The 54621-nt window shown below is 62.6% G+C and carries 57 protein-coding genes and 4 pseudogenes (2 of these 61 running past the window's edge); 29 read left to right on the top strand and 32 right to left on the bottom strand.

Annotated elements, in window-relative coordinates:
- Positions 1 to 42, bottom strand: a pseudogene (locus tag NKH28_RS34430) (AAA family ATPase) (its annotated part extends 67 nt beyond the left edge of the window); the annotation flags it as partial.
- Between the two features lie 33 nt (positions 43 to 75).
- Positions 76 to 570: a flavin reductase gene (locus NKH28_RS04915; protein ID WP_352836813.1), complete on the bottom strand. Its 495-nt coding sequence runs from the start codon at positions 568 to 570 to the stop codon at positions 76 to 78.
- A 180-nt stretch (positions 571 to 750) separates the two neighbouring features.
- On the opposite strand from NKH28_RS04915, the gene NKH28_RS04910 reads away from it, so the two are divergent.
- Together NKH28_RS04910 and NKH28_RS04905 are read left to right on the top strand one after the other, a co-directional pair.
- Positions 751 to 1824 (top strand): branched-chain amino acid ABC transporter substrate-binding protein, encoded by a 1074-nt coding sequence (locus NKH28_RS04910; RefSeq protein WP_352474016.1) that lies wholly within the window; start codon positions 751 to 753, stop codon positions 1822 to 1824.
- A gap of 14 nt (positions 1825 to 1838) precedes the next feature.
- A complete protein-coding gene (locus tag NKH28_RS04905; protein ID WP_352541458.1) occupies positions 1839 to 2858 on the top strand; it encodes a P1 family peptidase in 1020 nt (339 codons plus the stop codon).
- A 46-nt stretch (positions 2859 to 2904) separates the two neighbouring features.
- Here the strand turns inward: NKH28_RS04905 and NKH28_RS04900 are convergent, their stop codons facing one another.
- The gene (locus NKH28_RS04900; protein WP_352474015.1) at positions 2905 to 3159 is read right to left on the bottom strand and encodes a DUF2171 domain-containing protein; all 255 of its coding nucleotides are present in this window, start codon (positions 3157 to 3159) and stop codon (positions 2905 to 2907) included.
- 248 nt (positions 3160 to 3407) lie between these two features.
- Between NKH28_RS04900 and NKH28_RS04895 the strand changes: the two genes are divergently transcribed.
- The 4 genes from NKH28_RS04895 to NKH28_RS04880 are packed head-to-tail and all read left to right on the top strand — an operon-like array spanning position 3408 to position 6584.
- On the top strand, positions 3408 to 4133 hold the full coding sequence (locus NKH28_RS04895) for a DUF2259 domain-containing protein (protein WP_352978009.1): 726 nt from the start codon (positions 3408 to 3410) through the stop codon (positions 4131 to 4133).
- Positions 4134 to 4144: 11 nt separating this feature from the next.
- Complete coding sequence (locus NKH28_RS04890; protein ID WP_352614092.1) at positions 4145 to 4645, top strand: hypothetical protein; 501 nt, start codon at positions 4145 to 4147, stop codon at positions 4643 to 4645.
- A 59-nt stretch (positions 4646 to 4704) separates the two neighbouring features.
- On the top strand, positions 4705 to 6012 hold the full coding sequence (gene purB, locus NKH28_RS04885; protein WP_352978007.1) for an adenylosuccinate lyase: 1308 nt from the start codon (positions 4705 to 4707) through the stop codon (positions 6010 to 6012).
- Positions 6012 to 6584, top strand: coding sequence for an RBBP9/YdeN family alpha/beta hydrolase (locus NKH28_RS04880; RefSeq protein ID WP_352614093.1), 573 nt, complete (start codon positions 6012 to 6014; stop codon positions 6582 to 6584). Before purB ends, NKH28_RS04880 begins: the two co-directional genes overlap by 1 nt.
- A gap of 1 nt (position 6585) precedes the next feature.
- Here NKH28_RS04880 and NKH28_RS04875 read toward each other — a convergent pair whose 3' ends face one another.
- Complete coding sequence (locus NKH28_RS04875; RefSeq protein ID WP_352978005.1) at positions 6586 to 7398, bottom strand: VOC family protein; 813 nt, start codon at positions 7396 to 7398, stop codon at positions 6586 to 6588.
- A gap of 271 nt (positions 7399 to 7669) precedes the next feature.
- Here NKH28_RS04875 and NKH28_RS04870 point away from each other — a divergent pair, with 271 nt between their 5' ends.
- Complete coding sequence (locus tag NKH28_RS04870) at positions 7670 to 8218, top strand: RBBP9/YdeN family alpha/beta hydrolase (RefSeq protein WP_352474656.1); 549 nt, start codon at positions 7670 to 7672, stop codon at positions 8216 to 8218.
- On the opposite strand, the gene NKH28_RS04865 is transcribed toward NKH28_RS04870, so the two are convergent.
- Together NKH28_RS04865 and NKH28_RS04860 are read right to left on the bottom strand one after the other, a co-directional pair.
- Positions 8215 to 8988, bottom strand: a complete 774-nt coding sequence (locus NKH28_RS04865) for an HpcH/HpaI aldolase family protein (protein ID WP_352978003.1) — start codon at positions 8986 to 8988, stop codon at positions 8215 to 8217. The genes NKH28_RS04870 and NKH28_RS04865 overlap by 4 nt on opposite strands.
- A 120-nt stretch (positions 8989 to 9108) precedes the next feature.
- On the bottom strand, positions 9109 to 9429 hold the full coding sequence (locus NKH28_RS04860; RefSeq protein ID WP_352978002.1) for a DUF1476 domain-containing protein: 321 nt from the start codon (positions 9427 to 9429) through the stop codon (positions 9109 to 9111).
- Positions 9430 to 9699: 270 nt separating this feature from the next.
- Between NKH28_RS04860 and purC the strand changes: the two genes are divergently transcribed.
- Genes purC through NKH28_RS04830 form a run of 6 tightly spaced genes read left to right on the top strand, consistent with a single transcriptional unit; the run spans position 9700 to position 13203 of the window.
- Positions 9700 to 10494, top strand: a complete 795-nt coding sequence (purC, locus tag NKH28_RS04855) for a phosphoribosylaminoimidazolesuccinocarboxamide synthase (protein WP_023674725.1) — start codon at positions 9700 to 9702, stop codon at positions 10492 to 10494.
- Between the two features lie 40 nt (positions 10495 to 10534).
- Positions 10535 to 10777 carry a phosphoribosylformylglycinamidine synthase subunit PurS gene (purS, locus tag NKH28_RS04850; RefSeq protein WP_352541430.1) on the top strand — a complete coding sequence of 81 codons (243 nt, stop codon included), beginning with the start codon at positions 10535 to 10537 and terminating at the stop codon, positions 10775 to 10777.
- 1 nt (position 10778) lies between these two features.
- On the top strand, positions 10779 to 11447 hold the full coding sequence (gene purQ / locus NKH28_RS04845; RefSeq protein WP_352978000.1) for a phosphoribosylformylglycinamidine synthase subunit PurQ: 669 nt from the start codon (positions 10779 to 10781) through the stop codon (positions 11445 to 11447).
- 31 nt (positions 11448 to 11478) lie between these two features.
- Positions 11479 to 12144, top strand: coding sequence for a glutathione S-transferase family protein (locus NKH28_RS04840; protein ID WP_352977999.1), 666 nt, complete (start codon positions 11479 to 11481; stop codon positions 12142 to 12144).
- Between the two features lie 2 nt (positions 12145 to 12146).
- Positions 12147 to 12557, top strand: a complete 411-nt coding sequence (locus tag NKH28_RS04835; protein WP_352474652.1) for a hypothetical protein — start codon at positions 12147 to 12149, stop codon at positions 12555 to 12557.
- Positions 12558 to 12561: 4 nt separating this feature from the next.
- Positions 12562 to 13203 carry a Pr6Pr family membrane protein gene (locus NKH28_RS04830; RefSeq protein WP_352977998.1) on the top strand — a complete coding sequence of 214 codons (642 nt, stop codon included), beginning with the start codon at positions 12562 to 12564 and terminating at the stop codon, positions 13201 to 13203.
- A gap of 14 nt (positions 13204 to 13217) precedes the next feature.
- Here NKH28_RS04830 and NKH28_RS04825 read toward each other — a convergent pair whose 3' ends face one another.
- On the bottom strand, positions 13218 to 13535 hold the full coding sequence (locus NKH28_RS04825; RefSeq protein WP_352977997.1) for a DUF1127 domain-containing protein: 318 nt from the start codon (positions 13533 to 13535) through the stop codon (positions 13218 to 13220).
- A 27-nt stretch (positions 13536 to 13562) separates the two neighbouring features.
- Between NKH28_RS04825 and NKH28_RS04820 the strand changes: the two genes are divergently transcribed.
- The 4 genes from NKH28_RS04820 (at position 13563) to NKH28_RS04805 (ending at position 18434) form a co-directional block, all read left to right on the top strand.
- Positions 13563 to 14975 carry an aminotransferase-like domain-containing protein gene (locus NKH28_RS04820; protein WP_352977995.1) on the top strand — a complete coding sequence of 471 codons (1413 nt, stop codon included), beginning with the start codon at positions 13563 to 13565 and terminating at the stop codon, positions 14973 to 14975.
- Positions 14976 to 15123: 148 nt separating this feature from the next.
- On the top strand, positions 15124 to 17361 hold the full coding sequence (gene purL / locus NKH28_RS04815) for a phosphoribosylformylglycinamidine synthase subunit PurL (protein WP_352501586.1): 2238 nt from the start codon (positions 15124 to 15126) through the stop codon (positions 17359 to 17361).
- An 84-nt stretch (positions 17362 to 17445) separates the two neighbouring features.
- A complete protein-coding gene (locus NKH28_RS04810) occupies positions 17446 to 17679 on the top strand; it encodes a BolA/IbaG family iron-sulfur metabolism protein (RefSeq protein ID WP_023674714.1) in 234 nt (77 codons plus the stop codon).
- 20 nt (positions 17680 to 17699) lie between these two features.
- On the top strand, positions 17700 to 18434 hold the full coding sequence (locus NKH28_RS04805) for a class I SAM-dependent methyltransferase (protein ID WP_352778140.1): 735 nt from the start codon (positions 17700 to 17702) through the stop codon (positions 18432 to 18434).
- A 2-nt stretch (positions 18435 to 18436) separates the two neighbouring features.
- On the opposite strand, the gene NKH28_RS04800 is transcribed toward NKH28_RS04805, so the two are convergent.
- The gene (locus NKH28_RS04800; protein WP_352474643.1) at positions 18437 to 19231 is read right to left on the bottom strand and encodes a phosphodiester glycosidase family protein; all 795 of its coding nucleotides are present in this window, start codon (positions 19229 to 19231) and stop codon (positions 18437 to 18439) included.
- Between the two features lie 163 nt (positions 19232 to 19394).
- On the opposite strand from NKH28_RS04800, the gene grxD reads away from it, so the two are divergent.
- Positions 19395 to 19730 carry a Grx4 family monothiol glutaredoxin gene (gene grxD, locus NKH28_RS04795; protein WP_023674712.1) on the top strand — a complete coding sequence of 112 codons (336 nt, stop codon included), beginning with the start codon at positions 19395 to 19397 and terminating at the stop codon, positions 19728 to 19730.
- Positions 19731 to 19937: 207 nt separating this feature from the next.
- Positions 19938 to 21137 carry a multidrug effflux MFS transporter gene (locus NKH28_RS04790; protein WP_502906606.1) on the top strand — a complete coding sequence of 400 codons (1200 nt, stop codon included), beginning with the start codon at positions 19938 to 19940 and terminating at the stop codon, positions 21135 to 21137.
- A 19-nt stretch (positions 21138 to 21156) separates the two neighbouring features.
- On the opposite strand, the pseudogene NKH28_RS34425 reads toward NKH28_RS04790, so the two are convergent.
- The 4 genes and pseudogenes from NKH28_RS34425 to rpsD all read right to left on the bottom strand — a co-directional run bounded on the left by NKH28_RS34425 (position 21157) and on the right by rpsD (position 24087).
- A pseudogene (locus NKH28_RS34425) lies at positions 21157 to 21563 on the bottom strand (UCP034077 family protein).
- Positions 21564 to 21612: 49 nt separating this feature from the next.
- Positions 21613 to 22440, bottom strand: coding sequence for an inositol monophosphatase family protein (locus tag NKH28_RS04785; RefSeq protein ID WP_352977993.1), 828 nt, complete (start codon positions 22438 to 22440; stop codon positions 21613 to 21615).
- Positions 22430 to 23317: a tRNA 2-thiocytidine(32) synthetase TtcA gene (gene ttcA / locus NKH28_RS04780; protein ID WP_352474638.1), complete on the bottom strand. Its 888-nt coding sequence runs from the start codon at positions 23315 to 23317 to the stop codon at positions 22430 to 22432. The genes NKH28_RS04785 and ttcA overlap by 11 nt, the downstream gene beginning before the upstream one ends.
- 152 nt (positions 23318 to 23469) lie before the next feature.
- Complete coding sequence (gene rpsD, locus NKH28_RS04775) at positions 23470 to 24087, bottom strand: 30S ribosomal protein S4 (protein WP_023717376.1); 618 nt, start codon at positions 24085 to 24087, stop codon at positions 23470 to 23472.
- A gap of 380 nt (positions 24088 to 24467) precedes the next feature.
- Between rpsD and NKH28_RS04770 the strand changes: the two genes are divergently transcribed.
- Positions 24468 to 24680 (top strand): hypothetical protein, encoded by a 213-nt coding sequence (locus tag NKH28_RS04770; RefSeq protein ID WP_023674706.1) that lies wholly within the window; start codon positions 24468 to 24470, stop codon positions 24678 to 24680.
- A 90-nt stretch (positions 24681 to 24770) separates the two neighbouring features.
- On the opposite strand, the gene NKH28_RS04765 is transcribed toward NKH28_RS04770, so the two are convergent.
- The 4 genes from NKH28_RS04765 to NKH28_RS04750 all read right to left on the bottom strand — a co-directional run bounded on the left by NKH28_RS04765 (position 24771) and on the right by NKH28_RS04750 (position 27596).
- Positions 24771 to 24959, bottom strand: coding sequence for a DUF3008 family protein (locus NKH28_RS04765; RefSeq protein WP_023674705.1), 189 nt, complete (start codon positions 24957 to 24959; stop codon positions 24771 to 24773).
- A gap of 76 nt (positions 24960 to 25035) precedes the next feature.
- Positions 25036 to 25848, bottom strand: a complete 813-nt coding sequence (gene murI / locus NKH28_RS04760; protein ID WP_352977991.1) for a glutamate racemase — start codon at positions 25846 to 25848, stop codon at positions 25036 to 25038.
- Between the two features lie 156 nt (positions 25849 to 26004).
- Positions 26005 to 26649: a DUF805 domain-containing protein gene (locus NKH28_RS04755; protein ID WP_502906603.1), complete on the bottom strand. Its 645-nt coding sequence runs from the start codon at positions 26647 to 26649 to the stop codon at positions 26005 to 26007.
- An 80-nt stretch (positions 26650 to 26729) separates the two neighbouring features.
- On the bottom strand, positions 26730 to 27596 hold the full coding sequence (locus tag NKH28_RS04750) for an RNA methyltransferase (RefSeq protein WP_352977988.1): 867 nt from the start codon (positions 27594 to 27596) through the stop codon (positions 26730 to 26732).
- Between the two features lie 206 nt (positions 27597 to 27802).
- On the opposite strand from NKH28_RS04750, the gene NKH28_RS04745 reads away from it, so the two are divergent.
- From NKH28_RS04745 to NKH28_RS04735, 3 genes and pseudogenes are all read left to right on the top strand, one after another.
- Positions 27803 to 29014, top strand: a complete 1212-nt coding sequence (locus NKH28_RS04745; RefSeq protein WP_352449387.1) for an NADP-dependent isocitrate dehydrogenase — start codon at positions 27803 to 27805, stop codon at positions 29012 to 29014.
- Positions 29015 to 29025: 11 nt separating this feature from the next.
- Positions 29026 to 29646 (top strand): glutathione S-transferase family protein, encoded by a 621-nt coding sequence (locus NKH28_RS04740; protein WP_352977986.1) that lies wholly within the window; start codon positions 29026 to 29028, stop codon positions 29644 to 29646.
- A 15-nt stretch (positions 29647 to 29661) separates the two neighbouring features.
- A pseudogene (locus tag NKH28_RS04735) lies at positions 29662 to 29775 on the top strand (demethoxyubiquinone hydroxylase family protein); the annotation flags it as partial.
- A gap of 123 nt (positions 29776 to 29898) precedes the next feature.
- Here the strand turns inward: NKH28_RS04735 and NKH28_RS04730 are convergent.
- The 3 genes and pseudogenes from NKH28_RS04730 to recA all read right to left on the bottom strand — a co-directional run bounded on the left by NKH28_RS04730 (position 29899) and on the right by recA (position 34780).
- Positions 29899 to 30677: pseudogene (locus tag NKH28_RS04730) on the bottom strand (PhzF family phenazine biosynthesis protein).
- A 79-nt stretch (positions 30678 to 30756) separates the two neighbouring features.
- On the bottom strand, positions 30757 to 33423 hold the full coding sequence (alaS, locus tag NKH28_RS04725; protein WP_352818207.1) for an alanine--tRNA ligase: 2667 nt from the start codon (positions 33421 to 33423) through the stop codon (positions 30757 to 30759).
- A gap of 259 nt (positions 33424 to 33682) precedes the next feature.
- Complete coding sequence (gene recA / locus NKH28_RS04720) at positions 33683 to 34780, bottom strand: recombinase RecA (RefSeq protein WP_352474726.1); 1098 nt, start codon at positions 34778 to 34780, stop codon at positions 33683 to 33685.
- Between the two features lie 276 nt (positions 34781 to 35056).
- Here recA and NKH28_RS04715 point away from each other — a divergent pair, with 276 nt between their 5' ends.
- Entirely contained in the window at positions 35057 to 35980 is a 924-nt protein-coding gene (locus NKH28_RS04715) for a PfkB family carbohydrate kinase (RefSeq protein ID WP_352977984.1), read from the top strand.
- Between the two features lie 34 nt (positions 35981 to 36014).
- On the opposite strand, the gene NKH28_RS04710 is transcribed toward NKH28_RS04715, so the two are convergent.
- Positions 36015 to 36338, bottom strand: a complete 324-nt coding sequence (locus NKH28_RS04710) for a TfoX/Sxy family protein (RefSeq protein ID WP_352541445.1) — start codon at positions 36336 to 36338, stop codon at positions 36015 to 36017.
- A 90-nt stretch (positions 36339 to 36428) separates the two neighbouring features.
- On the opposite strand from NKH28_RS04710, the gene NKH28_RS04705 reads away from it, so the two are divergent.
- Positions 36429 to 36926, top strand: coding sequence for a GFA family protein (locus NKH28_RS04705; RefSeq protein WP_352474723.1), 498 nt, complete (start codon positions 36429 to 36431; stop codon positions 36924 to 36926).
- Between the two features lie 143 nt (positions 36927 to 37069).
- Here NKH28_RS04705 and sufA read toward each other — a convergent pair whose 3' ends face one another.
- The 7 genes from sufA to NKH28_RS04670 form a co-directional block, all read right to left on the bottom strand.
- A complete protein-coding gene (gene sufA, locus NKH28_RS04700; protein ID WP_006206001.1) occupies positions 37070 to 37450 on the bottom strand; it encodes a Fe-S cluster assembly scaffold SufA in 381 nt (126 codons plus the stop codon).
- A gap of 111 nt (positions 37451 to 37561) precedes the next feature.
- A complete protein-coding gene (locus NKH28_RS04695) occupies positions 37562 to 37954 on the bottom strand; it encodes an SUF system Fe-S cluster assembly protein (protein ID WP_352474719.1) in 393 nt (130 codons plus the stop codon).
- 5 nt (positions 37955 to 37959) lie between these two features.
- Positions 37960 to 39201 carry a cysteine desulfurase gene (locus NKH28_RS04690; protein WP_352926426.1) on the bottom strand — a complete coding sequence of 414 codons (1242 nt, stop codon included), beginning with the start codon at positions 39199 to 39201 and terminating at the stop codon, positions 37960 to 37962.
- 179 nt (positions 39202 to 39380) lie between these two features.
- A complete protein-coding gene (gene sufD, locus NKH28_RS04685) occupies positions 39381 to 40649 on the bottom strand; it encodes a Fe-S cluster assembly protein SufD (RefSeq protein WP_352977981.1) in 1269 nt (422 codons plus the stop codon).
- Positions 40650 to 40692: 43 nt separating this feature from the next.
- On the bottom strand, positions 40693 to 41448 hold the full coding sequence (gene sufC, locus NKH28_RS04680; RefSeq protein WP_023674687.1) for a Fe-S cluster assembly ATPase SufC: 756 nt from the start codon (positions 41446 to 41448) through the stop codon (positions 40693 to 40695).
- Between the two features lie 213 nt (positions 41449 to 41661).
- Positions 41662 to 43179: a Fe-S cluster assembly protein SufB gene (gene sufB, locus NKH28_RS04675; RefSeq protein WP_352614113.1), complete on the bottom strand. Its 1518-nt coding sequence runs from the start codon at positions 43177 to 43179 to the stop codon at positions 41662 to 41664.
- 188 nt (positions 43180 to 43367) lie between these two features.
- The gene (locus NKH28_RS04670; protein ID WP_352977979.1) at positions 43368 to 44546 is read right to left on the bottom strand and encodes a cysteine desulfurase family protein; all 1179 of its coding nucleotides are present in this window, start codon (positions 44544 to 44546) and stop codon (positions 43368 to 43370) included.
- Between the two features lie 238 nt (positions 44547 to 44784).
- On the opposite strand from NKH28_RS04670, the gene NKH28_RS04665 reads away from it, so the two are divergent.
- Together NKH28_RS04665 and NKH28_RS04660 are read left to right on the top strand one after the other, a co-directional pair.
- Positions 44785 to 45459 (top strand): alpha/beta hydrolase, encoded by a 675-nt coding sequence (locus tag NKH28_RS04665; RefSeq protein ID WP_023674683.1) that lies wholly within the window; start codon positions 44785 to 44787, stop codon positions 45457 to 45459.
- Positions 45460 to 45465: 6 nt separating this feature from the next.
- Positions 45466 to 46116 (top strand): FMN-binding negative transcriptional regulator, encoded by a 651-nt coding sequence (locus NKH28_RS04660; RefSeq protein WP_352836343.1) that lies wholly within the window; start codon positions 45466 to 45468, stop codon positions 46114 to 46116.
- 40 nt (positions 46117 to 46156) lie between these two features.
- Here the strand turns inward: NKH28_RS04660 and NKH28_RS04655 are convergent, their stop codons facing one another.
- Entirely contained in the window at positions 46157 to 46489 is a 333-nt protein-coding gene (locus NKH28_RS04655; protein ID WP_023674681.1) for a lipid-A-disaccharide synthase N-terminal domain-containing protein, read from the bottom strand.
- Positions 46482 to 47210, bottom strand: a complete 729-nt coding sequence (locus NKH28_RS04650; RefSeq protein ID WP_352474713.1) for a glycosyltransferase family 2 protein — start codon at positions 47208 to 47210, stop codon at positions 46482 to 46484. Before NKH28_RS04650 ends, NKH28_RS04655 begins: the two co-directional genes overlap by 8 nt.
- A 386-nt stretch (positions 47211 to 47596) precedes the next feature.
- On the opposite strand from NKH28_RS04650, the gene tyrS reads away from it, so the two are divergent.
- Positions 47597 to 48850 carry a tyrosine--tRNA ligase gene (tyrS, locus tag NKH28_RS04645; RefSeq protein WP_352977977.1) on the top strand — a complete coding sequence of 418 codons (1254 nt, stop codon included), beginning with the start codon at positions 47597 to 47599 and terminating at the stop codon, positions 48848 to 48850.
- A gap of 547 nt (positions 48851 to 49397) precedes the next feature.
- Here the strand turns inward: tyrS and NKH28_RS04640 are convergent.
- Positions 49398 to 50492: an alkene reductase gene (locus NKH28_RS04640; RefSeq protein ID WP_352471941.1), complete on the bottom strand. Its 1095-nt coding sequence runs from the start codon at positions 50490 to 50492 to the stop codon at positions 49398 to 49400.
- A gap of 50 nt (positions 50493 to 50542) precedes the next feature.
- On the bottom strand, positions 50543 to 51331 hold the full coding sequence (locus NKH28_RS04635) for an SDR family NAD(P)-dependent oxidoreductase (protein ID WP_352472053.1): 789 nt from the start codon (positions 51329 to 51331) through the stop codon (positions 50543 to 50545).
- A gap of 110 nt (positions 51332 to 51441) precedes the next feature.
- Here NKH28_RS04635 and NKH28_RS04630 point away from each other — a divergent pair, with 110 nt between their 5' ends.
- Complete coding sequence (locus NKH28_RS04630; RefSeq protein ID WP_352472054.1) at positions 51442 to 52005, top strand: TetR/AcrR family transcriptional regulator; 564 nt, start codon at positions 51442 to 51444, stop codon at positions 52003 to 52005.
- A 428-nt stretch (positions 52006 to 52433) separates the two neighbouring features.
- On the opposite strand, the gene NKH28_RS04625 is transcribed toward NKH28_RS04630, so the two are convergent.
- Positions 52434 to 54621: the 3' portion of a hypothetical protein gene (locus NKH28_RS04625; RefSeq protein ID WP_352833260.1), read on the bottom strand. Its footprint extends 1190 nt past the window's final position; the window shows 2188 of its 3378 coding nt (coding positions 1191–3378); its start codon lies off the right edge, out of view; it ends in the stop codon at positions 52434 to 52436.

Here is a 54621-nt window from a genome sequence, read left to right as displayed (position 1 = left end):
TCGATCGTCCGCGGCGCCGGACGCGGTTTTCAACTCGGTCATCCTGTCTTCGCCGACGCGGCCATCTGAAAGCCTCTACAAAGCGTGGTACCCGCGGTTGTGATAGATCAGCGGCCGCAAATTATCGCCGATGCGCAAACCTGTAACCTTGCCAAAAAGCACACGGTGGGTGGCCAGATCCTTGGAGTCGATGAGTTCGCAGTCGAAGACGGCGAGCGCACCCTTCAGCGTCGGCGCACCGGTCGAGATCACATCCCATTCGGCCAATGCGAAACGCTCCTCGACCGGCAGGCCGGTAATGCCGGAAAAGCCGATCGACAGCGGCTCCTGATCCGAAGCCAACGTGTTCAGGGCAAATTTGCCGTTTTCCACGAACGGCTCGTTCTTGGGATTTTCACGATTGAGGCAAACCAGGATGGTTGGCGGCGTATCCGACACCGAGCAGGCCGCGATCACCGTTGCGCCGCGCCTGCCGGCAGGGCCATCGGTGGTGATTACATGCACATGGCCAGCAAAATGGGCCATCGCGTCGCGGTAGGCCTGCGGCCCGATGTCATTCTTCTTCAGCACCGATGATTTTCCACTAGTCAGAACCAACCGTTATATATGGGGGGATATTGCAGGCCACAAGCGAAGTGCTTGACCTATATCCCGAATTCGCGTGTTGCGCCAAAGCTGGCCAGCCTTTAGGTCTTGACGGCATTGGCGCCGGCAGAACACGCGATCGGCGCGGAGGAATTCTTCGCTCGCATGCGACGTTGGACAACCACAATAGCGGTGCTGGCCTGGCTCTCGGTCGCCGGTAGTGCGAGCGCCGAGACGCTGCGGGTCGGCGTCGCGGCACCTTTGTCGGGGCCGTCGGCAATCCTCGGCAAACAGATCGAGGCCGGCGCGACAATGGCGGCTGAAGCTGACGGTACCGAGATCAGGACGATCGATGACGCCTGCACGGCCGACGGTGGCGCCGCCGCCGCGCGGGAATTCACCGCGGCCAAGGTCAACGTCGTCATCGGGTTTTTGTGCACCGACGCAATCGAGGCGGCTCTGCCGATCCTCAAGGATGCCGGCATACCGGTGATCACAGTCGGCGTTCGCACGGAAAGCCTGACCGACCGGCGCGCCAAGACCGGATGGCCGATCTATCGTCTCGGGCCGCGCGGCGACGACGAGCGCAATGCCGTCGCTGCCATCCTCACCCGCCTATGGCAGACCGAGCTGTTCGCCATCGTCGACGACGGTACGATCTATGGCCGCGAAATGGCCGAGACATTTCGGGCAGCCGCCGAGCAAGCGGCGCTGAAGCCGGTTTTCGTCGACACGTTCCGGCCGCAGCTCGATAACCAGATCGGCCTGATCGGCCGACTTAGGAAAGCCGGCGCAACGCATGTCTTTGCCGGCGGCGACGGCGATGATGTCGCCATTATGGGCCGGGATGCTGGCCAGCTAAATACCGGCATGGTGTTTGCCGGCGGCGAAGCGTTGCGCGCGCCGCTCGGCGACGTGGCTTATGCCGACGGCACGCTGATGATCGCGCCGCCCGAATGGGCCGATGTCGCCGACCCCAAGGTGCTGCAGAGCTTTGCCGGACAAAACATCGTGCCGGAAGGTTACACGCTGCCCGCCTATGCCGCGGTCGAGATCGCCAAGTCGGCTTCAGCATTGACGCAAAGCTCCGGCGAGAGGCTGGCCAACGTGCTGACCGCGCATGACTTCACCACGGCGATCGGACCGATCCGCTTTGACGAAAAAGGTGACCTGACGCAAAATCCTTATCGAGCCTTCCGTTTCGACGGCGGCCGTTTCGTGCCGGCGGAGAGCCAATGATGTCCAGCACAGGGATGTTCCATACGGGTCCGCGCAATCTCATCACCGACGTCGCCGGCCTGCGTGTCGGCAATGCGGCGAATGCCAAGCTGAAATCCGGTGTGACCACCGTCATCTGCGACGAACCGGCCGTGGCCGGCGTGCAAATCCTGGGCGGTGCGCCGGGCACCCGCGAAACCGACCTGCTCGAGCCGCACAATTCGATCCACGCCATCCATGCCCTGGTGCTTTCGGGCGGGTCTGCTTTTGGCCTCGACGCCGCGTCGGGGGTGCAGGCGGCATTGCGTGAAAGGGGCATCGGCGTCGAGGTCGGCGGCTTTCGCGTGCCGATCGTGCCGGCGGCGATCCTGTTCGACCTGCGCAATGGCGGCGACAAGGATTGGGGCCGGTATCCGCCTTACCGTGACCTTGGCTACGAAGCCGCGCAAGCCGCTGCGATAGACTTTGCGCTCGGCACTGCCGGCGCAGGTAGCGGGGCTTTGAGTTCCGGCCTGAAGGGCGGGCTCGGCTCGGCCTCGACAGTGCTGGACAGCGGCGTCACCATCGGCGCGCTCGCCGCCGTCAACCCGACCGGCTCGGTGACGGTCGCAGGGACCCGCCATTTCTGGGCGGCGCCGTTCGAGATCGGCGACGAGTTCGGCGGGTTAGGCTATCCCCACCCGATGCCTGACGATGCCAGAAAGGTCCTGCTGAAGTTCCGTGACAAGCATGCGGCAGAACAGGCGGAAACCGGCGCCAACACGACCATCGCCGTGATCGCCACCGATGCGGTACTCACGAAGGCCGCCGCCAAACGTCTGGCGATATCGGCGCATGACGGCTTTGTCCGTGCCATTTGGCCGACGCACACGCCCGCAGACGGCGATCTGGTCTTCGCGCTGGCAACGGGCAAGAGCGGCATTGAGCTCGCACCCAACGATGCCGTCGATCTCTACGCCGCGGCCGGCGCCACGATGGCACGCGCCATCAGCCGCGGCGTCTTTGCCGCGACGCCGGCCGAGGGCGATCTGTTCCCGGTCTGGTCGTCGCGCTGAACGCGCAACGCTCATTCGGGTGAGCCGTAGTCAGACTGGATTATGATCAGGTGGGTTCGGATTTTTCTTCCTCGAACGTGACCGCAACATCCGAGTTTGCCGACAGCCGCACCTTCTGGCCCTCGACCTCGGCGACAAGGCTGAGAGGAATGAAGTGGTGATGGCCCCTGTGAGCGCCCTCGCCGCTGTCGCGCTTGGTCAGCTTTATGCGATCTCCGTCAACCTTGTCGACGGTACCGACATGGACGCCGTCGGCGCCGATCACTTCCATACGTTCGCGAATCTTGGCTGCATCAATCATTGGGGGTCTCCCTTAGAGCGCCGCGCGTCCCTTTGAACGCGCAAAGGACGCTCTAAACATTTTGAATCAATGCACCGTGCCTTCCGAAAATCGATGCTGATTTTCGGAAGGCACGATGCGGTGAAGCTGCCGACAATAACAAACGACGGCCGGATTGGATGCATCGACTTTGTGTTTCAGTCAGCACGATCTTTTGACGGCATCGTGATAGGAATTTAACGGCGTCGACCGCCGGAATGGAAAGTCCCATGCGAAATCTTGCCCTGTTTGCCGTCTGCCTGCTTGCCCCGCTCGCAACTTTGGCCGCCGCCCACGCAGGCGATGTCGCCGAGCTTGAGATCCTCGGCTTCAGCAGTGATGGCGGGGTCTTTGCCTTCGAGGAATACGGCGTCCAGGACGGATCCGGATTTCCCTATGCGATCCGCTATTATATCGACACGGCCGATGACAGTTTCCTGAAGGGCTCGCCGATACGTGTCCGGCTCGACGACGAGAATGCCACGGTGGCCGCAGCGCGGCTGCAGGCCCGGCAAAGGGGCGAAGCGATCGTCAGTCAGGCGGAACTCACGGCAAATCGCGGCATCACCGCCGGCTTCAACCCGGTGACCGAGCTTTCTGCCGATCCCTTCCGCATGGTGGTCAATCCGCGCCCGATCTTCTCGCCGGTCGACGATCCGCTCGAGTTCCGGCTCGACCAGATCGGCATGAATGACACCGAACGCTGCCAGAGCCAGGGCGAGATCAACGGCTTTCGCCTGCTGCGCATCGAGCCGAAGGATGGCGGCCAGACGAGGATCATTCACGAGGACAAATCGATCCCGCAAAGCAGAGGCTGTCCGAATGGCTACCAGATCGGCGCGGTTCAGACATTTTCGCTGGATAGCCTCAGCGCCTATGCCGTGCTGATCGCGGTGCGCCAATACGGCTTCGAAGGGCCGGACTATCGCTGGATCGCGGTAACCGGTCGCCTGTGACGTTCCCCGCCATGCGCTATCGCGCTCTGCGCCGTCTCCGCCGTGCTCTGCCGTCGCTGCGCACCGCATTTGCCGGTGCCTTGCTGTGGGCGGCAGCGATGGGCGCCAGCGCGCTGCTCAATCTGCTGCAGTACGATTGGGAGACCCCGGCGAAGGTCCGCTTCGTCTCGCTGCTTTATGCTGCCGGCGGCGCGCTGGCCTTCCCGGTTGGGCTGTTTCTGGCGCGGCTCGTCTCGCTCGGACGCCACTGGGAAATCGCCCTCGCCGCCGCCTTCGTCTGCCTTCTCGCCGCGACAATTACCTTCACCGGCGGCCTCTTTGGGCTGCAATACCGCTCCTACTATGTCCAATGGCATGCACCCGCGCTCACCATCACCTGGGTTTTCCAGTTCGTGTTCACGATGTTGACGGCGCTTTACCAGTTCGTCGTCCTCGGCATCCGGCTGTATTTTCCGCTCGGTTTCGTTGCACTCGCTGTCGCCAGTGTCTGGTTTGCGCGCCAGCAACGTTGAGCATTTTGCCTGCCTCTGTTAGGACGCGGGCAAATGCTCTCACAAGTCAGGACCGACTGATGATCCCTCGCTACTCCCGGCCGGAAATGGTGGCCATCTGGTCACCCGAAACCCGGTTCCGTATCTGGTTCGAGATCGAGGCCTACGCTTGCGACGCATTGGCCGAGCTCGGCGTCATCCCGAAGGAGGCCGCCAAGACCATCTGGGAGAAAGGCGGGGCGGCAAAATTCGATGTCGAAGCAATCGACGAGATCGAGCGGGTCACCAAGCATGACGTCATCGCCTTTCTCACCCATCTTGCCGAATTCGTCGGGCCGGATGCCCGCTTCATCCACCAGGGCATGACATCCTCCGACGTTCTCGACACCTGTTTTGCCGTGCAGCTCACCCGCGCCAGCGACATCCTGCTGGCCGACATTGACGGGCTGCTTGTGGCGCTCAAGCGCCGCGCCTTCGAGCACAAGGACACCATCACCATCGGCCGCAGCCACGGCATCCATGCCGAGCCGACCACCTTCGGCGTCAAGCTGGCGCAGGCCTATGCCGAATTCTCGCGTTGCCGCGAGAGGCTGGTGCACGCACGCGAGGACATCGCCACCTGCGCCATCTCGGGTGCGGTCGGCACCTTCGCCAATATCGACCCCTATGTCGAAGAATACGTGGCCAAGAAACTCGGACTGAAGCCGGAGCCGGTGTCGACGCAGGTGATCCCGCGCGACCGCCATGCGATGTTCTTCGCCACGCTCGGCGTCATCGCCTCGTCGATCGAGCGGCTGGCGATCGAGGTGCGCCATCTGCAGCGCACCGAGGTACTCGAAGCAGAAGAGTACTTTTCACCCGGCCAGAAGGGCTCGTCGGCGATGCCGCACAAGCGCAACCCGGTGCTGACCGAGAACCTCACCGGCCTTGCCCGCATGGTGCGCTCCTTCGCATTGCCGGCAATGGAGAATGTGGCGCTCTGGCACGAACGCGACATCTCGCATTCTTCGGTCGAGCGCATGATCGGGCCCGACGCGACGGTGACGCTCGATTTCGCGCTCTCACGCCTGACCAGCGTTGTCGACAAACTGCTCGTCTACCCCGACAACATGCTGAAGAACATGAATAAATTCCGTGGCCTTGTGCATTCGCAGCGCGTGCTGCTGGCGCTGACGCAAGCCGGTGTTTCGCGCGAGGACGCCTACCGGCTGGTGCAGCGCAACGCCATGAAGGTGTGGGAGCAAGGCGCTGATTTTCTTGAGGAACTTTTGGCCGACAAGGACGTTGTCGCAGCCTTGCCCGAGGCCGAGATCCGCGAGAAATTCGACTTGGGCTATCATACCAAGCACGTCGATACGATCTTTAGCCGAGTGTTTGGAGAAGCCTGATGATTTCGTCGGCCGGAGATTTCGATTTCCTCGCCCTGCCCGGGCGCGGCAATTCCGGGCCGGATCATTGGATGTCGCATTGGTGCCGGGTGTTCCCCAATTCGAGCCGCGTGCTGCAGGCCGAGTGGGACCGGCCAAAGCCTGAAGACTGGATCGGCCAGGTGGATGCCGCGGTGGCCGCCGCACCGCGCCGCGTCGTGCTGCTTGCGCATTCGCTGGCGGTGGCGACGGCGGTGAAGTGGGCTGCCGGCGCCAGTCAAAGCCAACTCGACAAGGTCGCGGCGGCATTCCTGGTTGCCGCGACCAATGTCGAGGATACCGATCCCTCATTCGACGCGGTGCGCCCGTTCGCGCCGATGCCGCTGAAGCGCCTGCCCTTCCCGGCATTGGTGGTGGCGAGCCGCAGCGACCCACGCGTCACCTTCGACAAGGCGACCGCCTTTGCCGCCGCCTGGGGCGCAGATATCGCCGATGCCGGCGATCTTGGCCATATGGGAAACGAGGCCGGCCTCGGCGTATGGCCAGCGGGCCTGCTCATGCTTGGCCGCTTGTTCGAAAAAGCAAACCTCTAACCTACGCCTTACCGGGAACCGTCCTTATCACCGTGCCCCACGGATCCTCGCGGGTGGTCTCGCTTGCGGCATTGTCCGAGCGCATCTCGACCCAGGCCAAGCCGGAGCGGGCGGGATCGCGGCGACCGGCGCCCGCGCTCTGCCACGCATTTGCGCCAATGTGGTGATGATAGCCGCCGGACGACAGGAACACCGCCGCGCCACCGTACTTTGCCACTGTGTCGAAACCGAACTCCTGATGCCACCATGCTTCGGCTTCTTCCGGCCTGCCGACCCGCAAATGGACGTGGCCGATAATGCTGTTTTCCGGCGCGCCCTGCCAGCCGGTGTCGCCGGCCGGCACCGCGGCAACGACCGACGGAATGTTCAGCCGCTCCGTCGCCATCGCGATCTTGTCGCCGTTCCATTTCCAGTCCTGGGGGCGGCGGTCGGCATAGATCTCGATGCCGTTGCCTTCCGGGTCGGTCAGATAAAGAGCCTCGCTGACCAGATGGTCGGATGCGCCCTCGATGCCGATCTTGCCGGCGATGGCGTGATTGATCCAGCGGCCGAGATCGGCCCGGCTGGGTAGCAGGAAGGCGGTGTGGAAAAGACCGGCGCTGCGCGGGTCATCGGGTTTCGCAGCCGGATCCGCTTCGATGTCGAGCAAAGGGCGATTGACTGCGCCGAGCGTAATCGTGCCGCCGGAGCGGCTCAGTTCCTGCAAACCGACGACTTTGCGATAGTAGCCAGCGAGATTTTCTGCATCGCGCGCCCGCAAGCCGACACGGGCAACGCTGACCGGGGTCGTCGCGGCAAAAGGCAGTTCGCTCATCAAAGTGCTCCGTTCAGCCGGCGCTCGACAAGCTTCCAACGGAGGAACCCGGCGCCATCAATCATTCTACGCCGTGTCCGTGCCAAAATCTCGGAACAGCCATTCTTTCCCAGCGACAGATCGTCGATCGCAATCGTTCACACAAGAGCGCAAGAAGCGAACATGGTGTTCACAATAGCGAGCAGAACCGGGCTCATGAGAGGCCGTTTGCGTGTCGCTGTCGAGTTCATACCCGGTTGCACCCGACAGCGCCTCTCGCTACATGCGCGCCATGAAAGTCAGGGAAGCAGATATTCTCATCGTGCCGGGCTACACCAATTCCGGCCCCGATCATTGGCAGAGCCGCTGGCAGTCGAAACTATCGACAGCGCGCCGCGTCGAACAGACGGAATGGTCGAAGCCGGTGCGCGAGGATTGGACGGCCGGTGTCGCCAAGGCGGTTAACGAGGCCGAGCGGCCGGTCGTCATTGTCGCTCACTCGCTTGGCGTCGCCGCGGTCATCCAGGCATTGCCTCGGTTCGAGCGACCGGTCGCCGGCGCTTTCTTCGTGGCGCCGCCCGATGTCGCCAACCCTGAAATAAAGCCGAGGCACCTGATGACCTTCGGCCCCTACCCGCGTGACCCGCTGCCATTTCCGTCAGTGGTGATCGCAAGCCGCAACGACCCGTTCTGCGCCTTCGGCGTCGCCGAGGACATTGCCGCGGCGTGGGGCTCGCTGTTCATCGACGCCGGCGATGCCGGTCATCTCAACGCGGATTCCGGCTTCGGCCCATGGCCCGAAGGTTCGATGACGTTCGCGAAATTCCTGACGGACCTCTAGGAAGCGATCGAATCCCTGACGCTGTTCAGCAGGGTCTTTGCCCCAAGCGAAATCAGCGAATGCTCGGAACCCATCGCCAGCAGCCGGTAACCCATCGACACCACGCGACCGGCAACGGCCGGTTCCATCACATAGATCGCCGCATGCTTGCCGGCTTTGCGGGTGCGCTCGGCGATCGAGGCGACGGTCCCCATCATGCTCTCCAGCGTCGAACTGACGGTGGTGCCCTTCGACCAGGCGATCGAGAAATCCGACGGGCCAAGGAATATCCCGTCGATGCCCGGCGTGTCGAGGATGCCGTCGAGTGAATCAAGCGCGGCCCGCGTTTCGACCATGGCGAACGCCATGGTGCGCTGGTTGCTGTCGCGCAGCCAGTCGGCATAGTCGCCCTTGCCATGGCGCGGAAAAGCATAGGTCGGGCCCCAGGAGCGCTCGCCGAGTGGCGGGTATTTCATCGCGGCAGCAAACAGCTTTGCGTCCGCCACCGAATTCACCATCGGGGCGATCACCGCCTCGGCGCCGAAGTCAAGCGCACGGCTGGCCATGTCGAAGCGGCCGACCGGGATGCGTACCAAAGCCGGTTTGTTGGCGGCCAGCACCGGCACAAGCCCGCGCAGCACGCTGTCCTCGTGATGGCCCCCATGCTGCATGTCGAGCGTAACCGCGTCGAACCCTTGCCTGGCCAGTATCTCGACCGTCAAGGCATCCGGCACGCCGGACCATGCGGTGAACAGCGTCTCGTCGACCGCAAGGCGTGACTTCAGGGACATTGGCGATTTCCTCTTTGCTTGCAGCAATTCAGCCGGAAATGACCGCAAAGGCAAAGAAAAACCGCGCGGTTAGGCCAGGCGGTCGATTGGTCCAGCATTCGATCGGTACCGGCTGAAAAATCAGGTGTTCTTGATCTGCTCGATCGCCTGCGCCATCAATTCATCCATGGTGCGGCGGATCTGATGGTCCGACTGGTCGATGCCCGCCGCATCGAAATCCTTGCGTATCTTGCGGAAAACGTCGTGATCGCCGGCTTCCTCGATGTCGCTGACGACCACTTCCCTGGCATAAGCGTCGGCATCGGTGCCGGATTTGCCGAGCTTTTCGGCAGCCCACAGGCCGAGCGCTCTGTTGCGGCGTGCCGCAGCCTTGAACCGAAGTTCCTCGTCGAATACGAATTTGCGCTCAAAGCCCTCTTCGCGGTCTTTCATGCTGCTCATGGCATCCCTCCGTGAAATCCGATTCGTTGTGCCAATATGTGTTGCCGGAGCACAAACCAAAAGGGCGCAGGCCGGTCAATATGCTACATTGCTTGCTGCGCTGCGGCATTTCGGTGCCCGAAAGCGGTTGATTGAAAGGATTTGCCGATTGAGCAAACAGTGCGATTGGGATAGACACCGGCATTGAACCCCACCGTCGCCATCTTATTTTAGGCAGACGGACAGGAACTGGTCGCTTGCCGCCTGCCCGCAAATCCAGAGAAAAATCAGATGAAAAATCGCCGCCGCATTTATGAAGGCAAGGCCAAGATCCTTTATGAGGGACCGGAGCCTGGCACGCTGATCCAGTTCTTCAAGGACGACGCTACCGCTTTCAACAAGAAGAAGCATGAAATCGTCGATGGCAAAGGCGTGCTCAACAACCGCATTTCCGAGCACATCTTCAACCACCTCAACCGGATGGGCATTCCGACCCACTTCATCCGCCGGCTCAACATGCGCGAGCAGTTGATCAAGGAAGTCGAGATCATCCCGCTCGAAGTGGTGGTGCGCAACGTCGCCGCCGGCTCGCTGGCCAAGCGCCTGGGCATCGAGGAAGGCACCGTGCTGCCGCGCTCGATCATCGAATTCTATTACAAGGCCGATGCACTCGACGATCCGATGGTATCGGAAGAGCACATCACCGCCTTCGGCTGGGCGAGCCCACAGGAGATCGACGATGTCATGGCGCTGGCCATTCGCGTCAACGACTTCCTTTCCGGCCTGTTCATGGGCGTCGGCATCCAGTTGGTCGATTTCAAGATCGAATGCGGCCGCCTGTTCGAAGGCGACATGATGCGCATCGTCGTCGCCGACGAGATTTCGCCGGATTCCTGCCGGCTGTGGGACGTGGCGACGCAGGACAAGCTCGACAAGGACCGCTTCCGCCGCGACATGGGCGGGCTGGTCGAAGCTTATCAGGAAGTTGCCCGCCGACTCGGCATCATGAACGAGAACGAGCCGCCGCGCCCAGCCGGGCCGGTGCTCGTCGCATCGACCGACGGTGTCAAAGGCAAGCCGCACTGATGGCTTGCCCGCTCAACAGATGAACAGGAACATGTCCAGCGTGATCAAGGCCCGCATTACCGTAACCCTCAAGAACGGCGTGCTAGACCCACAAGGCAAGGCAATCGAGCATGCGCTGTCCGCAATGGGTTTCGGCGGCATCGGCCAGGTGCGGCAAGGCAAAGTTTTTGATATCGAACTTGCCGAGAGCGACAAGGCCAAGGCCGAAGCGGATCTGAAAGCCATGTGCGACAAGCTTCTGGCGAATACGGTGATTGAGAATTACGCGGTGGAGATCGCCTGAGGTGAAATCAGCCGTCGTCCTGCTCCCCGGCCTCAATCGCGACCGCGACATGATCGCGGCGCTGACCAAGATTTCCGGCACGCCGCCGGTCACCGTCTGGCAGACCAACACCGACATTCCCGATGTCGACCTGATCGCCATTCCCGGCGGCTTTTCCTTTGGCGATTATCTGCGCTGCGGCGCCATTGCCGCGCGCATGCCGGTAATGCGGGCTGTCGCCGAAAAGGCGGCCAAGGGCGTCACGGTCATCGGCGTCTGCAACGGCTTCCAAATCCTGGTCGAGGCCGGCCTGCTGCCGGGCGCATTGATGCGAAACACCTCGCTGAAATTCGTCTGCCGGCAAGTCAAGCTGCAGATTGAAAATGCCAACACGATGTTTACCCGCCGCTATCAGCCGGGCCAGGTCATCCGCGCGCCGGTGGCGCACCATGACGGCAATTATTTTGCCGATGCCGAAACGCTGGCCCGCCTCGAAGGGGAAAGCCAGGTGGTATTCCGCTATGCCGAAGGCACAAATCCCAATGGCTCGATCAACGACATTGCCGGCATCGTCAACGGCCGCGGCAATGTGCTCGGCCTGATGCCGCATCCCGAGAACCTGATCGAAGCGGCGCATGGCGGCAGCGACGGCCGGGCGCTGTTCGAAAGCGCGCTGGGCATCGCCGCTTGATGCCTTCAATTTTCCTCCTGGAGCCACGGTCATGAAACTTTATTCGCGGCCGTTGTCGCCCTATTCGTCGATCGTGCGGGCGTTGGCCTACATCAAGAACGTGCCGCTCAAGCTCATTGCACCGCCGCCGGGGTTTCCCATCCCGGAGGCGTTTCGTGCCATCTCGCCGTTGAACCGGATTCCAGTGCTGATCACCGGCTCCGGTGAAACGATCGTCGAATCGGTGGTCATCGCCGAATATCTGGAGGAGCGCTTTCCCGAGCCGGCGCTGCTGCCGAGGGACTCGAAGGACCGGGCGCTGGTGCGCATGTTCGCCCGCATCACCGACCTCGATGTGCTCGCCCCGACGATGAAGCTGTTCGAACTCTATTTCGTGCCGCAGCGCAACGAGGCGGAGATCAAGGCACAGTTCGCCCGATTGCATCACGGGCTTGCGGCAATCGAGGCCCGCATGGCGCATGGCCCGTTCGCGCTCGGCGACGACATCTCCTTCGCCGATGCGTGGCTGACGCCGACCCGCTTCGTCTTCAACAATTTCAGGGCGACGATCGGCCGCCCCGACCTGCTTGATGGCTATCCGAAATTCGATGCCTATGAGCAAATCGCCCTGCAGCATCCGGCGCTGTCGCGCGTCTGGGGTGAGATGACAGACGGTCTGAAGGTGTTTCTGTCCGAACTCGAGATGGGCGCCGCTTGACCATGCGATCGACACTCGCCCGCCTGGCCCTCGCCGCTTCCGCCGGGCTTGTACTCGCCTCCTGCCAGTCAGGCCCGAAGAGCGCGCCGGCGCCGGCGGGCAAGAGCGCGTCACTGCTTGCCATGGAGCAGGTGGCAATAGCTGCCCACAAATGCTGGATCGCCAGCAAGGACCCTGCCTTCAAATCTTACCAGATGGCCAACGAGCTGAATTCGTTCAGCGGCACGCCGCGCTTCCTGCTGGTGCCGGCCAAACATTATGGTGGAAAGCCGTTGCTGGTCGTGCAGGCGCAAGGCAATTCGAGCCGCGTCGACGTGTTCGGCCCATTGATGGCGGAACCGCTCGGCGCCCGCATCGGCTCGGACATTGCCCGCTGGCAGGCGGGCAATCCGGCCTGCGGCGCTGCTGCCTAGCCCAATGGGTCGCGTGCTGCAGATCGCCGGTCTGGTCGTCGGCCTGGCCGGGCTCGTCCTGCAGCTCTGCATCACCGTCCCGGCATCAATGGAAGCCGGCCGCGGCTTTGCCGGCTCGCTGGTCTTCTATTTCAGCTTCTTCACCATCCTGACCAACATCGGCGCGGTGCTCGTTCATGCCTCGTTGCTGTCGTCGACGGGTTATGCCTGGTTTCCGGCCTTTGCCGCGCCACGGATGCGGGCGGGCGTAGCCGTCGCCATAACGCTGGTCCTCATCGTTTATGCAACGGTCCTGGCGCAGCTTTGGCAGCCGCAAGGGCTGTTCCTGCTCTGCGATGTGCTCCTGCACTATGTGACGCCGGTGTTGTTCGTGCTGTGGTGGCTTGTGGCAGGCGCCGACGGCTCGACGCGGTGGCGCGACATCTCCTGGTGGATGATCTATCCGATTGCCTATCTGGCCTACGCGCTGGTGCGGGCGCCGATTGCCGGTGAAGTGCCCTACCCGTTCCTCGATCTCGCCAAGAACGGCGCGACCAGCGTCGCCGTCTCGGCTCTGGCCATCACCGGGCTCTTTCTGATGCTGTGCATTGTGGCGGTGCTTGTGGACCACGGTGTCACGCGGATCAGGGCGGCGGGCGTCCGCTAAAGCGCTCGAACGCATCAGTCCCAGAACGGCCTCAGACCTTCACAATGGGCATCGCAGCGCGAAATGCCGATGTCCTTGAGCTGGGCATCGGTCATCTCGAGCAGGACCAGCCGGCTGCGCCGGCGATCCATTAACCCGTCAATCCACCTCGCGAAGGATTTGAGCGTACGCACCACCCGACTGACATAGGTTGGCCTGCCCGGCGGGCGCGCCACCTGCACCTGCAATTCAACTGCGGCGTAGCGGATTGTCTCTATTGTACCCATTTTCTTTCTGCCAAGATTGCAATTGTGCCCTTTTGTATTGCCCGTTTCATATGTATTGACTCTCATTTCGGTGCAATGTAGAAAATTGTCACCATGACAACTTGGCTTCCAGACCTTACCGGCGGCACTGGCCCACTCTATCAGCGGCTTGCCGATTCCATCGAGACGGACATCGACCGCGGCTTGATCGGTGCAGGGGCAAAGCTGCCTCCGCAGCGCGATCTGGCATACGACATCGGCACGACCGTCGGCACGGTTGGCAGGGCCTATCAATTGCTGCGCGAGCGGGGACTGGTCAGCGGCGAGGTCGGCCGCGGAACCTATGTTCTCGCTCAACAGTCGGAGAGCGCAAAGCCGGATTTCCTGGGGCCGGTCGAACAAGGCACGCGCTACATGGATGCGCCCGGCGACAAGCTGCGCTTCGATAGCACCGCCGCACCGGATGTCGGCCAGGGTGCCATCGTCGCCGATGTGTTGACACGCACGGCGCAAGACCATCCGCATGAGACTTCAAGCTATACTCGTGATTTCCCGGACCGCTGGTTCGAAGCCGGCAGGCGCTGGCTGTCGCGCAATTCCTATCGCCCGGCGACGGATGCAATCGTTCCCACGCTCGGCACCCACGCCGCGGTGATGGCAACCATTGCGGGGCTCACCGCCCCCGGCGACTATGTCGTCTTCGAGCACCTCACCTATTCGCAGATCTCGCGCAGTGCCGGCCTGATCGGTCGCCGGACCGCACTGGTGGCGACTGACGACGAGGGCATCGATCCCCAGGATTTCGAGCGCGTCTGCGCACAAAAGCACCCGAAGATGATGTTTTTGATGCCGACGGCCAAGAACCCGACGCTGACAACGCTGTCGGCATCGCGCCGCGAGGCAATCGCGCATGTCGCCCGTCAATATAACGTCGTCCTGATCGAGGACGATCTCTATGGCGGACTGACCGATGACCCAACGCCTTTAATGGCCGAATATGCTCCCGAACGGACCATCGTTGCCGGCGGCCTGTCGAAATCGGTTGCGGCGGGTGTTCGCGGCGGCTGGCTCGCTTGCCCGCCGGCCTATCGTCACCGCATCCGGGTTGCCCACAAGATGATGACGGGCGGCCTGCCCTTTCTGCTGGCGGAGGTGGGCAGCCGGCTGGTGCTGTCCGGTCAGGCCGCTGAGGTGCGCAAGCGCAGCATTGCCGAGATCGGTGCGCGCATCGCGATCGTGCGCGAGACACTCGACGGCTTCGATTTCAAGGCGCTGGATAACGTGCCGTTCGTCTGGCTCACTTTGCCGGACCCATGGCTTTCCGGCACTTTCAAGCAGGCCTGCCTCGAACATGGCGTGCTCATCGACGACGAGGACGAGTTCAAGGCAGGGCGTTCCGAACAGGCCTTTCACGGCGTACGGTTTGGCATCTCGCAACCGCGGCAGCGGGACGATATCGCGCACGGCGTCGCGGTAATCCGGCGGCTTCTGGACGAGGGCCGCGCCGGCTACGACAGCTTTTCCTGAACCGGCTTGAAACCGGCGGGTCGAGTGGCGATCTTTCGCTACTTGCGGTCAGCTGTTGCTTTCCATCGTTTTAGTCATCCAACGGGGTGTATCGGCTGCAACGCTTGCGATAAGACGGGACTCGATCTCAAGGACACAATTGCCGATCATGACCATTTCCAATTCCGTGCCGATCACTCCTGAACTCATTGCCGCGCACGGGCTGAAGCCCGACGAGTACCAGCGCATCCTCGACCTGGTCGGGCGCGAACCGAGCTTTACCGAACTTGGTATTTTTTCGGCGATGTGGAACGAGCATTGTTCCTACAAATCCTCGAAGAAGTGGCTGCGCACGCTGCCGACCACCGGGCCGCAAGTCATCCAGGGCCCGGGCGAGAATGCCGGCGTGGTCGACATTGGCGACGGCGACTGCGTCGTCTTCAAGATGGAGAGCCATAACCACCCCTCCTATATCGAGCCCTATCAGGGGGCTGCGACCGGCGTCGGCGGCATCCTGCGCGATGTCTTCACAATGGGCGCGCGGCCGATCGCGGCGATGAACGCGCTGCGCTTCGGCGCGCCGGACCATCCCAAAACCAGGCACCTCGTTGCCGGTGTCGTTTCCGGCGTCGGCGGCTATGGCAATTCCTTCGGCGTGCCGACGGTCGGCGGCGAGGTCAATTTTGACGCCCGCTACAATGGCAACATCCTGGTCAATGCCTTTGCGGCGGGGCTTGCCAAGACTGATGCGATCTTCCTGTCGGAAGCCAAGGGTGTTGGCCTGCCGGTGGTCTATCTCGGCGCCAAGACCGGGCGCGACGGTGTCGGCGGCGCCACCATGGCCTCCGCCGAGTTCGACGACAAGATCGACGAGAAGCGGCCCACCGTGCAGGTTGGCGATCCGTTCACCGAAAAATGCCTGCTCGAAGCCTGCCTCGAACTGATGGCGTCCGGCGCCGTTATCGCCATCCAGGACATGGGTGCCGCCGGCCTCACCTGCTCGGCGGTCGAGATGGGCGCCAAGGGCGACCTCGGCATCGAGCTCGATCTCGACAAGGTGCCGGTGCGTGAAGAGCGCATGAGCGCCTATGAGATGATGCTTTCGGAGAGCCAGGAGCGCATGCTGATGGTGCTGCGCCCCGAAAAGGAAAAACAGGCCGAGGCGATTTTCCACAAATGGGGCCTCGACTTTGCCATCGTCGGCAAGACCACCGACGATCTGCGCTTCCGCGTGCTGCACCAGGGCGACGAGGTCGCCAACCTGCCGATCAAGGATCTCGGCGATCAAGCGCCGGAATATGACCGTCCCTGGGTCGATCCGAAGAAGCCGGCGCCGCTGGCCGGCGATGCACCTCAAGCCGATGTGGCTGACGCACTGCTCAAGCTGCTGAGCGGACCGGACCTTTCCTCGCGCCGCTGGGTCTGGGAGCAGTACGACACGCTGATCCAGGGTAATTCCCTGCAGCTTCCCGGCGGCGACGCCGGTGTCGTGCGCGTCGATGGCCACCCGACCAAGGCGCTCGCCTTCTCCTCCGACGTGACGCCGCGCTATTGCGAGGCCGACCCTTACGAGGGCGGCAAGCAGGCGGTTGCCGAATGCTGGCGCAATCTTACCGCCACCGGCGCTCTGCCGCTCGCGGCCACCGACAACCTCAATTTCGGCAATCCGGAACGGCCGGAGATCATGGGCCAGCTGGTTGGTGCTGTGAAAGGCATCGGCGATGCCTGCCGGGCGCTTGGCTTTCCGATCGTCTCCGGCAACGTCTCCCTCTATAATGAGACCAACGGACAGGGCATCCTGCCGACACCAACCATCGGCGGCGTCGGTCTGATTGCCGACTGGTCGAAAATGGTGCGCATCGGCTTTGCCGCCGAAGGCCAGATGATCGTGCTGGTCGGCGCGCCGACGATATGGGGCTCGCATCTTGGCCAGTCGGTCTATATGCGCGACATCTTTGGCCGCGCCGACGGCCCGCCGCCGCCGGTCGATCTCGGCCACGAGAAGCGGGTCGGCGACCATGTGCGGGCACTGATCGCCTCCGGTGTCGTTACCGCGGCGCATGACGTTTCCGATGGCGGCATCGCGGTAGCGCTGGCCGAGATGGCGATGGCCTCCGGCATCGGCGCGACCATCCCCGGCCTGATCGGCACAGATCCAATCCCCGTCTGGTTCGGCGAGGACCAGGGCCGCTATCTCTTGACGCTGTCGATCGACCCGCAGAGCGAGCAATGGGACGCCATTCGCGAACAACAAAACAAGCTCGGCGTTTTTGCGCCGTGGATCGGCTCGACCGGCGGCAGCGACCTGAAGCTGGGCGAGGCGCGTGCGATACCGGTCAGCGAATTGACCGCCGCCCACGAATCCTGGTTCCCTCGCTTCATGGCAAATGAGGTCGTGGACCCGTGATGTGATCGAGTGGGCTCTTTCCCTGTGGTTCATCCGCCATTTCGACCATATCTATGAGATCACGACCTGAACAAGGAATCCTCAATGGCAATGGACGCCCACGACATCGAACGGCTGATCAAGGAAGGCATTCCCGACGCCAAGGTGACGATTCGCGACCTGGCCGGCGACGGCGACCATTATGCGGCTGAGGTTGTGGCCGAAAGCTTTCGCGGGAAAAGCCGGGTCCAGCAGCACCAGATGGTCTATGACGCGCTGAAGGGCAATATGGGCGGCGTGTTGCACGCGCTTGCCCTGCAGACCAGCGTGCCGGACTAATTCTACGCAAGCGGGAAGTCATGGCCAAAGGCGACAGCGATCCGGTTGCAGTCAGTGCCTATGCTTCCTTCGCCGAGCGCTATGACGCGCTGGCGCCGATCAAGCCGCACAACGCCCTTTATGAACGGCCAGCCTCGCTGGAGTTGCTGGGCGACGTGACGGGTCTGAACATACTGGACGCCGGTTGCGGCTCCGGTATCTGCTCGGAAAAGCTGGCTGGCTCAGGTGCGCGGGTAAGTGCCTTCGACATTACGCCGGAAATGCTGGCTCTGGCACGTCAGCGATGCGCTGGGCTCGATGTCGATATCCGGCTTGGCAACCTCGAAAGGGCTCTCGACTGGCTCGCGGATGGCAGTTTCGACCGAATACTTTGCTCGCTGGCGCTCGACTATGTCGAAAAACTGGAGCCGGTATTCGCTGAGTTTCATCGCGTGGCCTGCCCGGGCGGCTGGCTGGTGTTCTCTATGGGCCATCCAATGCGCGACTGGCAGGACACGCGCACGCGCGGGACGAAAACCTATTTTGAAACGAATCGCTGGGGCATGTATTGGGGAGGTTTTGGGGAGCCCCAGCCCTATGTCGAATCCTATCGCAGGCCGCTCGGCGATATCCTCAACGGGCTTGCCGACACAGGCTGGACGCTCGATCGTTTCGTCGAGCCGGTTCCCGCGCCCGAGATGGAAATGGTCGACTCCAGGCATTTTGCCGAACTGAGTTTGGCGCCGGCATTCATATGCGTACGTGCGCATAAATAAATTCACCTTTTCGCCGACACGGCGATGATCGGCCCGACCGGATAGCTTCCACCCACAATCATCCGCTCGCCGTTCGACAGCGCCGAAACGACCCCGTCGAAGAAAAGCGCGTTGGGACAATTGAGCGCATCTCGAAACAGTCGCGCGAAGCTGCCGAGGCTGACCTCAGAGCGCGAGATCGCCAGCACGACAGTGTTTTCGTCACGCACGCCGATGCCATTGCGGATATAGCGCGATGTGCCGTTTTGCTCGAAGCGGGGATGAAGCCGGCCGTCGATCACCAGCATCGGGCCGGATTGCGTGGCAAACATCACGTCCAGTCTGGTCGCAGCATAGGCGCTTGTCTCCATGACCGCCGCCTTGCCGTCCTTCCGGACCAGGAAGACGCCATTCGGTTTCAGGAAGAAATTCCCTTCGCTGTCGGCGACGTTGATCGGCGCCTTCTCCCGGCCGTCTTCGACGAGAAGGCCGACCGGAGTCAGGTCTTGGTGATACATGCCGGCGTTCATGGCGAGCAGCACCGGCCGGCCATGATCCGCCATCGCCTTGTCGAATTTGTCCAGTGAACCGAAAGCCTTGCCGTCAAGGCCTGCGTGGAACACACCGATGTCATAGTGGCGCAGATCGATTTCGCAGACGACATAGGCGACCGCCTCGAAGCTCGCGTCGCGGCACGGCGCCGGTAATTCACCGCCGACGACGAGAGATGGCTGTCTCGGCGACCTGGCCCACCAGATCAAGGACAGTGCGGCGAACAGAACGGCGAGGAGGAACCCGGCGAGATATCGTCTTTTCATCGCGCCTCGGGAAAGATGGTGGCCAACGCTCTTGGCCCAAGATCAGACGTTCCTTTGCGCCATTTGCATGGCAAGGCGGCAAACATCTTGTTTCGCGCAACCCATGGGTTTATTTGAAGGGTAATGTTCGAGCCTGACTCCCACAGGCATGAAAGGGTATTCCATGAGCGGCATCAACGACTACATCGACAATGAAGTGAAGGGCAACGACGTCGTTCTCTTCATGAAGGGCACGCCCGGCTTCCCGCAATGCGGATTTTCCGGCCAGGTCGTGCAGATCCTCGACTATATCGGCGCCGACTATAAGGGCGTCGACGTGCTGACGTCGGCCGAACTGCGGCAAGGCATCAAGGACTATTCCAACTGGCCGACCATCCCGCAGCTCTACGTCAAGGGCGAGTTCGTCGGCGGCTGCGACATCATCCGCGAGATGTTCCAGGCGGGCGAATTGCAGACCTTCCTCGTCGAAAAGGGCGTCAGCGTCAAAGGCGCCGCCTGACTTCTGTTTCTGCGTATGACCTTCCGCCTGCGATTTTCGGGGGTCATGCGCTAAGCGCCGGGGCAGCCCCCACCTTGGCAAAAAGTTCTGCCCGCTATCGGGCAATCAACGAATGGATGCGTCGGCCAGCCGGCGCATTTTCGTTTGAGGATCGGACTGGCCTTGGATCAGCAAGCACAAGCGCAGCAAAAGGCAAGCACCTTGCCCATTCCGCGCTGGGAATTCATTGCGCTGTGCGCGGCGCTGATGGCGCTCAATTCGCTGGCAATCGACATTATTTTGCCGGCGCTGCAGCAGATCGGCGCTTCGCTTGGCATCGAAAATGAAAACCACCGGCAATATGTTGTCACCGCCTATATCCTTGGCTTTGGCGGCGGACAGCTGTTCTTCGGGCCGATCTCGGACCGCTTCGGGCGCCGCGCGCCGCTTGTCGCAGGGCTGGTGATCTACGTCCTGGCGGCCGGCGCTGCAGCAATCGCCCCGTCATTCGCCACGCTTCTGCTATGCCGGGCGGTGCAAGGCATCGGCGCGGCGGCGACGCGCGTCATTGCCGTCTCGATCGTGCGCGATACGTTCGACGGAAGGCGCATGGCCGAAGTCATGTCCTTGATCTTCATGGTGTTCATGGCCATTCCGGTGGTGGCGCCCGGTATCGGCCAGTTCATCATGCTGTTTGCGACCTGGCATGTGATCTTCGTCACCATGGCAGCCGGCGCGCTGATCGTGTCCGCCTGGTCGCTGCTGCGCCTGCCCGAGACACTACACCCCGAATATCGCCGGCCGCTGACGCTGTCCTCCATCATCGGCGGCTTCCGCATCGTTCTCACCAACCGCATCGCGCTCTGCTATGCCTTCGCCAGCACCTTCATCTTCGGCGCCATGTTCGGCTTCATCGCCTCGGCCCAGCAGATCTATGTCAGCGTGTTCAATGTCGGCGAGATGTTCCCCGTCATCTTCGCGGGGGTTGCCGGCGTACTTGCTTTTTCGAACTACCTCAACTCGCGCCTCGTCGGCCGCATCGGCATGCGCCGTCTGTCGCAAAGCGCGCTGCTGCTGTTTCTGGCCATCAGCCTTGCCTGGCTGGTCGTTTCCATCGAAATAAAGATGCCGCTCTGGCTCTTCATTAACTTCTTTGCCTGCGCCATGGTCCCGTTCGGCGCGCTTGGCGCGAACTTCAACGCGCTTGCCATGGAGCCGCTGGGGCACCTGGCCGGCACTGCATCGTCGATCCTTGGGTTCATGCAGACATTTCTTGGCGGCATTCTCGGCACGCTGATCGGCCAAGCCTTCAACGGCACGGTGACGCCGCTGGCCGCCGGGTTCTGCAGCGTGTCGGTGGCGGCGCTGCTGATGATCCTGCTGGCCGAGCGCGGCAGACTGTTCCAGCCGCATAACCCGCCGGTCTAATGCACATTGCCGGGCGCGCCTAGGATGCACCCTCACTGACCGCGGTGAAGCGTGGGAACAGCGTACGTCCTGCGATTGCTCCACCCATGCTGTCCGAAACGGGCAGTGGGAGAGCCTTGTCGAGCGCCTCGAGGACGGAAGCCACGAAGGCCCGATTGAGTGGACCATCGTCCCCTAGATGGGAATAAGTGGCGCGCGGTTTGCCGATAAGCGTGCCGTTCGGCGAATTGAGAACTGCAGCGTCAGGGTCATGCCCGCGGTTCCGGGCGGCGGCTTCCAACAGGCGAAGATCGCGGAGAACATCTCGTCTATGGTGTCGACGGAGTCGGGACTGCGACATGCGCGTTCCCCAGCGCTTGCTTCATTGACACCGGCAACCAAGGCAAGGGCAAAGGCCGTTGCAACAATTGCGGACCGAGGTTTCATTCGAGGTCTCCGGTTTCGCACAGGATTGGACAACTTTGGCAGCGAAGAGTTATTCCGCCCAGAGCTCGCGGCGCAGCTCCCGCCAGCTCTCCCGGTCCGGCGCGACCAGCAGGCCACCTCCGACATGCGACGGCAGATAGGCGCTGCCGTCGAAGCGCGCGGCATGGCCGCCCGCCTCCGCATGGATCAGCACGCCAGGCAGGTGATCCCAGGGCATCAGCTTGTTGTAGACGACGAAATGGCCGTGGCCGCTGGCCAGCAGGCGGTATTCGTGGGCGGCGCAGCGATAATTGAACTGCGATAGCGACTTGGTCTGGTTGCGCGCCAAACGTGAGCGGTCCGGCTCGGGCACATAGTGCCATGAGACCGCACCGGTCATTTCCGACATCGGCGCCGGTTTGGCGACATGGACCCTTTCCAGATCGCCATGGGCATGGCGGATATGGCTGCCGGCGCCGCGAACGCCGATCAGCCAATCCTTGCCGACGGGATCGTGGATGATGCCGGCGACCGTCTCGCCCTTGACCACGACGCCAAGCATGACGCCGAAAAGCGGCACGCCGGAGGCGAAGTTGAAGGTGCCGTCGACCGGGTCGATGACGAAGGCGAGTTCGGCATCGCCGAGACCGTCGAGCAGCGTCGGGTCGTCGGAGCAGGCCTCCTCGCCGACGATCATTGCGTGGGGATAACGCTGGCGCAGCCTGGCGGTGATGAGCCGTTCGGCATTGACGTCGGCCTCGGTGACGAGATCGGCGGCCGAGGTCTTGCGACGGACGTCGCCCTCGCTCAACCGGCGAAAGCGCGGCATGATCTCGGCGACGGCGGCTTCCGACAGAAGGTCTGCAAGCCAGTCGATCGCGCTATCGTCAAATGTCATCGGGACGCCTGGTGGTGAGGGTTTCGTTGAGGGCGGCGAAATCGAACAGCTTCCTGTCGAGCAGATGCGAACGCCGCACATTGGTCATGGCGCGGATCATCGTGTCCTTGCGGCCGGGCATGCGCTTCTCGATGTCGTCGAGCATCGCCTTCATGGCGTTGCGCTGCAGGCCTTCCTGGCTACCGCACAGATCGCACGGAATGATCGGGAATTTCATGGCGCCGGCGAATTTCTCGAGATCGGCTTCCGCACAATAGGCGAGCGGCCGCAGCACCATGACATCGCCTTCGTCGTTGAGCAGCTTCGGCGGCATGGCGGCAAGGCGTCCGCCATGGAACAGGTTCATGAAGAAGGTTTCCAGTATGTCCTCGCGGTGATGACCGAGCACCAGCGCCGAGCAGCCCTCCTCGCGGGCAATGCGATAGAGATGGCCGCGCCGCAGCCGCGAGCACAGCGAGCAATAGGTGCTGCCCTCGGCCAGCTTGTCGGTGACCACCGAATAGGTGTCCTGATATTCGATGCGATGCGGAATGGCATATCTATCGAGATAATCGGGCAATATGTGCTTGGGAAAGTTCGGCTGGCCCTGGTCGAGATTGCAGGCCAACAGCTCGACCGGCAGCAGCCCGCGCCATTTGAGATCGAGCAGCACGGCAAGCAGGCCGTAGGAATCCTTGCCGCCCGACAGAGCGATCAGCCAACGGTCGCCGGGTCTCACCATGGCGAAATCGTCGATCGCCTGGCGGGCAAGCCGCAACAGCCGCTTGCGCAGCTTGTTGAACTCGACGGAGGACGGCACATCGGCAAACAGCGGATGAAAGCCGCCTTCGGTATCGGCGACCGGTTCGAGTGTTTCGGCGTCTGGCAGCATATTCATGGCGCGTCGGCCCCAAGATCCTGTTGCCGCCCGCAGTAGCGCATCGGACCGAAAACCGAAATCGATTTCGGAATCACGCCGCGGAAAAGGAACGAAAAAGAAAAGGCCGCCTCGACGGGCGGCCTTCGATTGTATCGCGACGAACGCGCCGATCAGCGCGAATAGAATTCGACGACCAGGTTCGGTTCCATCTGCACGGCAAACGGAACGTCCGCCAGGCCGGGGATGCGCGTGAAAGCCGCGGTCATCTTGTTGTGATCGGCCTCGATGTAATCGGGCACGTCGCGCTCGGCCAGGCCCACCGATTCCAGCACGATGACCAGCTGCTTCGACTTCTCGCGCACTTCGATGACATCGCCCGGCTTGCAGCGGTACGAGCCGATGTTGACGCGCTTGCCGTTGACGTTGACGTGGCCATGATTGACGAACTGGCGCGCCGCAAAGATGGTCGGCACGAACTTGGCGCGGTAGACGACTGCGTCGAGGCGCGATTCGAGCAGGCCGATCAGGTTCTCCGAGGTGTCGCCCTTGCGGCGGTCCGCCTCTTCATAGACCTTGCGGAACTGCTTTTCCGAAACGTCGCCATAGTGGCCCTTCAGCTTCTGCTTGGCGCGCAGCTGCAGGCCGAAATCGGAAAGCTTGCCCTTGCGGCGCTGGCCATGCTGGCCGGGGCCGTATTCACGCTTGTTGACCGGGGACTTCGGGCGGCCCCAGATGTTTTCGCCAAGACGGCGGTCGATCTTGTACTTCGCGGATTCGCGCTTGCTCATCGCATTCCCTTTCAAAACAACACACCCGGAACCTCATGGTCCGGGTGAAGGAAACGCGCCCTCCTCTGGCCTCCGCTTTCGAGACCTGACAGGGTTTTCCACGCAACGCGACGGAAAACCCACGGGACACGTCATTTCAAACAAGACATAAGGAAAGTAAAACCGGCTTCCCAAACGTCTTGCACACATAAAGAAAACCACCGGGCATTGCGGCCCGGTGTTGGTGGGCTGGTTAAACGGAGATTTAACCGCTGTCAAGCTTCCGGCTGGCGCGAATCGCCGAACCGGATAGTGTTACGGTTGTAGAACGTGCCGGATGTGGCGGGAGGTTGCGCCAGCGGCATCAGGAAGGGACTGAAGTCAGAGGAGCTGGAATTCGCATGAAGAAGTTCTTCCTTACGTTGGTAGGAGCCGCGGTGATGGCCGGCACGATGGCGGTCGCGCCCGAGCCGGCGCAGGCCCGGCATTGGCATGGGCACAGGCATCACCAGGTCTGCCGCATCGTGGTCAAGAAGAAGGTGGTGTGGCGCCACGGTCATCGCAAGGTGATCCGCTACAAAGTGCGGCGCTGCGGGTGGGGCTGGAACTGGTAATTTTCGTCCTCGCCCGTTGAGACTTCATGGCCCGCGGCTCAGCCGCGGGCCTTTTATTGACCGGCATCCGCCGTCAGAATGGCCAGTCGATCAGTGTTTCGACTTCTTTTCCGGCAGGCCCTTGCGCTTGGTCTCGGCGAATTCCTCGAGCTGTTTTTCGCTCATGGATTTATACATTCCCTTCGACGCGCCTTTGAGCGCGCCCTTCTTGGTCTCGCCGCGCTTGGCTGACAATGCCGCGCCGGCCGCTTTCTGCTGGGCTTTTGAGGTGGCTGGCATGATGGTTTCTCCCGTTTCCGATGAGAGGAAAACGCATTGTCCGGTGTGATGTTCCCAAAGCGAAAATTGCCTGCGATCAGGATATCGCCAGGCCAAATCCCTGCATCAGCCGGCGCGTCGGAAAATCGGCGCTGTTCGAGGTGAAGAATGCAAGGTCGGCGCCTTCCGGCAGTGCCTCTCTGCGATAACCGGCCTCGGTATCGGCAAGCAGCGACAGCGCCCGGCGTGCGATCGCCTCGGCCGGGTCGAGCCAGTCGACCGGCCACGGTGCTGTCTTGCGCATGCGGTTGGCCAAAAACGGATAATGGGTGCAGGCAAGCACGACGATGTCGGTGCGCAGCCCGTCATGCTCGACGAAGCACGGCGCGATCTCGGCGCGCACGGCGTCCTCGTCGACAAAACCATCGCGCATATAGGCTTCGGCCAATGCAGCCAGCCTGTCGCTGCCGACCAGGCGGACGTGGCATTTCTGCGCCCATTTGCTGATCAGGTCGCGCGTGTACTGGCGCTTGACGGTGCCGGGCGTAGCCAGCACCGAAACCAGGCCTGAGCGCGTGCGTTCCGCCGCCGGCTTGATGGCCGGCACGGTGCCGACGAAAGGGTGGCCGGGAAACCTCTCGCGCAAGGCATCGATGACCAGTGTCGAGGCGGTATTGCAGGCGATGACCGAGATAGCCGGCGAAAACCGGTCGAGCAGCCTGGCGAACAACTCCAGGATATGTGTTCTCAGCGCCGGCTCCTCCCAGCCGCCGAAGGGGAACGCCGCGTCGTCGGCGACATAGATGAAGCGGCGGTCAGGCATCAAGACACGCGCCTCACGCAGCACGGTGAGGCCGCCAATGCCGGAATCGAACATCAGGATCGGACGGGCGCTCGATGGATCGGTCATTGTCATTGAGTCACTAAGGGCTGGGAATCACTAAGGGCTGGGAATCACAAACGAGATCACGAGGGAGGCCCGGCCCATGCTTTCTGCTTCGGCCAATGATGCTTTATCCCGGCCGCTTCTATGTGGAACCATCATGGCCTTGATGCGGCGAGCCGGTCACACAAGGCCGCGCTTGCCGAAGCCGCTGGGCCGCGGCCGGCCGTTCGCCGGAGATGCAGGTTGAGATGCAGGGTGGTTCGACGGCACCGGCGCGGCCCGCGTGGCGTAGGCTGGAGCCTGGGCCGTCACGCCGGCGACTGACTCTGAATAGGGCGCCCCGCGACCGCGCAGCGGCCCGGGCGGGTCGAAATCGTCGAAACTCAGGGATGACGCCATATCCGAAGAGCCGCCACCCGCCGGCTTGCCCGCCAAGATGACGGCCCACAGCCCGACAAGAGCTAATCCCAGCAGGTTAAGGCCGGAATGCGAATCTTCGCCGTCGAATTTTACGACAAGAACAGTACCGGCCTGCAGGATCGCGAACAGCGTCGAGAACACGATATACGACCAAAGGATCCAACCCGACCCTTGCGCGTCGCGGCTTCGACGCCAGGCGAAATTCGCGCGGAACAGAACGATCACCAGCGAGGTAACGAGAACAGCCGCGGCCAGCCCTTCCCTGGAAGGACCGGGTTTCGAATTGGCCAAACCCTCGAAGCCGACGGTCCCCACGACGCACAGCACAAAGGTCACGATTTCCGCAACCAGCAAGGCCGCGGAATAGAAGAAAAAGCGAAGACGCCCGATATTTGAATTGAACATCGAAAGGATCCATCGTTTTCCAGACAATGGATCACACCAAATAACATTCGGTTACTGGTGAGGTATGGGCAGTTCCGAGGCTAGTCTTTGTCTTTCGCCCTCGCAGCGCGTGCCGCGGCCGCCGGGAGCCGCCTTGGATCGTCGCCGGGCGATCCGTCGCCGCGCGGCATGGCCGGCGAGAACCTGTCTAGCGATGATATTATGCCGCGCAGCACCTTGAGCTCCGGCTCGGCAAAGCCGGGGCGGGTCAGCACAGCGCGCAAATTGTCGACCATCTTCGGCTTCTTCGCTGCCGGGCGGAAATAGCCGCGCGCCTCCAGTGCACCTTCTAGATACGCAAACAGGCCGTGCAATTCTTCCTTGGCAGCCGGCGGCATTTCGGGGCCGGAGAAGTTGGTCCTGGTCTCGTCTTCCAGGCCGGACTTCATCCATTCATAGGACATCAGCAGGGCCGCCTGGGCAATGTTGAGCGAGGAGAAGGCTGGATCGACGGGGAAGGTGACGATCTCGTCGGCAAGGCCGACCTCGTCATTATAGAGGCCGAAGCGCTCGCGGCCGAACAGGATGCCGGTGCGCTGGCCGGCCCGCTGCCGCGCGCGCATTGCCCTGCCCGCCTCGACCGGACCGCGCACCGGCTTGAAATTGTCGCGCGCGCGCGCCGTGGTGGCGAAGACGAAGTTCAGATCGGCAACCGCCGAGGCCAGGTCATCGAACACCGTGACGGCATCGATGACGTGGTCGGCGCGGCTTGCGGCGGCACGCGCCTTCTCGCTCGGCCAGCCGTCGCGCGGATTGACGAGCCGCAGCTCGGTAAGGCCGAAATTGGCCATGGCGCGCGCAACCATGCCGATATTCTCGCCGAGCTGCGGCTCGACCAGGATGATCGCCGGTCCGGACGCTGGAGTTCCGGAGGCAAGAGGGGTGGCGGGATCCTGGGTAGCGGCCATGGTTGTCAGTGAACTGCTGTTTGCGGCATTTCGCAGTCCCCTGCCACATTTGGCGGCGAAAATGAAGCTTTCGCAAGGAATGCCGACACTACGGCGCGGTTCGCCGTTTGCGCGGCCAAAAAGCCTTTGATATACGGGCCGCATCCCAGGGCCGGCAGCCGTGCGGGCAAGGCCGTTCCGTTCCCCAAAAGCGAGGCATTCTTTCCATGGCGAAGATCAAGGTGGCGAACCCGGTCGTCGAACTCGACGGCGACGAGATGACCCGCATCATCTGGCAGTTCATCAAGGACAAGCTGATCCACCCTTATCTCGACCTCAAGCTCGAATATTACGACCTCGGCATCGAGCACCGCGACGCCACCAACGACCAGGTGACCATCGATTCGGCCAATGCCATCAAGAAATACGGCGTCGGCGTGAAATGCGCGACGATCACGCCCGACGAGCAGCGCGTCGAGGAATTCAAGCTGAAGAAGATGTGGAAGTCGCCGAACGGCACCATCCGCAACATCCTCGGCGGCACCATCTTTCGCGAGCCGATCATCATGAAGAACGTGCCGCGGCTGGTGCCCGGCTGGACCAAGCCGATCATCGTCGGCCGCCACGCCTTCGGCGACCAGTACCGCGCCACCGACTTCCGCTTCCCCGGCAAGGGCAAGCTGACGATCAAATTCGTCGGCGAGGACGGCCAGGTGATCGAGCACGACGTCTTCGACGCACCCGGCGCCGGCGTCGCCATGGCCATGTACAATCTCGACGAATCGATCCGCGAATTCGCCCGCGCCTCCCTGAACTACGGCCTGCTGCGTAATTACCCCGTCTACCTCTCGACCAAGAACACCATCCTCAAAGCCTATGACGGCCGCTTCAAGGACATCTTCCAGGAGGTCTACGAGGCGGAGTTCGAAACAGAATTCAAAGCTAAGAAGCTCTGGTACGAGCACCGGCTGATCGACGACATGGTGGCCTCGAGCCTGAAATGGTCGGGTGGCTATGTCTGGGCCTGCAAGAATTATGACGGCGACGTGCAGTCCGACACGGTGGCGCAAGGCTTCGGCTCGCTCGGCCTGATGACCTCGGTGCTGATGACGCCGGACGGCAAGACCGTCGAGGCGGAAGCCGCGCACGGCACCGTCACCCGCCACTATCGCCAGCACCAGAAGGGCGAGGAGACCTCGACCAATTCGATCGCCTCGATCTTTGCCTGGACGCGCGGCCTCGCGCACCGCGCCAAGCTCGACGACAATGCCGAACTGAGGCGCTTTGCCGAGACGCTGGAAAGGGTCTGCATCCAGACGGTCGAGTCCGGCTTCATGACCAAGGACCTGTCGCTGCTGATCGGCCCCGACCAGCCATGGCTTTCGACCACCGGCTTCCTCGACAAGATCGACGAGAATTTGCAGAAAGCGATGGCCTGAGCCCAACCGGCATGGGCAAGCCCGTCGTCTACGGCGCGGACTACAGCGTCTATGTGCGCATCGTGCGGCTGGTGCTGGAGGAAAAGGGCGTCGGCTACGAGCTCGTGCCCGTCGACATCTTTGCCGCGGACGGCATTCCCGGCTGGTATTTCGAGCACCAGCCGTTCGGCCGCATCCCGGCCTTCGAGCATGACGGCTTTCGCCTCTACGAGACCGGCGCGATTGCCCGTTATGTCGACGAAGCCTTTGGCGGCCCGGCGCTGCAACCGGTCGAAGCCCGGCCTCGAGCACGCATGAACCAGATCACCAGCCTGCTCGACGCCTATGCCTACAAGACCATGGTCTGGGATGTCGCGGTCGAGCGGCTGGAAACAACGCCGCCCGACGAAGCCGTGATCGCCAACGGGTTGCGGCAGGCAAGAATGGCATTGCAGGCGCTCTCCTCGCTGAAAGCTGAAGGGCCTTGGCTGTTGGGAACGGACCTGACGCTGGCCGACCTGCACGCCGCACCGATCATCGGCTATTTCGTCAAGGTCGCCGAGGGACAAGCCCTGCTGGCCGAGTTTGCCGAGATCCAGAATTGGTGGACCCGCATTGCGGCGCGTGCGAGCGTTGCCGGCAGGCTGACTTAACTCTCGAGCGCATTCATGGCCAAGCTCTCTCACCAGGACGCACTGACGGTGGCCAGAATAGTCAGAGTCAACCACGCCGGCGAGTACGGCGCGATCAGAATCTATTCGGCACAGATTCTTGTCGCGAAACCGTTCTAGCGCCGCCTCTTTGGGGCCACTGCCCTGCGCCATCGGGCCGCCGCCCGGCCCTAACGCCATACCGTGATCTGGACACCTGGCTCAGGCGAAGCAGCCACCGAATTGGCAAGCCGCTCAATCGGGAAGGTAGATCTCCGCCTTCATGAAGGTCTTCGCACGGCCTGTGATCAGCACGCGATCTCCGGCCAGTTCGCATAGCAAATGCCCGCCGCGCTGCGAGCATTGGAATGCCGACAGATGCGTCTTGCCGAGTTTTTCAGACCAGTAAGGCACCAGCGTCGCATGAATGGAGCCGGTTACCGGATCCTCGGGAATGCCCGCCCCAGGCACGAAGTAACGGGAGACGAAATCGTGGGCTCGCCCAGGCGCGGTAATAACCAGGCCGAGAGGATGAAAACGTCCGATCCTGAGCAGATCGGGAACGAAAGATCGCACGGTTGTCTCGTCGGCAAGCTCGACAAACAGGTTCTCGAAATTGCGGAAGCTCGCAACCGGCCGCTGAGGCAATATCGCTTGCAGCGCCGAGTTCAGCTCTTCCTCGACGGGCTGCGGCGGAAAACAAGGCAGATCGAGCTGATAGCCCCCTTCCCACCGGGAAACCCGCAGCTCGCCGACCCGGGTGGCGAAGGCCATTTCGCCCTGACCATTGTATTCCGTAGCCAGCACATGGGCGGCCGCAAGAGTGGCGTGGCCGCAGAAGTCGACTTCATGGACCGGCGTGAACCAGCGCAAATCCAACCTTTGCCATTCGGCCGCACAAACGCGGTTTCAGCAAGATTGTTTTCGTTGGCAATGGCCTGCATTACCTGCTCCGACAGCCATTCCTCTAAAAGGAGAACGGCGGCAGGGTTACCCTGGAAGGCCCGTTCGGCAAAGGCATCGACCTGATACATCGTCAGCGTCGGCATATCGGCCCTCAAAGATATCCGCTGGGCGACGCGCCATTTCGGCCGTGCCGCCCCCGGTGCAGGTTCACGCCGCTTCGAGAGCCGCCTTCACCGCAGCGATCGCGTCTTCGGCCTTCGATGCGTCCGGGCCGCCGGCCTGAGCCATATCGGGTCGCCCGCCGCCGCCCTGCCCGCCCAATGCCGCGGACGCGACGCGCACCAGATCGATGGCGCTGAAGCGGCCGGTCAGATCATCGGTGACGGCGACGACGACGCTTGCCTTGTTGTCCTCGCCGGCGCCGACAAAGACGACGATGCCGGAGCCGAGCGACTTCTTGCCGGCATCGGCCAACGGCTTAAGATCCTTTGGCGAGACGCCCGATACCGCCTTGCCGAGAAAACCGACACCGGCAATGGTTTCGTTTTCCGCCGGCACACCGGCTGGCGAGCGATCGCCCAGCGCCAGCTTCTTGCGCGCCTCTGTCAGCTCCTTTTCGAGCTTCTTGCGTTCGTCGAGCAGCGCCTCGACGCGGGCCGGCACATCGGCCGGCGAAATCTTCAGCGCGGCGGCGGCCGCCTTCAGCCGCTTGTCCTGTTCGTCGAGATGCTTTCTGGCCGCCTCGCCGGTCAACGCCTCGATGCGGCGAACGCCGGCAGCGACCGCGCTGTCGGACAGGATGCGCACCAAGCCGATATCGCCGGTCGCCCTGACATGCGTGCCGCCGCATAGCTCGACCGAATAAGGCCGGTTGGCCTTGGCGCCATGCAAGCCCGTGCCCATCGAAACGACGCGCACTTCATCGCCATATTTCTCGCCAAACAGCGCCATGGCGCCTTCGGCAATGGCGTCGTCGACAGACATCAGCCGCGTGGTTACAGGGCCGTTCTGAACGACGATCTCGTTTGCCATGCGCTCGACCTCTTCGAGCTCGTCGGGCGAGATCGGCTTGTTGTGGGAGATGTCGAAGCGCAGACGCTCGGGCGCAACCAGCGAGCCCTTCTGCGCCACATGGGTACCCAGCACCTCGCGCAGCGCCTCATGGATCAGATGCGTGGCGGAATGGTTCGCGCGCAGCCTGGAGCGACGCGCGTGGTCCACCTTCAGCTCGACGGTCGCGCCCGTCTTGACCGTGCCGGTAGCCACCTTGCCGAGATGGACGAAAAGCCCATCGGCCTTCTTCTGGGTATCGGATATCTCGATCGAGAACCCGTCGCCCGAAATGACGCCGGTGTCGCCCATCTGGCCACCGGACTCGCCATAGAACGGCGTCTGGTTGACAACCACGGCAACGGCGTCACCTTTGCCGGCGCTGTCGACGGTCTTGCCGTCCCTGACCAGCGCCTGGATGAGGCCTTCCGCCTGCTCGGTCTCATAGCCGAGGAACTCGGTGGCGCCGGCGTTCTCGCGCACCGGAAACCATACCGTCTCGGTCGCCACGTCGCCGGAGCCGGCCCAGCTTTTGCGCGCCTCCGCCTTCTGCCGCTCCATCGCCTCGGTGAAGCCGGCAAGGTTGACCGAGATGTTGCGCTGGCGCAGCGCGTCCTGCGTCAGATCGAGCGGAAAGCCATAGGTGTCGTAGAGCTTGAACGCTGTCTCGCCATCCAGCATGTCGCCGGAGGCCAGCTTTTCCGTCGCCTCGGAAAGCAAGCCCAAGCCGCGCACCAGCGTCTTGCGGAAACGAGTTTCCTCAAGCTTCAGCGTTTCGGTGATCATCTGTTCGCCGCGCACCAGTTCCGGGTAGGCTTGACCCATCTCGCGGACCAGTGCCGGCACCAGGCGCCACATCAGCGGATCGCGGGCGCCGAGCAACTGCGCGTGGCGCATGGCGCGGCGCATGATGCGACGAAGCACGTAGCCGCGTCCTTCGTTGGACGGCAGCACGCCGTCGGCGACCAGGAAGCAGGACGAACGCAAATGGTCGGCGATGACACGGAACGATGCGACGGTGCCCGCATCCGGACCTTTGCCAAGCGCCGACGACGCAGCGTCGATCAGGTGGCGGAACAGGTCGGTTTCGAAGACGCTTTCAACCCCTTGCAGGATGGATGCCATGCGCTCGAGGCCCATGCCTGTGTCGATCGACGGACGCGGCAGGTCGACGCGCTCGTCCTTCGTCACCTGTTCGTACTGCATGAACACCAGGTTCCAGAATTCAAGGAAACGGTCGCCATCCTCCTCGGGGCTGCCGGGAGGGCCGCCCCAGATATGCTCGCCGCGGTCGATGAATATCTCCGAACACGGCCCGCAAGGTCCAGTGTCGCCCATTGCCCAGAAATTGTCCGAAGTCGCGATGCGGATGATGCGATCGTCCGAAAGGCCGGCGATCTTCTTCCAGTACGAGGCCGCCTCGTCGTCGGTGTGGTAGACGGTGACCAGCAGCTTGTCCTTCTTCAGCCCGAACTCCCTGGTGATCAGGTTCCAGGCAAGCTCTATGGCCCGCTCCTTGAAATAGTCGCCGAAGGAGAAATTGCCGAGCATCTCGAAGAAGGTCAGGTGGCGCGCGGTGTAGCCGACATTGTCGAGGTCGTTGTGCTTGCCGCCGGCGCGAACACTCTTCTGGGCGGTCGTGGCGCGCGAATAGGGCCGCTTCTCCAGACCGGTGAAAACGTTCTTGAACTGCACCATGCCGGCATTGGTGAACATCAGCGTCGGGTCGTTGCGCGGCACCAGCGGGCTTGACGCGACGACCTCGTGACCTTCCTTGCGAAAATAGTCGAGAAATGCCGACCGGATCTCGTTGACGCCACTCATGAATACTGCCTTTTCGAGAGAACCGCCGGCTGCCGGCGGAAAATAGACATGGCCTTTTAGCGGTCGCACCGCAGCCTGTCCAGAAACACCAAATGGGCTCAAATCCCGGCTTTCACCAGCGCCTTGAAATGCGTCTGCCTCGCCGTCAAACGCGAACCGCCGGCCCTGGGCCGGCGGTTCGAAACGCATCGATTACGCAAACTCAAAATCAAAACATCAAATCGAAACCTGGCTGAGGCTCAGCGAGGCGTCGCTTGCCCTACATCACCCCAGCGTCGTCCTCGAAACCGTCATCGCTGCTTTCGGAGCCGCCGTTCTCAAGGAATTTCTCAGCGATCAGCCCGGCATTCTGCCGTAGCGCCAGCTCGATCTCGCGCGCCGTGTCGGGATTGTCGCGCAGGAACATTTTTGCGTTTTCGCGGCCCTGGCCAAGACGCTGCGAATTGTAGGAGAACCAGGCGCCCGACTTTTCGACCACGCCCGCCTTGACGCCGAGATCGACCAGCTCGCCGGTCTTGGAGACGCCCTCGCCATACATGATGTCGAACTCGACCACCTTGAAGGGCGGCGCCAGCTTGTTCTTGACGACCTTGACGCGGGTCTGGTTGCCGACGACCTCGTCGCGATCCTTGACCGAGCCGATGCGGCGGATGTCGAGGCGGACCGAGGCATAGAATTTCAACGCATTGCCGCCGGTCGTCGTCTCGGGCGAACCGAACATGACGCCGATCTTCATGCGGATCTGGTTGATGAAGATGACCATGGTGTTGGAGCGCGAGATCGAGGCGGTGAGCTTGCGCAGTGCCTGGCTCATCAGGCGGGCCTGCAGGCCGGGCAGCGAATCGCCCATCTCGCCTTCGATTTCCGCCCGCGGCGTCAACGCCGCCACCGAATCGACCACCAGCACGTCGATGGCGCCGGAGCGCACCAGCGTGTCGCAGATCTCCAGCGCCTGCTCGCCGGTATCGGGCTGCGAGATCAAAAGGTTTTCGAGATCGACGCCGAGCTTGCGGGCATAGACCGGGTCGAGCGCGTGCTCGGCATCGACGAAGGCGCAGATGCCGCCCTTCTTCTGGGCTTCGGCCACCGTGTGCAGCGCCAGCGTCGTCTTGCCCGAGCTTTCCGGCCCGTAGATCTCGACGATGCGGCCGCGCGGCAGGCCGCCGACGCCAAGCGCGATGTCCAGCCCAAGCGAGCCGGTCGGCACCGTTTCGATCTCGACGACCTGCTCGTTCGCGCCGAGCCGCATGATCGAGCCCTTGCCGAAGGCACGCTCGATTTGCGACAGCGCCGCATCCAGAGCCTTTGATTTGTCCACCGCTTTGTCCTCTACAAGCCGCAAAGAATTCTGAGCCATGATACATCACCCCGTGGTCGTCAATGGAGGCCGGACAATCCCGCAATCCTTAAAAGAATGTACCTCATTTGTTCTCATTTGTCAATGAGCACCAAGGGTTTGAAAAATAACGCATATCCCTATTTGTTCTATTTTTGTTTCGCAATTATTGCTTCCGATGCGTCTCGCCTCGCATGCGGCGCCGTTGCCGTTACCAACCGAATCGGACCCGCGATTGCAGGGTTCCGCCCGGCGACCTAGTCTCTCCGGGCAACAGCTAAAGGGCATTTTGACGGCATGATCAAATCCCCGACGATCCTGGCCGTGGGCGGCGCCTATATCGAGCGGCGCGGCCGGGTTGCCGGCGCCTTCGTGCCAGCAGCGTCTAATCCGGGCACGATGCGCGAGCATGTCGGCGGCGCCGTCTTCAACGCCTTGCGCTGTGCCGTGCGCCGCGGCGTCTCGGCCTCGCTGCTTTCGGTGCGCGGCGGCGATGCCCTTGGCGACACGGTCTTACGCGCCGTCACCGAGGCCGGCATTGCCGACCTGTCGGCGGTGTTCCTCGACCGCGCGACGCCAAGCCATACGATGCTGATCGACAGCGACGGCGGGCTGATCGCCGGCCTTGCCGACATGGTGCTCTACGAACTGGCGCTTCCCAAGCAGATCCGCCGTGCCAAGGTGCGGGAAGCGATCGGTTCGGCCGACGCGGTGCTGTGCGACGCCAACCTGCCGTCGACCGCGCTGGAGCGGCTGGCGGCACTCGCCGCCGGCAAGCCGGTGTTTGCGCTTGCGGTCTCGCCCAACAAAGCGGCGCGGCTGACGCCGGTGCTCGACCGTCTGGCGATGGCCTTCATGAACCGGCGCGAGGCCGGCATGCTCGCCGGCGTCCAAATCGATCAAGGCATCGTCGACGGCCTGAGACGCGCCGGGCTGAAAAGCGGCGTGATCACCGCCGGCGACGAACCAGTGCTCGGTTTCGACGAATTGGGCGCGTTCTCGATCTCGCCACCGCCGCTGCAAAAGCGGACCGATGCTGCCGGCGCCGGCGACGCATTGGCAGGCGCCACGATCGCTGCCCTGCTGCGCGGCCTGACGCTGCGCGCGGCACTGCGCGAAGGCATTGCCGCAGCTATGCTCGTCGTCGAGAGTGCCGCCTTCACCAGCGCTGGCTTTGCCGAGGCGCTGGCGCTCGTGCCCGAGGCGCGGGACCTGGCATGAAGTGCGGCCCGGAATTGCCGAAGCATGACGCAGCCTATTTGCCGGCGCGCCGTGCTGCCTCGTAGGCGCGGCGCGACCAGATCGCCATCTCGTCGGGATCGTCGAAGGCGCTGTCGGGAACGCTCCAATAGGGCATCGACACGAGCTTGCCGTGGCGCGAGCCGGTATAGGTCCATTGCCGGCAGCCGGCCGCTTCGAAATCCGGGGCGCTTTCGGCGTCGGCCTTCAGCATCAATTCGCCACCGATGACGATGGCGACGATGACGCCGTCGAAATAGATGCCCTTGCCGCCGAACAGCTTGCGGATGCTGACCGGGCCGAGGCCCTCGAAAAGCTCTTCTATGCGCTCGTTGTCCATGCGGCGATCATGTCACCCGGATTTCCCCTTGTCATCGCCGCAACCGGCGCCATCCTGACAAAGTGCAAATCACTTTCGTCGGAGTTTCTCATGCCGCTTCTGCTCAAAGGGTCCTGCCGGTGCAATGCCGTGCGTTTCGAGGTGGAAAGCCACACGCCGGTGCCGTTCATGCTGTGCTACTGCTCGATCTGCCGCAAGCAGCAGGGCGGCGGCGGTTTTGCCATCAATCTCGGCGCCGATTACGAGACGCTGAAAATCCAGGGCAAGCGCCATCTCGGCGTCTACCGCGCCGAGATCGAGGACGACGAGCACCCGCAACGCGAGATCTCGACCGGCGAGCGGAACTTCTGCACGAAATGCGGGACGGCACTCTGGCTCTACGATCCGACCTGGCCGGAGCTGGTGCATCCGTTTGCCTCGGCGATCGACACCGACCTGCCAAAGCCGCCGGAGAAGGTGCATCTGATGCTGAAATACAAGGCGAACTGGGTCGAGCCGGATATCGGCAAGGGCGACAAGGTTTTCGATGTCTACCCGGAGGAGTCGATCGCAGACTGGCACAAGCGAACGGGGATGTGGGTGGATTAGCGTTCTTCTCCCCGTCGCTATATGGGGAGAAGATGCCGGCAGGCAGATGTGGGGCGGCGCAAACATTGCGAACGCCGGCTCGGCCCCTCATCCGGCCCTTCGGGCCACCTTCTCCCCGTATAGTGACGGGGAGAACGAAAACCTCAGGCCGAAGCGCGCGCCTCGGCCAGTGCCTTCAGATCAGCCGGCTTCAATTCGACCGATTCGCCGCAGCCGCAGGCCGAGCTCTGGTTCGGGTTGCGGAAGGTGAAGCCGGTTCGCAGTGTCGTCTGCTCGAAATCCATCTCGGTGCCGAACAGGAAAAGTGCCGCCTCCGGCGCGACATAGACATGGGCGCCATCGCGCTCGATATGGTCGTCCTTGGTGTTCGGCTCGGTCACCAGATCGACCGTATATTCCATGCCGGCGCAGCCGCCCTTCTTGATGCCAAGGCGAATGCCATGCGCATTCTCACGGGTCGCGACGATCTCGCGCACCCGGTCGGCAGCCTTTTCGGTCATCGTGATGACGGCGAAGCGTCCCATGTCTTTCCTTCTCCATTCTTTGCAGGTTCAAGGCCTGCCGAATGATTCCTCACCTAAAATGGTGAAGTTTTGTACCCGGCGCAAGTGCGCCAGCCTCTGTCTGGTCGGATGCTAATACCAGCCCACCGCCACCTGTGCCTCTTCCGACATGCGGTCGGGCGACCAGGGGGGATCGAAGGTCATGTTGACCTCGACGCCGGAAACGCCTTCGACGGCGCCGACGGCATTTTCGACCCAACCCGGCATTTCGCCGGCCACCGGGCAGCCGGGCGCGGTCAGCGTCATGTCGATCTTGACCGAGCGGTCGTCCTCGATGTCGATCTTGTAGACCAGGCCGAGCTCGTAGATGTCGGCCGGGATTTCCGGGTCGTAGACCGTCTTCAGCGCCGAGACGATGTCGTCGGTCAGCCGCGCCAATTCGTCGGCGGGGATTGTCGATCCGGAAACCGCCGCATTGGTCGTCGCTTCCGAATTGGTCTCGGCGGTGTGGCTGGCATCATCCATGATCGTCACCCGAAGAATTTTCGCGCTTTTTCCAGCGCATCGGCCAAAGCATCGACTTCGGCCCTGGTATTATACATGCCGAACGACGCCCTGCATGTGGATGTTACGCCGAAGCGTTTCAACAGCGGCTGCGCGCAATGCGTGCCGGCGCGGACCGCCACTCCCTGCCGGTCGATGACCATCGACACGTCATGGGCATGGATACCCTGCAGCTCGAACGAGATGATGGCGCCCTTGCCGGGCGCATCGCCGAAGATGCGCAGCGAGTTGATGGCGCGCAGTTTTTGATGCGCATAGTCCTTCAAATCGGCCTCGTGCGCGGCGATGCGTTCGCGGCCGATCTTTTCCATGTATTCGAGCGCGGCACCAAGCCCGATTGCCTGCACGATCGGCGGCGTGCCGGCCTCGAAACGGTGCGGCGGATCGTTGTAGGTGACGATGTCTTGCGTCACCTCCTCGATCATCTCGCCGCCGCCCATGAACGGGCGCATGCGCTCCAGAATATCCTTCTTGCCATAGAGCACGCCGATGCCCGACGGGCCATAGACCTTGTGGCCGGTGAAGACGAAGAAATCGCAGTCGAGATCCTGCACGTCGATCGGCATATGCACGGCGCTCTGGCTGCCGTCGACCAGCACCGGAATGCCGCGCGCGTGCGCGATGCGCACGATCTCCTTCATCGGCGTCACCGTGCCCAGCGCGTTCGACATATGGGTTATGGCGACCAGTTTTGTCCGGTCGGTCAGCCGCTTTTCGAATTCCTCGATGTGAAAAACGCCGAGATCGTCGACCGGTACCCAGACCAGCTTCGCGCCCTGCCGCTCGCGGATGAAATGCCACGGCACGATGTTGGAATGATGCTCCATGATCGACAGCACGATCTCGTCGCCTTCGCCGATATTCGGCATGCCGAAACCATAGGCGACCGTGTTGATCGCCGCCGTGGTATTCGAGGTGAAGACGATGTTGTCGGTGCTCGGCGCATTGAGGAAACGGCGCACCGTCTCGCGAGCCTTCTCATAGGCGTCGGTCGCGGCATTCGACAGGAAATGCAGGCCACGATGGACGTTGGCATATTCCTGGGAATAGGCGTGCTGGATAGCGTCGAGCACCGCCTGTGGCTTCTGCGCCGAGGCGCCATTGTCGAGATAGACCAGCGGTTTGCCGTAGACTTGCCGCGACAGGATCGGGAAGTCGCGGCGGATCGCCTCGACGTCATAGGGGATGTTTTCGACTTTCTGGTCCATTACAAGCTCTCTCGAGGCACCGCCTCATTCCGTCCAGCACCCCTCATCCGACCGAGCTTCGCTCGGCCACCTTCTCCCACAAGGGGAGAAGGAAGAGCGCCTCTCCTTCTCCCCTTGTGGGAGAAGGTGGCGCCGAAGGCGACGGATGAGGGGTGTTGGCACCAACCCCTCAGTCACCTCTACCCGTGCGTCAAAAACCAATCGTCGAGCCGTGCTTCCAGCGCCTCGACGATGGCCTCGTCGTCCAGTTCCTCGATCACTTCGGCGACGAAGGCCTTGACCAGCAAGCCGCGCGCGGTCTTCTCGTCGACGCCGCGCGCCATTAGGTAGAACAGATGGCTGTGGTCGATCTCGGTGACGGTCGCGCCATGGCCGCAGACGACGTCGTCGGCGAAGATTTCGAGCTCCGGCTTGGTCGAGAACTCGCCGTCATCCGACAGAAGCAGCGTGTTGCAGGCCATCTTGGCGTTGGTCTTCTGCGCATATTGGTGGACGTTGATGCGGCCCTGGAAGACGCCGCGCGCCTTGCCGGTCACCACGTTTCGGATGACTTCGGTCGAGGCTGTGTGCGGTACGGCGTGGTCGAGCACCATAGTGACATCGGTATGGGTATCGCCGGCGAGCAGATTGATGCCGCGCAAGGTGAATTCGGCGCCCTCGCCGGTCGTCTTCACAACGACCTCCTGCCGGACAAGCTTGCCGCCGGCATTCATGATGAACAGCGTCAGCTTCGAATTCTTGCCGAGATGCGCCTTGAACTGGGCAAGATGCGTTGCCGTATCCGGCTGCTCCTGCACGACCAGCCATGTCACTTCGGCGCCCTCGCCAAGCAAAAGCTGGCTGACCGAGCTGACCAGCGCCGCCCCCTCGCCTGCCTGGCGTTCGACGATGACAGCGTTGGCGCCGGCACCGACACGGACGGCCAGGCGTACATGCGTCTGTCCACCGGCCTGCAAATTCTGCAATTCGAGCGGCTTGTCCAGTTGGGCACCGTCGGCGATGTCGACGAAATAGCCGTCGGCGACAAAGGCGGTGTTGAGCGCGCCGATGGCATCGTCGCTGCCATAGGAATCCAGCCCCGGGGCGATGCTGCCGTCGGTCAGCTTCTCCGATAGACGCTGTACCGTGACGCCCTCGACAGCAGCCCATTTCGCGCTCGAAACGCCGTTTAGTACCGGCAAAACCGAGGAGCCTTCGACGATCGGCGCAATGGCTTTCGCGACCGCTGCCGGATCGAAGTCCGGCACCGAGGTCAGCAGCCGGCGCAGGTCCGTATAGTGCCAGGATTCGATGCGCCGCGTCGGCAGGCCGCCCTTGATCGCCTCGATGGCGTCGTCGCGCTTCAGCATCACCGCGCCGTCGCCGGGCAGCAGCGACAGCCGCTCGCCGAAGGCGTCGATCAGCGCCGTTTCGGCTAATGTCCGCTGGGGTGTCGTGTGCATATTCATCAGTATCGCCTTGTTTGGCTTGCCTTCCGGGCCCGCTTGCATCTCACGCGGCTTGCCCGATCACGCCGGCATAGCCATTGGCCTCGAGGTCGAGCGCCAGCGACTTGTCGCCCGACTTGATCACCTGACCCCTGTAGAGCACGTGCACCGTATCCGGCACGATGTATTGGAGCAGGCGCTGGTAATGGGTGATGACGACGATGGCCCGGTCCGGCGAGCGCAGCGTGTTGACGCCGTCCGCGACGATCTTCAGCGCGTCGATGTCGAGGCCGGAATCGGTCTCGTCGAGCACGCAGAGCTTTGGCTCGAGCAGCTTCATCTGCAGGATCTCGGCACGCTTCTTCTCGCCGCCGGAGAAGCCGACATTGAGCGGCCGCTTCAGCATCGCCATGTCCATGTTGAGCGAGGCGGCCGCTTCCTTCACGCGCTTGAGGAATTCCGGGATTTTCAGCGGCTCCTGGCCACGCGCCTTGCGCTGCTCGTTCATCGCCACTTTCAGGAATTCCATCGTCGCCACGCCCGGTATCTCCATCGGATACTGGAAGGCGAGAAAGATGCCGGCGGTAGCGCGCTCGGCCGGATCCATTTCAAGGATCGACTGGCCGTTGTAGAGGATGTCGCCCTCGGTGACCTCATAGTCCTCGCGGCCGGCAAGGATATAGGACAGCGTCGATTTTCCCGAGCCGTTCGGCCCCATGATCGCGGCGACCTCGCCGGCCCTGACCGTCAGGTTCAGGCCGCGGATGATCTCGGTGCCGTCGTCGACGATACGGGCATGCAGGTTTCTGATTTCAAGCATTTTTCTTCTTTCTACTACATCGCAAGGCAGTCGATCTGGCCATTGGCCGTTCGACGCTTCAATTCGTCCTAATCGAGAACTGATGAATCGGCCCTACATCATCGACAGTCAGAGCGTCTGGCTTTTGCCAGACAAAGTACACGGCCAATATGGCGGTAGCCACCCAGCACACGAGTCCAACAGCCATTACCTTTCGGCTACTCTTCATCATCATCAGCCCACGCTGCCCTCGAGCGAGATCCCGATCAGTTTCTGCGCCTCGACCGCGAATTCCATCGGCAGTTGCTGGATGACATCCTTGACGAAGCCGTTGACGATCAGCGCAATCGCCTCTTCCTCCGGGATGCCCCGCTGCATGACGTAGAACTTCTGGTCCTCGGAAATTTTCGAGGTTGTAGCCTCATGCTCGAACTGCGCCGTCGAGTTCTTGGCTTCCATGTAGGGGACGGTATGCGCGCCGCACTGGTCGCCGATCAGCAGGGAGTCGCAATTGGTGAAGTTGCGGGCGTTGGTCGCCTTGCGGTGGGCCGAGACCTGGCCGCGATAGGTATTCTGCGAGAAGCCGGCGGCGATGCCCTTGGAGATGATGCGGCTGGACGTGTTCTTGCCGAGATGGATCATCTTGGTGCCGCTGTCGACCTGCTGGTAGCCGTTCGACACGGCGATCGAATAGAACTCGCCGCTGGAATCGTCGCCGCGCAGGATGCAGCTCGGATATTTCCAGGTGATGGCCGAACCGGTCTCGACCTGCGTCCACGAAATCTTCGAGCGATGGCCGCGGCAGTCGCCGCGCTTGGTGACGAAATTGTAGATGCCGCCCTTGCCTTCGGCGTCGCCGGGATACCAGTTCTGCACCGTCGAATATTTGATCTCGGCATCGTCGAGCGCGATCAGCTCGACCACCGCGGCATGAAGCTGATTCTCGTCGCGCTGCGGCGCCGTGCAGCCTTCGAGATAGGAGACGTAAGCCCCCTCCTCGGCGATGATCAGCGTGCGCTCGAACTGGCCGGTGTTCTTCTCGTTCATGCGGAAATAGGTCGACAGTTCCATCGGGCAGCGCACGCCCTTGGGCACGAAGACGAACGAACCGTCGGTGAACACGGCCGAATTCAGCGTTGCGTAGAAATTGTCGGAGGTCGGCACGACCGAGCCGAGATACTTCTTCACCAGCTCCGGATGCTCGCGGATGGCTTCCGAGATCGAGCAGAAGATGACGCCGGCCTGCGCCAGCTCCTTCTTGAAAGTGGTGACGACGGAGACGGAATCGAACACCGCATCGACGGCGACGCGGCCCGACTTGTAGACGTTGTCGCTGGCTTCCTCGAGCTCCGACGCATCGGTCTTCTGCACGCCGGCGAGGATTTCCTGTTCCCTGAGCGGAATGCCGAGCTTCTCATAGACCTTCAGCAGTTCGGGATCGACCTCGCTGAGCGAAGTCGGCCCCGGCGTGCTCTTGGGCGCGGCGTAATAGTGGAGGTCCTGGAAATCGATTTTAGGATAGTGGACGCGCGCCCATTTCGGCTCGTCCAGCGTCACCCAGCGGCGATAGGCTTCCAGGCGCCATTCCAGCATCCAGGATGGCTCGTCCTTCTTCGCCGAAATGAAGCGGATAATGTCTTCGCTCAGGCCCTTGGGGGCCTTGTCCATCGCGATTTCGGTCTGGAATCCGTATTTATACTGGTCGACATCGATCTTTCGAACTCGATCGATCGTCTCCTGCACAGCAGGCATCAGCGTTCTCCATCCACGCCGGGGTCAAGGCCCGGCAGTTTTCAAACTATGGCACCGCAAACGAGCACCCATCAGGCACCCGAGGCGGCGTAAGTTTCATATAGTGCGTTCATGCCGGAAATTCACCCGGCCAAATGCGAACGCACGGCTCTACCAGGCCGCAAGGCCCTACATTTCGTCTGCCGCGCTCAGGCGGCTCGTTCCCTGCTTGCCTTTTCCTTACCGGCTTGGCGCGCGACGATCGTCGCCAGCGCCGAACGGAACAGCTCAATGTCTTCGGCGCTGGTCGCGTGGCCGATGGACACGCGCAACGCGCCAAGGCCGTCACCGTAACCCATGGCTTTCAGCACGTGACTCGGCCCGACTTTGCCCGACGAACAGGCCGATCCAGCCGAGAGCGCCACACCGGCCAGGTCGAAGGCGATCTGCGCCGTCTCGGCCTTGATGCCGGCAATAGCGAAGAATGTCGTATTGGCAAGCCTTGGCGCGCCGGTCCCGAAGATTTCGGCGTCCGAAACAAGCGTTTTCACGATCGCCTCGATTTCGTCGCGACGCTGCCGCACCGTTTCGATCGTTTGCAAGCCGGCAGACGCCTCGCGCGCCGCCGCGCCAAACCCGGCAATCGCCGCCAGGTTTTCGGTGCCGCCGCGATGGCCTTTTTCCTGGCCACCGCCGCTGACCAGCGGCTTTGGCATCATCAGGTCCGACGCCGCGACAATGGCGCCGACGCCCTTTGAGCCGCCGATCTTGTGCGACGAGAGAATCAGATAGTCTGCGTAACCCGCTGACATATCGAGCGGAATGCGGCCGGCCGCCTGCACGGCATCGACAACCAGGATGCCACCCGCCGCCTTGACGATTTCGGCAATGCGGCCAACCGGCTGGATCACGCCGGTCTCGTTGTTGGCGGCGTGGATCGCTACCAGCGGCAAGCCTTCGGCCTTGTCATGCTGGGCGAGAGCCTCGGCCAAAACGTCGAGCCTGACGACGCCGTCAGTGTCGACGCCGATCCGTGTCACCTGCGCCGCTGGGAAACGCCCGCCGTTCAGCAGGCAAGGATGATCGGCCTCGGACACATAGAGCCGGCTCATGCGGACGGCGCCGCGCCCCATCTGCCAGTCCGGCGTCAGCAGCGTCGAGGCCGCTTCCGTCGCGCCGGAGGTGAATACGACATGCTCGGCCCTGGCGTTGACCAGTCGCGCCACGTCGCGCCTGGCGTCCTCGATCAGCCGCCGTGCAGCGCGGCCCTCGGCATGAACCGAGGACGGGTTGGCGGCGACGTCGAGCGCAGCCACCACGGCCGCGCGCGCCGAGGCAAGCAGCGGCGCGCTGGCGTTGTAGTCGAGGTAGGCGCGTGCTCCGGCCATTTCCGTCCAACTGGTCCCTTCAAAAGCCGTTCCGCGAAGATAGCGCGTTATTTCCTTGAAATTGCAAGGCAAGACGTCCTATTTACGCGGCTTGCGGCGCGGGTGGCCGAGCCACAATTTTTGGCCGCCCAGTTTTGAACAATTCTAAACTAGCTTCTAGAAAGACGCTCGCCCTGCGTCAAGGCCAGAGGAAAAGTTGTTCCGGGCGCCGCGCAATTTATGCCAAGTGGAGTATTTCATGCCTGAGGTCATTTTCACCGGTCCGGCCGGCCGCCTGGAGGGTCGTTATCAGCCCTCGAAGGAAAAGAGCGCGCCGATTGCCATCGTCCTGCACCCGCACCCCCAGTTCGGCGGGACGATGAACAACAAGATCGTCTACGACCTCTTCTACATGTTCCAGAAGCGCAATTTCACCACGCTGCGCTTCAATTTCCGCGGCATCGGCCGCAGCCAGGGCGAGTTCGACCACGGCACCGGCGAATTGTCCGACGCCGCCGCGGCGCTCGACTGGGTGCAGTCGCTGCATCCGGATTCCAAGAGTTGCTGGGTTGCCGGCTATTCGTTCGGCTCGTGGATCGGCATGCAGCTTCTGATGCGCCGGCCGGAGATCGAGGGCTTCATCTCGGTCGCGCCGCAGCCCAATACCTATGATTTCTCGTTCCTGGCGCCATGCCCGTCGTCCGGCCTGATCATCCACGGCGACGCCGACAAGGTCGCGCCGCCCAAGGACGTGCAGGGCCTGGTCGACAAGCTGCACACGCAAAAGGGCATTACCATCACCCAGAAGACCCTGCCCGGCGCCAACCATTTCTTTGCCAACCATGCTGAGCTTCTGATCGAGGAATGCGCGGACTATCTCGATCGCCGGCTGGCCGGGGAACTGTCCGACCCACGGCCGAAGCGGCTGAGATAATCGGCGATGTACCAACCGCCTCACTTCCAGGAAACACGGCCGGACGTCCTGCACGGGCTGATCCGGGCGCATCCGCTTGGCCTGCTGGTGTCGAACGGCGTCGAGGGGCCGGTCGCCAACGCGATTCCCTTTCTTCTAGACGCGGATGTGCCACCGAACGGCAGGCTGCGCGCCCATTTGGCCAAAGCCAATCCGCAATGGCGGCTTTTGGCCGACAATCCCCTGGCGCCGGTACTGGTCGTATTCCAGGGCGCCGATGCCTATGTGACGCCGTCCTGGTACGAGACCAAGCGTGAAACCGGCAAGGTGGTACCGACCTGGAACTACGCCATCGTCCAGGTGCGCGGCAGCGTCACGGTGATCGAAGACCAGGATTGGCTGGCCGAGCAGATTTCCGATCTGACGATGTCGCAGGAGGGCAGCCGCTCGGCGCCGTGGGCGGTGACCGACGCGCCGGCGCCCTTCATCCAGTCACAGATCAAGGGCATCGTCGGCCTGGAGATCGAAATCACCGAAATCAGCGGCAAATGGAAAGTCAGCCAGAACCGCCCGGCCGCCGACCGCGTCGGTGTCGCCGAGGGGCTCGAGAGCGAGACTGCCGATTCGGCCGACATGGTCCGGCTGGTAAGGTCTTACGGCGGGCTGGACGGCAAGTAATCTGGATTGCTTGCTCGACCGGTTCAGGCCGGTGGCGGGTTCAATCGACCTTGGTCATCGCCGCCTTGCGCTCGTTGGCGATCAGCCAGAGATTGCGGATATAGATCAACAGGCCCATGGCCTGGCCGGCGATGAACACCGGATCCTGACGCTGGATGGCGTAGATCAGCAGCAGGCCGCCGCCGAACAGCGAAAAGAACCAGAAGGCGATCGGCACGACGCTGCGCTTGGCCTTTTCCGACGCCACCCACTGCACCAGAAAGCGCATGGTGAAGAAGAACTGGGCGACGAAGCCGAGCAGAACCCAGGCATCGAATTGCTTGACGAAAACATCGTGAAGCCAGGTCGCCAATTCCTGAAGCACGTTACCCATGCCTGATTTCCTCTACTTTGGGCATTCTGCGGCGCCTGCGGCGCAGCCACCAGACGCCGGCAAGATCGAGCACGCCCTGCAGGCCGCGATCGAAGATGCCGTAATTCGATTTGCCGTGACGGCGGGAGCGGTCGACGACATCGCAATGGACGACGCGGTAGCCCTCCTGGATGACCAGCGCCGGAACAAAGCGGTGGGTGCCGTCGAAGAACGGCAATTTCCGCAAAATGTCGGTGTAGATCGCCTTGAGGCCGCAGCCGGTATCCCGCGTCTCGTCGTGCAGGATGGCTTTTCTCAGCCCGTTGGCGAAACGCGACGCCAGTTGCTTGATCTTGCTGTCGCGGCGCTTCAGACGCTGTCCCTGCGCGGCCCCGACTTCGGGACCAGCCTGCCGCAGCGCGTCGATCAACACCGGGATATAGCCGGGGTCGTTCTGGCCGTCGCCATCGATCGTGGCGACGATATCGCCGCGCGCCGCCCAGGCGCCTGAGCGCACCGAGAGCGACTGGCCGGCGGATTTTTCATGCCTGAGATGGCGCAGCGGAAACCGGCGAAGCGCTGCCTCTGCGGCAAGCACCGAAGGCGTATCGTCTGTCGAGCCGTCGTCGACGACGATGACCTCGAAGTCCCGCCCGGCCATGGCAGTGCCGATCTCGTCGAGCAGAAGCGGCAGGTTCGCCGCCTCGTTCCGGCAAGGAATGACGATGGATATCTCCGGCATCTCGACTCTGTCACAGGATATGGCATTCGATCGATGCCGCGCGGTCCAGTGGAAGAGCCCCGCTGGCGCGGCGCCTCATTACGCCAGCCGAAACAATGACGCAAGCAGGCCGCACGCTTGGGGTTCTCCCTTCTCCCCTTGTGGGAGAAGGTGGCCGCGCGAAGCGCGGTCGGATGAGGGGTGTTCCAGCTTGGCAACGACGGCACTCCGTCCAGCACCCCTCAACGTCTTGGCGCTGCGCGCCAATCCACCTTCTCCCACAAGGGGAGAAGGCAAGAGGGTGTCGCAAAACCGGATTCCACTTTTGCTGATCGCGCTTGAGTGCTAAACGCCCGCCTTCATGCATAGCCGAGCCGCGTTCGGCCGGAAGCTTTTCGGGAAAGAAAATGTCCGCCTTCAAATCCGATTTCCTGCGCACGATGAGCGAGCGCGGTTTCATCCACCAGACCTCGGACGATGCCGGCCTCGACCAGCTTTTCGCCACGGAAACGGTGAGCGCCTATATCGGCTTCGACGCCACCGCCAGGAGCCTGCATGCCGGGTCGCTGATCCAGATCATGATGCTTTACTGGCTGCAGCAGACCGGCCACCGGCCGATCGCGCTGATGGGCGGCGGCACCTCGATGATCGGCGATCCGTCGTTCAAGGACGAGGCGCGCAAGCTTTTGACGCCGCAGGACATCGATGACAATCTCGCCGGCATCCGCCGCAACTTCACGCCCTACCTCAAATTTGGCGGCGGCCCCAACGACGCCGTCATGATCAACAATGCCGACTGGCTGATGGACATCAACTACGTCAATTTCCTGCGCGATGTCGGCCGGCATTTTTCGGTCAACCGCATGCTGGCCTTTGATTCGGTCAAGCTCCGGCTGGAGCGCGAGCAGTCGCTGTCGTTCCTCGAATTCAACTACATGATCCTGCAGGCCTACGACTTCGTCGAGCTCTACAAGCGCCTCGGCTGCCGGCTGCAGATGGGCGGCTCCGACCAGTGGGGCAACATCGTCAACGGCATCGATCTCGGCCATCGTATGGAAGGCGCGCAGCTCTATGCGCTGACGACGCCGCTGCTCACCACCTCGTCCGGCGCCAAGATGGGCAAGTCGGCCTCGGGCGCGGTCTGGCTCGATGCGGAGATGCTGAGCCCGTACGAGTTCTGGCAATACTGGCGCAACACCGAGGATGCCGATGTCGGCCGTTTCCTGAAGCTCTACACGACCCTGCCACTCGCCGAGGTCGCACGCCTCGAACGGCTCGGCGGCTCGGAGATCAACGAAGCCAAGAAGATCCTCGCCACCGAAATCACCGCCATGCTGCATGGCCGCGAGGCGGCGGAGGAGGCCAGCGAAACGGCGCGTAAGACGTTCGAAGAAGGGGCGCTCGCCGAAACACTGCCAACCGTCGAGGTGGGCAGGACCGATCTTGAAGCCGGCGTCGGCATATTGTCGCTGTTCGTCACCGCCGGGCTGGCCGGGTCCAACGGCGAGGCACGGCGGCATATCCAGGGCGGCGCCGTGCGCCTCAACGACCAGCTCGTGGCCGACGATCGCAGGATGGTGACGCTGCAGGACCTTGGCCCGGAAAACGTCGCGAAGCTGTCGCTCGGCAAGAAGAAACACGTTCTGGTGCGGCCGGTCTGACCAGGGCCCGGTACTTCCTGTTAGATCTTTTCCGAAACCGGTTTCATCTTGCGGCGCTTACCTTCGGTTCGGAATCACCGCCGAGGTTAATCAGCTAGCTCCCGAGAATGGCTGAGGTGCCATTCGTCTCATCGATCGGATCGAGCAGGTAGCGCAAATAGCGGACGTTCTGCGGCGCTTCGATGAACGTCTTGTTCGAGGCACGGAAGCGGACTTGCGGCTTGGAGGCTTGGAGGCTTGGAGGCTTGGAATGTGAGAAGCGGACGTTCAGGCGCCCCCATGCCTCGACGCGATCTGACCCATTCACGACAGTCGAAATCACGGTGAACGGGTCCGCTTGCGCCGGTAAAGCGAACGTACGACGTGCTACGAATCTCGCCTGGCTGGTCCTGGGCGGACCAGAGGAGCTAACGTCTATGCTATAGCCCTCCATGGCCCTCCTGAATCCCTGGGTTTGGACACCAGTTCGAGCGGAACGCCAGAGAGATGCCCTGAGGCGCTGCTGTCACGTGGGATGGCTGCCTCGCAGGCGCCGCCCTCCGATAGCTCATGGGCGGCTTGAGGCGGCGATCGCGGGATAGTCGGTATAGCCAGCGGAGCCGCCGCCATAGAGCGTCGCCGAGTTGAACTCCGTCAGCGGCGTGCGCGTCTTCAGCCGTTCCACAAGGTCGGGATTGGCGATGAACGGGCGCCCGAAGGCGAAGAGGTCCGCCTTGCCCTCGGCGAGCCGCGACGCCGCGAGGTTGAGGTCATAGCCGTTATTGGCGATATAGGTATTGTTGAAGCGGCGGCGGAGCGATCCGAAGTCGAACGGCGCGACATCGCGCGATCCGCCCGTGGCGCCCTCGACGACATGGATATAGACGATGCCCAAAGCATCGAGTTGATCGACGATATAGTCGAACTGCGCCTGGGGGGCGCTGCTCGAGACGCCGTTGGCGGGCGAGACGGGCGAAATCCGGATGCCGGTGCGCTCTGCGCCGATCTCCTCGACCACCGCAGTCGCAACCTCCAGCATCAGCCGGGCGCGGTTCTCGACCGATCCGCCATAAGCATCCGTGCGGACATTGGCACCGTCCTTGGCGAACTGGTCCAGCAGATAGCCGTTGGCGCCATGAATCTCGACGCCATCGAAGCCGGCCTCAATGGCGTTCGCGGCTGCTTGCCGGAAATCGTTGACGATCCCCGCAAGCTCGTCGTGCGCCAGCGCGCGGGGCTCCGAAACCTCGACAAAGCCGTTGTTCACGAACGTCTTGGTCGCGGCCCGGATTGCCGAGGGCGCGACGGGCGCGGCGCCGTTCTCCTGCAGATCGACGTGCGAGACGCGGCCGACGTGCCAGAGCTGCAGGAAAATCCGCGCGTCCTTGGCGTGCACCGCGGTCGTGACCTTTCGCCAGCCGTCGATCTGAGCCTGAGAATAGATGCCGGGCGTGTCCTGGTAACCTTGTCCCTGCCGCGAGATCTGCGTGGCCTCGGAGATCAGCAGGCCGGCGGAGGCCCGCTGGCCGTAATACTCGGCGGCAAGGTCGCCCGGAACGAAGCCCGGGCCAGCGCGATTGCGCGTGAGGGGCGCCATGACGATACGATTGGAGAGCGTCAGCGAGCCGAGAGAATAAGGCTCAAAAAGTGCTTTGTTGGTCATAGGTTTGTCCCTGCCGCGACGAGGTCGTTATCAAATGGTTTCGTTGGTGCTCAGGCGACCTTGCGGTACCGCTCGGCGGGATGTTCGTTCCGATAATTCGGAAGCATGGCCTGGCGCGCGGCCTGAAGCGCATCCCACTGCCCGGCATCGGGAAGCGGCGGGATGGTCACCGGTTCGCGGCGGTCGAAGCCGACCAGCGCCGCATCAACCAGATCGTCCACCTCCATCACGTTGGAGAGCGTGTTGATGTCGGCGCCGACGTGGTCCCAGATCTCCGTACGCGTCGTGGCGGGCAGCACGGCCTGGACGTAGACACCCTTCGGCGCGAGCTCGAGGCTGAGCCCCTGCGACAGAAACAGCACGAAGGCTTTGGTTGCGCCGTAAACCGTCATCCCGAACTCCGGCGCCAGCCCGACCACGGAGCCGATGTTGACGATCGACCCTTCGCCAGCTTTCGCAAGACGCGGGGCGATGGCGCTGGCAAGTCGCAGAAGCGCGGTCGTGTTGAGCGCAACGAGCCGGGCGACGTCATTGGTACTCTGCTCGATGAAGCTTCCGCCGATGGCTGTTCCGGCATTGTTGACGAGAATCCCGATGCGGGCGTCATCGCGCAGCCTCGTCTCTACCGTTGCAAGCTCGGCAGGCTGCGTAAGATCAGCCTGGATGATATCGATCGCAACGCCAGTTTCCTGACGGAGCCGGGCTCCCAGTGCCTCCATTCGTGCCACGTCACGGGCAACCAGCACGAGGTCGTGTCCGCGGCGGGCGAACCGTTCGGCATAGGAAGCTCCGATGCCCGTGGAGGCGCCGGTGATGAGGACTGATGGAATGGTGGTCATGGCATTGCTCTTTTCTCTGATGGAACCTATATTCATGACGATCATCATGATTGCGGCTAAATATGATGGGCATCATGTAAATGTCAACGGGGCCGACGGAGAATTTTGAAATGAAGGTCAGTCGAGAGCAGATGACGGAGAACCGTCACCGGATATTGGATGCGGCCAGCCGGCTGTTTCGCGAGAAGGGGTTCGACGCGGTCAGCGTGGCGGAAGTGATGAAGGCCGCCGGGCTCACCCATGGCGGCTTCTATGGCCATTTCAGTTCGAAGGACGACCTGATCGCGCAGACCCTTGCCCACGTCCTCGCCGCGGACTCAGGCGGAGGGGGCGATCTTCGCGCTTATGTAGGTTCCTATCTTTCGCCCCGGCATCGCGACAACTGCGCCGGCGGTTGCCCGACGGCGGGCCTTGCCGCAGCCATCCGCCATCAGACCCCGGCTGCACGCTCGGCCATGACGGAAGGCCTACGATCGCAGATCGACCGTATCGGCAAGGCGCTCCCGGAGTTGGATCCGGCAGACAGACGCCGCGCGGCGATCGGAAGCTGGGCAGCGATGGTGGGGGCAGTAATCCTCGCCCGGGCGATCGACGATCCCGCGCTCTCGGATGAAGTGCTTGAGCAGACGCGTGCCTGGGTCGATGCCGGGATCAGCCAAGTGTCTGCCAGCTAGGTGGTCTGCGGCAGGAGTGCTCTTGTCGAGAGCAATGCGGCTATCGGCGTTGGTTGGGTGGCTATCTTGCAGAATATCGCACGGCAGCGTGCAATCAGCGGGATCCGCGGACCAAGAGGGTTTCGAACTTCCCTGTTGAGGGAACCATGCTGTCGCCCAATTTCCGCTAAACTGGCGAATGAAGCCGTTCAACGGCAGAACATCGAATGACCGCTCCTGGCGCAACTACGCCCTCAAGCGCGATCGCCGGTGATGTCCGCTGTAAGGCGGTGGCACAACTAACTTTAACGGCCGACATTAGGCGCAAAGCGGCCATTTAGGCCCGGGCGGACGTCAGTCGCCTTTGGATCATGGGCGTGAATTCGCGGGGCGGACGAGCGGCCGCTTAAGATCAAAACTCGGTCGCTCGAGGTAATTGGGTTTTGACCTCAGCGATACTCGAAGATCGACCTGAAAATCCCGGGCGCTATCACCGATAGCGGATTGACCTCCAGGTTCGGCTTGTTGGCGTTGCCCTTGAGCCTGTAGGTGACGCCGATCAGGCCGCGGTCGCGGCCGTTGCCGAGCAGTGCGCCGATCAGCGGCAGTTCGCCGAAGATGCGGTTTACGCCGTAGGCCGGCATGAACGTGCCGGTCATGTCCATATTGTTGTTCTGGTCGTAGAGCGTGCCCTGGAAGGTGGTGCCGATGCGCGAGCCGCGCAGCACGCCGTTGCGCAGCTTGAGATAGCCGCTGCCCTTATCGATCTCGCTGAAACCGCGCTCGAACTTCACCCTCGACGTGTCGAGATTGCCTTTGACCGCCTCGTTGAGGCTGCGGTTGTCGCCGGCCGGCGTCGTCGACACGATCGAGGCGAGCTTCGGCTCATTGACGACAAAGAAGTTCTTGGCGTCGACCTGGCCTTTCATCGGACCGTCGCCGGCCCCGGTGAGCGCCAGCGTGATCGAGCCGCCTTCCATATGCTCGTAGATGTTGAGGAAGCGCAGTATGGCGCCGGCGTCGGCCGACTTCATGTTGAGCGTGCGCAGGCCGCCGCCGGTCGTGTTGCTGATGGTGATGGCGGCTCCCGAACTTGCCGTGGCGCTCACCTTGAGCCCGTTCACCCGGGAGCCTGCGGCGCTGTAGTCGAGTTTCAGATTCGACAGCACCTCGTCGTGGAAGCCGGTCAGGGAGCTGACGTCGGCGCTGACCGAGATCGCATCGACGCCGGTGGTCTTGGTGGCGGTATCGACATCGGACGTGAATTGCTTGATCAGCGAGCGTGCGTCCAGCGCGCTGCCGCTGACCTCGACCGCATAGGCTTTGCCCGACCGCTTCACCGAGACGGCGACGTCGTCGCCCCTGTTCAACGTGACCTTGCTGAACCGGGCCGAGGACAAGGCGCCGTTGACCAGCACGGCGCTGCCGTCGATGGAGAAGGTCTTGCCGTCGAGTTCGAAATTGGACAGCGTCGTGGTGTCGCCGGTCTTCGCCATGGCGAAGACCACCTTGGCGGGAATGCCGGGGCCCTTGCTCCAGCCGGCCCAGGGAATGTCCAGCCTGGCATTGGTCAGGTCGGCCGACACGTTCTGGTTGCCGGTGCCACTCTTGTCGATCGCCACCTTGATGGTTCCGGAAAGCAGCGTCGACAGGCCAGGCATGGCGGTGGCGCGCGTCTTGTCGTCGAGCACCAGCTCCACTTTACGACTGCGCGGCGGGCCGCCATCCCTGAGTGGCTCGATCAGGTCGAGCTCGGCCGGAATGCCGTTGAGCAGCGCCTTGGCCGAGATCACCGCCCGGTCGGGCGCGACCGTGATCGAGCCGTCGGCATGGCTGACCGTCTGGCCCTCGAACGGCTTGCCCAGCGACAGGTCCTTGTAGTCGAGCGCCACCAGCCAATCGAGTTTGGAAGAGTCGACACCGGACTGCAGCGGAATATCGGCCTTGACGTGGCCGGTCACCGTGCCGGACAGGTCGTCCGGCAGCAGGCCGACATGGCGCATGGCGTTGATCGGGTCAAAGGATGCCAGCTCGGCGATTGCCGGCGCCTCGCCGGCGACATCGATGTCGAGCGCGCCGATCACCGGCGGATGGTTCGCCGCCTTGACGGTGAGCGTGCCGTTGCTCGCCGCCACCGTGCGGCCGCTCGGCATATAGACGCTGCCCGACGACAGCGCGACGTCGACGTCATTGCCGTGGAAGCCGACGACGCCGACGGCATCGCGGATCGGCGGAATGCGGCCGGCCGTGTCGAAGCGCGATCCTTCGACCTGGAATCGGCCGAACACTTCATCGGCCGAAAGTGGCACGCCGTTGCCGAGCCGTCCGGGCACGACCTGGAACTGCAGGCTGCCATCGACGACGCGGCCGCCGAACAGGTTCTTGAGCACCCACAGCCTGGCATTGCGCGCCGAAAACCAGGGCCATAATTGCTTGACGTGCGAGACCGGCATGTCGTGGACATTGAGCGCCACCGATATGCCCGGCGCCTGGTTGGCGACGAATGAAACCGAAGCCGTGCCCAGCACTTCGCTGCCCGGTCCGGACCGGACGCCGATCTGCTCGGCGACCAGCTTTTGGCTCGTCGGCTGGTAGACGCCGGCAATACGGGCAATGAAGCTGAGCGCCGGCTCCGGC

It is taken from the genome of Mesorhizobium sp. M1227, from assembly GCF_040318315.1.
In the GTDB taxonomy this organism is placed as follows: domain Bacteria; phylum Pseudomonadota; class Alphaproteobacteria; order Rhizobiales; family Rhizobiaceae; genus Mesorhizobium.
Note: the sequence above shows the minus strand (reverse complement) of the source record. Positions and strands in the feature narration are given on the sequence as shown.

Coding starts and splice junctions, on each gene's coding strand:
- NKH28_RS04910 (WP_352474016.1), top strand. CDS start 751: ATGCGACGTTGGACAACCACAATAGCGGTGCTGGCCTGGCTCTCGGTC.
- NKH28_RS04905 (WP_352541458.1), top strand. CDS start 1,839: ATGTTCCATACGGGTCCGCGCAATCTCATCACCGACGTCGCCGGCCTG.
- NKH28_RS04900 (WP_352474015.1), bottom strand. CDS start 3,159: ATGATTGATGCAGCCAAGATTCGCGAACGTATGGAAGTGATCGGCGCC.
- NKH28_RS04895 (WP_352978009.1), top strand. CDS start 3,408: ATGCGAAATCTTGCCCTGTTTGCCGTCTGCCTGCTTGCCCCGCTCGCA.
- NKH28_RS04890 (WP_352614092.1), top strand. CDS start 4,145: ATGCGCTATCGCGCTCTGCGCCGTCTCCGCCGTGCTCTGCCGTCGCTG.
- purB (WP_352978007.1), top strand. CDS start 4,705: ATGATCCCTCGCTACTCCCGGCCGGAAATGGTGGCCATCTGGTCACCC.
- NKH28_RS04880 (WP_352614093.1), top strand. CDS start 6,012: ATGATTTCGTCGGCCGGAGATTTCGATTTCCTCGCCCTGCCCGGGCGC.
- NKH28_RS04875 (WP_352978005.1), bottom strand. CDS start 7,398: ATGAGCGAACTGCCTTTTGCCGCGACGACCCCGGTCAGCGTTGCCCGT.
- NKH28_RS04870 (WP_352474656.1), top strand. CDS start 7,670: ATGAAAGTCAGGGAAGCAGATATTCTCATCGTGCCGGGCTACACCAAT.
- NKH28_RS04865 (WP_352978003.1), bottom strand. CDS start 8,988: ATGTCCCTGAAGTCACGCCTTGCGGTCGACGAGACGCTGTTCACCGCA.
- NKH28_RS04860 (WP_352978002.1), bottom strand. CDS start 9,429: ATGAGCAGCATGAAAGACCGCGAAGAGGGCTTTGAGCGCAAATTCGTA.
- purC (WP_023674725.1), top strand. CDS start 9,700: ATGAAAAATCGCCGCCGCATTTATGAAGGCAAGGCCAAGATCCTTTAT.
- NKH28_RS04840 (WP_352977999.1), top strand. CDS start 11,479: ATGAAACTTTATTCGCGGCCGTTGTCGCCCTATTCGTCGATCGTGCGG.
- NKH28_RS04835 (WP_352474652.1), top strand. CDS start 12,147: ATGCGATCGACACTCGCCCGCCTGGCCCTCGCCGCTTCCGCCGGGCTT.
- NKH28_RS04830 (WP_352977998.1), top strand. CDS start 12,562: ATGGGTCGCGTGCTGCAGATCGCCGGTCTGGTCGTCGGCCTGGCCGGG.
- NKH28_RS04825 (WP_352977997.1), bottom strand. CDS start 13,535: ATGAGAGTCAATACATATGAAACGGGCAATACAAAAGGGCACAATTGC.
- NKH28_RS04820 (WP_352977995.1), top strand. CDS start 13,563: ATGACAACTTGGCTTCCAGACCTTACCGGCGGCACTGGCCCACTCTAT.
- purL (WP_352501586.1), top strand. CDS start 15,124: ATGACCATTTCCAATTCCGTGCCGATCACTCCTGAACTCATTGCCGCG.
- NKH28_RS04810 (WP_023674714.1), top strand. CDS start 17,446: ATGGCAATGGACGCCCACGACATCGAACGGCTGATCAAGGAAGGCATT.
- NKH28_RS04805 (WP_352778140.1), top strand. CDS start 17,700: ATGGCCAAAGGCGACAGCGATCCGGTTGCAGTCAGTGCCTATGCTTCC.
- NKH28_RS04800 (WP_352474643.1), bottom strand. CDS start 19,231: ATGAAAAGACGATATCTCGCCGGGTTCCTCCTCGCCGTTCTGTTCGCC.
- grxD (WP_023674712.1), top strand. CDS start 19,395: ATGAGCGGCATCAACGACTACATCGACAATGAAGTGAAGGGCAACGAC.
- NKH28_RS04785 (WP_352977993.1), bottom strand. CDS start 22,440: ATGACATTTGACGATAGCGCGATCGACTGGCTTGCAGACCTTCTGTCG.
- ttcA (WP_352474638.1), bottom strand. CDS start 23,317: ATGAATATGCTGCCAGACGCCGAAACACTCGAACCGGTCGCCGATACC.
- rpsD (WP_023717376.1), bottom strand. CDS start 24,087: ATGAGCAAGCGCGAATCCGCGAAGTACAAGATCGACCGCCGTCTTGGC.
- NKH28_RS04770 (WP_023674706.1), top strand. CDS start 24,468: ATGAAGAAGTTCTTCCTTACGTTGGTAGGAGCCGCGGTGATGGCCGGC.
- NKH28_RS04765 (WP_023674705.1), bottom strand. CDS start 24,959: ATGCCAGCCACCTCAAAAGCCCAGCAGAAAGCGGCCGGCGCGGCATTG.
- murI (WP_352977991.1), bottom strand. CDS start 25,848: ATGACCGATCCATCGAGCGCCCGTCCGATCCTGATGTTCGATTCCGGC.
- NKH28_RS04755 (WP_502906603.1), bottom strand. CDS start 26,649: ATGTTCAATTCAAATATCGGGCGTCTTCGCTTTTTCTTCTATTCCGCG.
- NKH28_RS04750 (WP_352977988.1), bottom strand. CDS start 27,596: ATGGCCGCTACCCAGGATCCCGCCACCCCTCTTGCCTCCGGAACTCCA.
- NKH28_RS04745 (WP_352449387.1), top strand. CDS start 27,803: ATGGCGAAGATCAAGGTGGCGAACCCGGTCGTCGAACTCGACGGCGAC.
- NKH28_RS04740 (WP_352977986.1), top strand. CDS start 29,026: ATGGGCAAGCCCGTCGTCTACGGCGCGGACTACAGCGTCTATGTGCGC.
- alaS (WP_352818207.1), bottom strand. CDS start 33,423: ATGAGTGGCGTCAACGAGATCCGGTCGGCATTTCTCGACTATTTTCGC.
- recA (WP_352474726.1), bottom strand. CDS start 34,780: ATGGCTCAGAATTCTTTGCGGCTTGTAGAGGACAAAGCGGTGGACAAA.
- NKH28_RS04715 (WP_352977984.1), top strand. CDS start 35,057: ATGATCAAATCCCCGACGATCCTGGCCGTGGGCGGCGCCTATATCGAG.
- NKH28_RS04710 (WP_352541445.1), bottom strand. CDS start 36,338: ATGGACAACGAGCGCATAGAAGAGCTTTTCGAGGGCCTCGGCCCGGTC.
- NKH28_RS04705 (WP_352474723.1), top strand. CDS start 36,429: ATGCCGCTTCTGCTCAAAGGGTCCTGCCGGTGCAATGCCGTGCGTTTC.
- sufA (WP_006206001.1), bottom strand. CDS start 37,450: ATGGGACGCTTCGCCGTCATCACGATGACCGAAAAGGCTGCCGACCGG.
- NKH28_RS04695 (WP_352474719.1), bottom strand. CDS start 37,954: ATGGATGATGCCAGCCACACCGCCGAGACCAATTCGGAAGCGACGACC.
- NKH28_RS04690 (WP_352926426.1), bottom strand. CDS start 39,201: ATGGACCAGAAAGTCGAAAACATCCCCTATGACGTCGAGGCGATCCGC.
- sufD (WP_352977981.1), bottom strand. CDS start 40,649: ATGAATATGCACACGACACCCCAGCGGACATTAGCCGAAACGGCGCTG.
- sufC (WP_023674687.1), bottom strand. CDS start 41,448: ATGCTTGAAATCAGAAACCTGCATGCCCGTATCGTCGACGACGGCACC.
- sufB (WP_352614113.1), bottom strand. CDS start 43,179: ATGCCTGCTGTGCAGGAGACGATCGATCGAGTTCGAAAGATCGATGTC.
- NKH28_RS04670 (WP_352977979.1), bottom strand. CDS start 44,546: ATGGCCGGAGCACGCGCCTACCTCGACTACAACGCCAGCGCGCCGCTG.
- NKH28_RS04665 (WP_023674683.1), top strand. CDS start 44,785: ATGCCTGAGGTCATTTTCACCGGTCCGGCCGGCCGCCTGGAGGGTCGT.
- NKH28_RS04660 (WP_352836343.1), top strand. CDS start 45,466: ATGTACCAACCGCCTCACTTCCAGGAAACACGGCCGGACGTCCTGCAC.
- NKH28_RS04655 (WP_023674681.1), bottom strand. CDS start 46,489: ATGGGTAACGTGCTTCAGGAATTGGCGACCTGGCTTCACGATGTTTTC.
- NKH28_RS04650 (WP_352474713.1), bottom strand. CDS start 47,210: ATGCCGGAGATATCCATCGTCATTCCTTGCCGGAACGAGGCGGCGAAC.
- tyrS (WP_352977977.1), top strand. CDS start 47,597: ATGTCCGCCTTCAAATCCGATTTCCTGCGCACGATGAGCGAGCGCGGT.
- NKH28_RS04640 (WP_352471941.1), bottom strand. CDS start 50,492: ATGACCAACAAAGCACTTTTTGAGCCTTATTCTCTCGGCTCGCTGACG.
- NKH28_RS04635 (WP_352472053.1), bottom strand. CDS start 51,331: ATGACCACCATTCCATCAGTCCTCATCACCGGCGCCTCCACGGGCATC.
- NKH28_RS04630 (WP_352472054.1), top strand. CDS start 51,442: ATGAAGGTCAGTCGAGAGCAGATGACGGAGAACCGTCACCGGATATTG.